Origin of the sequence: Clostridium sp. Marseille-P299 (genome assembly GCF_900078195.1) — a bacterium.
Taxonomy (GTDB): Bacteria; Bacillota; Clostridia; order Lachnospirales; family Lachnospiraceae; genus Lachnoclostridium.
Genome location: NZ_FJVE01000007.1, coordinates 1 through 57,671, shown reverse-complemented (window position 1 = coordinate 57,671; position 57,671 = coordinate 1). Strand labels below are relative to the sequence as shown.

The 57,671-nt window shown below is 33.6% G+C and carries 44 protein-coding genes, 1 tRNA gene and 1 rRNA gene (1 of these 46 running past the window's edge); 9 read left to right on the top strand and 37 right to left on the bottom strand.

Annotation, left to right across the window (positions count from 1 at the left end; translation table 11 throughout):
• Positions 1–958 carry the 3' portion of a S1C family serine protease gene (locus BN4220_RS08590; RefSeq protein ID WP_066715506.1) on the top strand. It extends 821 nt beyond the left edge of the window, so only the last 958 of its 1,779 coding nucleotides appear in the window; its start codon lies off the left edge, out of view; its stop codon occupies positions 956–958.
• 206 nt (positions 959–1,164) lie between these two features.
• On the opposite strand, the gene BN4220_RS08585 is transcribed toward BN4220_RS08590, so the two are convergent.
• From BN4220_RS08585 to greA, 13 genes are all read right to left on the bottom strand, one after another.
• A complete protein-coding gene (locus BN4220_RS08585; RefSeq protein ID WP_066715505.1) occupies positions 1,165–2,343 on the bottom strand; it encodes a CDP-glycerol glycerophosphotransferase family protein in 1,179 nt (392 codons plus the stop codon).
• Between the two features lie 87 nt (positions 2,344–2,430).
• The gene (locus tag BN4220_RS08580) at positions 2,431–3,609 is read right to left on the bottom strand and encodes a hypothetical protein (protein ID WP_066715504.1); all 1,179 of its coding nucleotides are present in this window, start codon (positions 3,607–3,609) and stop codon (positions 2,431–2,433) included.
• An 8-nt stretch (positions 3,610–3,617) separates the two neighbouring features.
• On the bottom strand, positions 3,618–4,358 hold the full coding sequence (locus BN4220_RS08575; RefSeq protein WP_066715503.1) for an ABC transporter ATP-binding protein: 741 nt from the start codon (positions 4,356–4,358) through the stop codon (positions 3,618–3,620).
• Positions 4,359–4,379: 21 nt separating this feature from the next.
• Positions 4,380–5,162 carry an ABC transporter permease gene (locus BN4220_RS08570; protein ID WP_197467915.1) on the bottom strand — a complete coding sequence of 261 codons (783 nt, stop codon included), beginning with the start codon at positions 5,160–5,162 and terminating at the stop codon, positions 4,380–4,382.
• 399 nt (positions 5,163–5,561) lie between these two features.
• Positions 5,562–5,852, bottom strand: a complete 291-nt coding sequence (locus BN4220_RS08565; protein WP_066715501.1) for an HPr family phosphocarrier protein — start codon at positions 5,850–5,852, stop codon at positions 5,562–5,564.
• A 114-nt stretch (positions 5,853–5,966) separates the two neighbouring features.
• Positions 5,967–7,202 (bottom strand): CdaR family protein, encoded by a 1,236-nt coding sequence (locus BN4220_RS08560; RefSeq protein WP_066715500.1) that lies wholly within the window; start codon positions 7,200–7,202, stop codon positions 5,967–5,969.
• Positions 7,183–8,064 (bottom strand): diadenylate cyclase CdaA, encoded by an 882-nt coding sequence (gene cdaA / locus BN4220_RS08555; RefSeq protein ID WP_066715499.1) that lies wholly within the window; start codon positions 8,062–8,064, stop codon positions 7,183–7,185. Before cdaA ends, BN4220_RS08560 begins: the two co-directional genes overlap by 20 nt.
• Positions 8,065–8,099: 35 nt before the next feature.
• Entirely contained in the window at positions 8,100–9,188 is a 1,089-nt protein-coding gene (locus tag BN4220_RS08550) for a hypothetical protein (protein WP_066715498.1), read from the bottom strand.
• A 2-nt stretch (positions 9,189–9,190) separates the two neighbouring features.
• The gene (locus BN4220_RS08545) at positions 9,191–9,619 is read right to left on the bottom strand and encodes a hypothetical protein (protein WP_066715497.1); all 429 of its coding nucleotides are present in this window, start codon (positions 9,617–9,619) and stop codon (positions 9,191–9,193) included.
• 257 nt (positions 9,620–9,876) lie between these two features.
• Positions 9,877–10,089, bottom strand: a complete 213-nt coding sequence (locus BN4220_RS08540; RefSeq protein WP_066715496.1) for a DUF3006 domain-containing protein — start codon at positions 10,087–10,089, stop codon at positions 9,877–9,879.
• Between the two features lie 71 nt (positions 10,090–10,160).
• The gene (locus BN4220_RS08535) at positions 10,161–11,075 is read right to left on the bottom strand and encodes a ComEC/Rec2 family competence protein (protein ID WP_066715495.1); all 915 of its coding nucleotides are present in this window, start codon (positions 11,073–11,075) and stop codon (positions 10,161–10,163) included.
• A gap of 225 nt (positions 11,076–11,300) precedes the next feature.
• On the bottom strand, positions 11,301–12,812 hold the full coding sequence (lysS, locus tag BN4220_RS08530; RefSeq protein ID WP_066715494.1) for a lysine--tRNA ligase: 1,512 nt from the start codon (positions 12,810–12,812) through the stop codon (positions 11,301–11,303).
• Between the two features lie 103 nt (positions 12,813–12,915).
• The gene (gene greA / locus BN4220_RS08525) at positions 12,916–13,398 is read right to left on the bottom strand and encodes a transcription elongation factor GreA (protein ID WP_066715493.1); all 483 of its coding nucleotides are present in this window, start codon (positions 13,396–13,398) and stop codon (positions 12,916–12,918) included.
• A 592-nt stretch (positions 13,399–13,990) separates the two neighbouring features.
• Between greA and nifJ the strand changes: the two genes are divergently transcribed.
• Positions 13,991–17,518, top strand: coding sequence for a pyruvate:ferredoxin (flavodoxin) oxidoreductase (gene nifJ / locus BN4220_RS08520; protein WP_066715492.1), 3,528 nt, complete (start codon positions 13,991–13,993; stop codon positions 17,516–17,518).
• A 216-nt stretch (positions 17,519–17,734) separates the two neighbouring features.
• Here the strand turns inward: nifJ and BN4220_RS08515 are convergent, their stop codons facing one another.
• The 3 genes from BN4220_RS08515 to BN4220_RS08505 all read right to left on the bottom strand — a co-directional run bounded on the left by BN4220_RS08515 (position 17,735) and on the right by BN4220_RS08505 (position 21,038).
• Entirely contained in the window at positions 17,735–19,402 is a 1,668-nt protein-coding gene (locus tag BN4220_RS08515; protein WP_066715491.1) for a hypothetical protein, read from the bottom strand.
• 253 nt (positions 19,403–19,655) lie between these two features.
• Positions 19,656–19,727 (bottom strand) — tRNA-Gln (locus tag BN4220_RS08510).
• Positions 19,728–19,862: 135 nt separating this feature from the next.
• Positions 19,863–21,038, bottom strand: a complete 1,176-nt coding sequence (locus tag BN4220_RS08505; protein ID WP_066715490.1) for a cation diffusion facilitator family transporter — start codon at positions 21,036–21,038, stop codon at positions 19,863–19,865.
• 322 nt (positions 21,039–21,360) lie between these two features.
• On the opposite strand from BN4220_RS08505, the gene BN4220_RS08500 reads away from it, so the two are divergent.
• On the top strand, positions 21,361–21,714 hold the full coding sequence (locus tag BN4220_RS08500) for a hypothetical protein (protein WP_066715489.1): 354 nt from the start codon (positions 21,361–21,363) through the stop codon (positions 21,712–21,714).
• An 83-nt stretch (positions 21,715–21,797) separates the two neighbouring features.
• On the opposite strand, the gene BN4220_RS08495 is transcribed toward BN4220_RS08500, so the two are convergent.
• The 8 genes from BN4220_RS08495 to BN4220_RS08460 all read right to left on the bottom strand — a co-directional run bounded on the left by BN4220_RS08495 (position 21,798) and on the right by BN4220_RS08460 (position 31,939).
• Positions 21,798–22,856 (bottom strand): hypothetical protein, encoded by a 1,059-nt coding sequence (locus tag BN4220_RS08495; protein WP_066715488.1) that lies wholly within the window; start codon positions 22,854–22,856, stop codon positions 21,798–21,800.
• 1 nt (position 22,857) lies between these two features.
• Complete coding sequence (locus BN4220_RS08490) at positions 22,858–23,400, bottom strand: RNA polymerase sigma factor (protein ID WP_242867766.1); 543 nt, start codon at positions 23,398–23,400, stop codon at positions 22,858–22,860.
• A 319-nt stretch (positions 23,401–23,719) separates the two neighbouring features.
• A complete protein-coding gene (locus BN4220_RS08485) occupies positions 23,720–25,309 on the bottom strand; it encodes a peptide chain release factor 3 (protein ID WP_066715487.1) in 1,590 nt (529 codons plus the stop codon).
• Between the two features lie 256 nt (positions 25,310–25,565).
• Positions 25,566–27,224: a trigger factor gene (gene tig / locus BN4220_RS08480; protein ID WP_066715486.1), complete on the bottom strand. Its 1,659-nt coding sequence runs from the start codon at positions 27,222–27,224 to the stop codon at positions 25,566–25,568.
• Positions 27,225–27,644: 420 nt separating this feature from the next.
• On the bottom strand, positions 27,645–28,859 hold the full coding sequence (locus BN4220_RS08475; RefSeq protein ID WP_066715485.1) for an aspartate kinase: 1,215 nt from the start codon (positions 28,857–28,859) through the stop codon (positions 27,645–27,647).
• Between the two features lie 145 nt (positions 28,860–29,004).
• Positions 29,005–30,213, bottom strand: a complete 1,209-nt coding sequence (locus tag BN4220_RS08470; RefSeq protein ID WP_347477072.1) for a cofactor-independent phosphoglycerate mutase — start codon at positions 30,211–30,213, stop codon at positions 29,005–29,007.
• Between the two features lie 20 nt (positions 30,214–30,233).
• The gene (locus BN4220_RS08465; RefSeq protein ID WP_066715484.1) at positions 30,234–31,439 is read right to left on the bottom strand and encodes a homoserine dehydrogenase; all 1,206 of its coding nucleotides are present in this window, start codon (positions 31,437–31,439) and stop codon (positions 30,234–30,236) included.
• Between the two features lie 59 nt (positions 31,440–31,498).
• Complete coding sequence (locus BN4220_RS08460) at positions 31,499–31,939, bottom strand: ACT domain-containing protein (RefSeq protein WP_066715483.1); 441 nt, start codon at positions 31,937–31,939, stop codon at positions 31,499–31,501.
• 363 nt (positions 31,940–32,302) lie between these two features.
• Between BN4220_RS08460 and BN4220_RS08455 the strand changes: the two genes are divergently transcribed.
• Genes BN4220_RS08455 through BN4220_RS08445 form a run of 3 tightly spaced genes read left to right on the top strand, consistent with a single transcriptional unit; the run spans position 32,303 to position 34,844 of the window.
• Positions 32,303–33,142, top strand: a complete 840-nt coding sequence (locus BN4220_RS08455) for a 5'-methylthioadenosine/S-adenosylhomocysteine nucleosidase family protein (RefSeq protein ID WP_066715482.1) — start codon at positions 32,303–32,305, stop codon at positions 33,140–33,142.
• On the top strand, positions 33,114–34,151 hold the full coding sequence (locus BN4220_RS08450; protein WP_066715481.1) for an SPL family radical SAM protein: 1,038 nt from the start codon (positions 33,114–33,116) through the stop codon (positions 34,149–34,151). The genes BN4220_RS08455 and BN4220_RS08450 overlap by 29 nt, the downstream gene beginning before the upstream one ends.
• Positions 34,152–34,844 carry an SDR family oxidoreductase gene (locus BN4220_RS08445; RefSeq protein WP_066715480.1) on the top strand — a complete coding sequence of 231 codons (693 nt, stop codon included), beginning with the start codon at positions 34,152–34,154 and terminating at the stop codon, positions 34,842–34,844. It abuts the gene before it with no gap.
• Between the two features lie 142 nt (positions 34,845–34,986).
• On the opposite strand, the gene BN4220_RS08440 is transcribed toward BN4220_RS08445, so the two are convergent.
• From BN4220_RS08440 to BN4220_RS08395, 10 genes are all read right to left on the bottom strand, one after another.
• On the bottom strand, positions 34,987–36,243 hold the full coding sequence (locus BN4220_RS08440) for a S41 family peptidase (protein WP_066715479.1): 1,257 nt from the start codon (positions 36,241–36,243) through the stop codon (positions 34,987–34,989).
• Between the two features lie 122 nt (positions 36,244–36,365).
• Positions 36,366–37,736, bottom strand: a complete 1,371-nt coding sequence (locus BN4220_RS08435) for a murein hydrolase activator EnvC family protein (protein ID WP_066715478.1) — start codon at positions 37,734–37,736, stop codon at positions 36,366–36,368.
• Between the two features lie 90 nt (positions 37,737–37,826).
• Complete coding sequence (gene ftsX, locus BN4220_RS08430; RefSeq protein ID WP_066715477.1) at positions 37,827–38,738, bottom strand: permease-like cell division protein FtsX; 912 nt, start codon at positions 38,736–38,738, stop codon at positions 37,827–37,829.
• Positions 38,725–39,465, bottom strand: a complete 741-nt coding sequence (ftsE, locus tag BN4220_RS08425; RefSeq protein ID WP_066715476.1) for a cell division ATP-binding protein FtsE — start codon at positions 39,463–39,465, stop codon at positions 38,725–38,727. Before ftsE ends, ftsX begins: the two co-directional genes overlap by 14 nt.
• A 142-nt stretch (positions 39,466–39,607) precedes the next feature.
• Positions 39,608–40,696 (bottom strand): PucR family transcriptional regulator, encoded by a 1,089-nt coding sequence (locus tag BN4220_RS08420; protein WP_066715475.1) that lies wholly within the window; start codon positions 40,694–40,696, stop codon positions 39,608–39,610.
• A gap of 351 nt (positions 40,697–41,047) precedes the next feature.
• On the bottom strand, positions 41,048–48,046 hold the full coding sequence (locus BN4220_RS20460; RefSeq protein WP_066715474.1) for a rhamnogalacturonan lyase family protein: 6,999 nt from the start codon (positions 48,044–48,046) through the stop codon (positions 41,048–41,050).
• A 260-nt stretch (positions 48,047–48,306) separates the two neighbouring features.
• Complete coding sequence (gene glp / locus BN4220_RS08410) at positions 48,307–49,746, bottom strand: molybdopterin molybdotransferase MoeA (RefSeq protein ID WP_242867765.1); 1,440 nt, start codon at positions 49,744–49,746, stop codon at positions 48,307–48,309.
• 101 nt (positions 49,747–49,847) lie between these two features.
• Positions 49,848–50,534, bottom strand: a complete 687-nt coding sequence (locus BN4220_RS08405; RefSeq protein WP_066715473.1) for a hypothetical protein — start codon at positions 50,532–50,534, stop codon at positions 49,848–49,850.
• A 61-nt stretch (positions 50,535–50,595) separates the two neighbouring features.
• The gene (locus BN4220_RS08400; RefSeq protein WP_066715472.1) at positions 50,596–52,722 is read right to left on the bottom strand and encodes an aldehyde ferredoxin oxidoreductase; all 2,127 of its coding nucleotides are present in this window, start codon (positions 52,720–52,722) and stop codon (positions 50,596–50,598) included.
• 14 nt (positions 52,723–52,736) lie between these two features.
• Positions 52,737–53,369 carry a ferredoxin-like protein gene (locus BN4220_RS08395; RefSeq protein ID WP_066715471.1) on the bottom strand — a complete coding sequence of 211 codons (633 nt, stop codon included), beginning with the start codon at positions 53,367–53,369 and terminating at the stop codon, positions 52,737–52,739.
• A 244-nt stretch (positions 53,370–53,613) separates the two neighbouring features.
• Here BN4220_RS08395 and BN4220_RS08390 point away from each other — a divergent pair, with 244 nt between their 5' ends.
• On the top strand, positions 53,614–53,808 hold the full coding sequence (locus BN4220_RS08390; RefSeq protein WP_066715470.1) for a Sec-independent protein translocase subunit TatA/TatB: 195 nt from the start codon (positions 53,614–53,616) through the stop codon (positions 53,806–53,808).
• A 10-nt stretch (positions 53,809–53,818) separates the two neighbouring features.
• Positions 53,819–54,559 carry a twin-arginine translocase subunit TatC gene (gene tatC / locus BN4220_RS08385; protein WP_066715469.1) on the top strand — a complete coding sequence of 247 codons (741 nt, stop codon included), beginning with the start codon at positions 53,819–53,821 and terminating at the stop codon, positions 54,557–54,559.
• A 518-nt stretch (positions 54,560–55,077) separates the two neighbouring features.
• Here tatC and BN4220_RS08380 read toward each other — a convergent pair.
• Positions 55,078–55,863 (bottom strand): FMN-binding protein, encoded by a 786-nt coding sequence (locus BN4220_RS08380; protein WP_066715468.1) that lies wholly within the window; start codon positions 55,861–55,863, stop codon positions 55,078–55,080.
• A 417-nt stretch (positions 55,864–56,280) separates the two neighbouring features.
• Between BN4220_RS08380 and BN4220_RS08375 the strand changes: the two genes are divergently transcribed.
• Positions 56,281–56,850 (top strand): hypothetical protein, encoded by a 570-nt coding sequence (locus BN4220_RS08375; RefSeq protein ID WP_242867764.1) that lies wholly within the window; start codon positions 56,281–56,283, stop codon positions 56,848–56,850.
• 67 nt (positions 56,851–56,917) lie between these two features.
• Here the strand turns inward: BN4220_RS08375 and BN4220_RS08370 are convergent, their stop codons facing one another.
• Both BN4220_RS08370 and BN4220_RS08365 read right to left on the bottom strand, forming a co-directional pair.
• Positions 56,918–57,226: a hypothetical protein gene (locus BN4220_RS08370; RefSeq protein ID WP_148401717.1), complete on the bottom strand. Its 309-nt coding sequence runs from the start codon at positions 57,224–57,226 to the stop codon at positions 56,918–56,920.
• A gap of 321 nt (positions 57,227–57,547) precedes the next feature.
• Positions 57,548–57,671 (bottom strand): 23S ribosomal RNA (locus BN4220_RS08365); the annotation flags it as partial.

Below are 57,671 nucleotides of genomic sequence, written 5' to 3'. Positions count from 1 at the left end.
TACACTAAATAAAATATCTGTTGCAAGCTTAGGTGATTCTGACTCTGTCAAAGTTGGACAGATGGTTGTTGCTATTGGTAATGCTCTTGGATATGGTCAGTCTGTAACCGTTGGTTATATCAGTGCGAAGGACCGTGAAATTTCAGTTTCCAATAGTAACGGTTCTGTAACTAAGATGACAGTTCTTCAAACAGACGCAGCTATTAATCCAGGAAATAGTGGTGGCGCTTTAATTAATATGAATGGTGAAGTTATCGGCATTAATTCAGCAAAACTTGCAAATACCGATGTAGAAGGTATTGGATACGCAATTCCTATCAGTAATGCACTTCCTATTGTAAATGAATTAAAAGATCGCGAGATATTAAAAGATGAAGAAAAAGGCTATCTTGGAATTCAAATTAGAGATTTAAGTAGTGATGTTATTGAATCTTTCAATTGGCCTGAAGGTGCATATGTTAGTTCTGTTGTAGAAGATGGCGCAGCTAAGAAAGCAGGACTTTTACAAGGTGATATCATTACTGCTGTTAATGACGTCAAAATCTCTTCTGCGAAACAATTACAAGAACTAGTGAATTCTTATCGATATGGAACTACGGTAACTGTCACTTACCAACGCATTAAAGATGGTGTATATGAAGAGCATAGTGTGGATGTAGTACTACAACAGGCCCCTACTACAGATACTACTACAAATGGTAGTACCCAATCTTCACCGAATGAAGATGCACAAAACAATGGCGAATCACAAAACAATGGTAATTCACAGAATAATAGTGGTTCACAAAACAATGTTGATCCAAAGAATAATAATGGCTCAAACAATAATAATGATACTAGCCAGAATCCAGAACAAGGTCAAAACCCAGAAACGGAAAACCCAAATAGCGATTCTTCCAATCCAGAATCTGATTTATTCAATAACCTAAATGACCTTTTTAATAATTTAATGCCTTAATAAAAAGAAGAGATTTATTACTACTTGATATTAAAGAGGCTGATGATTAAAATTTTCCTAGTTACTTGATAGGAAGTACTTAACCATCAGCCTCTATTATTTTGTGTTAAAAAGACGATTGAAAATTAATATTTAGGTTCTATAACGAATGTTGGTGTGTGAAAACTTTACTATTCACACACCAACATTCGCTATATAGCAATTATTTAGCCTTCAATGACTTTCTCAATTTTTTCAACTACCATTTCAGATGCTTTTCCTGTTTCTATAAGTGCAACCTTATGAAAGAATTCATGTAGTTTCTCAAGATACTCTTCTTTCATAAATCCTTCGATATTTTTAAATAAATACTTTTCATTCTTTGCTGCTAGAAACGGAAGTTCATCAATGTTAAAATACAAACCTCTTTGTAAGGTATATTGATTCACGTCATTTATATATAAAAACACAGGACGATTCATCATTCCAAACTCAAACATTGTGTTAGAATAGTCCGTAATAAGTACATCACTAGCTTGCATAAGCTCATACATATCTGGATAGTTACTTCCATTTACAATCGTCTCATTGTACGTAAAATCATGACTATGACTTGCTACTAATGGATGCAATCGTACTATAATAACCCACTCACCACCGAAGTGCTTTTCTAATGATTTTTTCAATTCTAAAAAATCAAATGAGTAAGAATAATTCTCTTCCTCACCACGATATGTTGGTGCATACAGAGCGATTTTTCTCTCTTTCTTTATTCCTAATGCCTCTTTTGTTTTATCTTTAAGGTTCAAATCTTCATTAATCAATATATCATTACGAGGGGTTCCGCATTCTAATATTGGCCCCATAAACCAGAAAGCTCGTCGATACATTTCTGTACAAAATGTACCATTCGATACATACAAATCTGTAATTTCGGAATCCCGCTTTGCTCGCTTTATATAAGTCTCACCAAGAAATTCAGCACAATCGCCTTCTATCTTCTTTAAAGGTAAGCCTCCATGCCACAGTTGTATATAATATTGACCTTTTCGCTTTCTCGTAAATGCCTCTTTTCGATTGCTCTCCACCCAAACTTTTGCTGTAACCAGTGCTTTTATCGCCGCTAATGAATTCGTTTTTAAAAATCGAACTCCTGGTATTTGTTTTGCTTTTGCTGGTTGATTTGTTATGAAAACAAGCTCATAAGACAATTGCCTTCTTACGAGCTCTTCTGTTACATATTTCGCATTGTCCCCAAATCCCCAGACATTACAAATCACTACTTTTCTTTTATTGATGGGAAATACCCGAAACAAATAAAAAAAAGCAACAATCCATGCATATCTAAGTTTTTGGTAAAGATATATGAATGGCTTAGGTGTTAACCTTTTTACTATTTCACGCATAACTTGCCTCCAAGGGAGTACATTGCAAAATAATAAGCAGCATTTCCTCCGTTATTATTTTGCAATATCATAAGCCCTAGTAATATCTTATATTAATCTTTTTAAAATTTGACTGAATTCTTTTCCTGTTTTTTCCCAGCTTAAGGTTTTTAAATATGCATTCGCATTCTCTTGTCGAATACGCATTATTTCGGGATTCTGGATGCATTCTTTCATTTTTATATATAAATCATTGGGTGAAATATCCACTAACGCAGCGCAATTATCAGGGAAAAAGTAATCAAATGTTCCGTCTTTAAATTCAATCAATGGCAATCCAGTTGCTAACATTTCATAAGGAACTAAAGATACATTGCTCATGGATGCTACAATACCAAAATCAGCTCTTTGATAAAGCTCTAATAATTCCTTTTTATTAAGCATTCCTAGATTTTTTCCGCCTTTTGCTTTAAAACTCTTTGCTTCACCATAGTATTGAACATCCAGTGTGATACCATCTTTTGCAAACATATTCTGAACTTCAGTAAGCATGTACTGTAAAATACAAGGAAGTCTCTTTCCATAATATTTTAAATATACAGCGATCACAAATTGTTTTTTTGATTTGTAATCTTCATATTGTCTGTTTTTCAAAGGATATTCTTTTTTCTCATATGGAAATTCCACTACATCAATTGGAGAAACTGGCGAACAATTCGTTTCAATCATCATTTTATTCCAGCTACCTAGACTCACCATATGTAATCCTTGCTCATATGTTTTTTTGGCTAGTAAAAACTGTTCTCCAAATGGATAAAAGTACGGCTCATAATCTTGTACAAAATACATACGATACGACCTAAACTGTTTAGCAAAGGATACCGTATCCCATGAAGTAGCAATTACGACATCAGGATTTAAAATATTCTTAAGATCATCTAAATCATACATCGTATATAATTTTCCTTGGAAACTTTCTAAATTGCTCCTTGCACACAGCTCCATTTCTTCCTTTGTTTGAGCTTTATAAACAGCATAACCGACGTTATATCCAAGCTTCGATAATTCTGTTCCTAAACGTAAAATAGATGTTTGTCCACCGTGAAATCGAACCATTCGTGTAATAATAAACACAATAGATTTTACTTGTAACGGCTTTTCATTTTTGATTACATTTGTACTATAATTCTTAAGTAATCCGTTGACTTTAATCTTATCAACTCTTGCCTGTGCATCATGAATTAGACTTAACAATTTACGTTTTGTTTCCCTTTTTATTGCGCCCATGATAACCCCTACTTCTTAATTTTTTCTTCGTACATATCACAGATTGTTTGTGCTTCACCCTGTGCAATTAAACGCCCTTTTTCTAGAATGATTGCGCGATCACATAGAGATCTTACTTGCGCTAAGGAATGGGATACAAATAATACAGTAATCCCTTTGTCAAACATATCTTTAATCTTCTTTTCACTCTTTTTTCGGAATTTAGCATCACCAACAGATAATACTTCATCCAGTATTAAAATCTCTGGTTCAACTACTGTTGCGATAGAAAAACCTAATCTAGCACGCATACCAGAAGAGTAATTCTTAATTGGTACATGAATAAAATCTCCTAATTCAGAAAACTCTACAATCTCATCAAACTTTTCTTTAATAAAGCTTTTAGGATAACCAAGTACCGCACCGTATAAATAAATATTTTCAGCACCTGTATATTGCTTATCAAAACCGGCACCTAATTCTAGTAAAGGTACAATCTTTCCCTTTGTTGTCACTTTTCCTTCGGTGGATTTTAATACACCAGCAATCACCTTTAAAAGAGTACTTTTACCAGCACCATTCAGACCTAAGATACCAAGTCTTTCTCCTCTTCTTAGGTTAAAAGAAACATCTCTAAGTGCCCAAAACTCCTGAAAACGAAGCTCGTGACGAACCTTTTTAATCATGTATTCTTTTAAACTATCTACCTTTTCTTTTGTTAAATGAAACTTTACACTTACATTATCTACTTTTAAAACTATATCGTTCACACTATTCCTCCATTTAGAATGCTAAATATAGAGCACAAATTTGTCTTGTTTTCTATAAAACATAATCACACCTATTACTAACATCACTACACTAAATCCTGCTGAATAAATAAAATATTTAACATTCATAGGTCTTCCATAGATAGCATTTCTAAAATTAGCAATAACACAATAAAGCGGATTAAATTTTACAATCCAGCCATTTACATTACGTGCAATAAAATCAGCTCCATCAAAGAAAATAGCTGACATATACATAATTAACATTAAAATAACTCCCCATAAGTACTCTGCATCTCTAAAAAACACATCAAGGGTTGCTAGGATAAATCCAAGTCCTGTTGTCATTATAAAGATTGTAAGAAGTGGGAAAATTGCTTGCAACATATAAATTGTAGGATGTAAATCTAGAACTGCTGCCACACCTACTAATACAATCAATGATATTAAAAATGTAACAAATCCTGATAAAGATGAGGATAATGGGTACATATATTTCGGTACATAAACCTTACGGATCATACTACTATTACGTCTAATAGACTTAAGTGCTAATTTTGTGCCATTTGAAAAATAAGAATACATAAGACGTCCACATAAAACATAGATTGGGAATTTTACAATCTTATCATTTCCACGAAAGTTTTCAAAAATCAATGTTAAAACTATCATTGTTAATAATGGCTCTAAAAGAGTCCATAATAATCCTAAGACGGAACTTCTATATTTAAGTTTTATATCTTTCTTTACTAATTCAACTAATAGAAATCTATATTTTTTAAAATTATCAATTGCTTTTTTCAATGTTCTCTCCATTTAATAAGATATATTAATAATCTTATCCATTTTTTTTATTATAAAACAGTATGTTACAAATTTATAGTTTCTTCACAATATATCATTTTTATATGATAGAAACCAAACAAGCTTTATCTCCTTTATCTAATACGCATCAACTCCTTTTTTCTCTTATCCTGATTCGAAGTATTCTTAACTTCGAATCAATGGCGCTCTTTACGCACCAGCATCTGATTATAGGAACTGTTTTACGCTCCTATTATAATTGATTAGAAGTGTTTTTACTTCCAATCAATGGTGCTTTATAGCACACTTCTTTACTATAAGAACCTCTTAATGGTTCCTATAGACTGGACTATTATATCAATTGTTTCATCAGATGTCATTTAAATATTTCAACAACTTTTAATTATTTTGTTTTACATTATTAACACTTTCTACAAAATCAGAGGCTACTGCATCTATTAATACACGCAATGCCTCTTCCTCTTTTTCACCATCACAAATAATTTCTATCTCATCGCCATTCTTAACACAAGCAGATAATACCCCTAGAACACTCTTGGCATTCACGGTTCGATTGTCTATACGTAACTCAATCTTACATGGATAATTCATTGCCAACTTGCATAAATATCCTGCTGGTCTTAAATGTAGCCCGACTTCATTAATAACAACAACCTTAGCGCTAACCATAACTATTCCTCCTTAATGTATCGACCGCAGATAGGCTGCAATTATGCATACTCATTTGCGGTCGTTACACATGTCATCTTTGACGATATTATTTTTTTATCCATACTATAGTTACTAATCTAAACTCTTTTCAATAATTTCTATACCAATGGTTGTGGGCCTTACAGAAATATCTGTATTTACATCCGATTTTACAGAGACATAATGTGTTCCTACTGAGTAACCATCCAAATCAATGTACGGCTCTAAGTCTCTTCCAATAATATGATCTAATTTATCTGCTAATCCCATAACTCGTAATGTTATCGTTCCTTTTGTTACAAATAATACTTCATATTCATTGGAGAGATTCCTAACATTGATATCTACTGCACGAACCATTACATCCTTACTATCAAGTTTCTCAATTTTTGCAGTAACCGCAACACTCTTATTCTCATCTACTAATATATACTTATCATCTAAGTAATCTTCAATACTTACATCCGTATTTATTGTTTCTTTCTTACCTTCAACATCAAAAGGAATTTTTAATATATAAATATTCTTTAAGTCCTCTATTTCTCCGGCAATCGTTATTGTCTTTGGCTGCCATGCAATACTTGAGCATTCATATCCATAGTACGGATTTCCTTCTTGCTCAACTTGCAATGTTATTTCTTTTGTTGGTAATATTTTAACTTCTACCAGCACCTCGTCTGTTTCAAAAGTTAACTTTGGAGATTCTACAGCATATCCATTCTCATTATAAGCGACTGGTTTTGCAGAATATTCAAAGGACTCGGTTCTATTTTGAACATCAACTTCAACAGTGACTTCTTTAATTTTCGATATTTGTTTTTTGGATCCACTGATTTCTATTAAATTTGGTGTTGCAACTGTTTCTGCAACATAATATCCTTCTGGTACTTCTCCAATTGTCTTTACGTTAATTCGATAAGTTTGAGCATCTGCATCCTCTAATGATAACGTCATCATTTCTGTCTGCCTCAAAATTTCAATGTCACTTTCTGAAACTCTACTAGATTCTTTCACTGATATTTGAATTGGTACCGCATATGTCATGGACATTTGTTTAAAATCCGCAATAGCTTTGAAATCATCTGCCTTAAGACCATCGATAATTGATCGCTTTCCCTTGACTTTAATTGTAGCGGTATCCCCTGAATCTATCTCATACATCTTATTATTTTCTTCTACCGCATTCTCATTTAAAATATTAACAGGAATATCGTCAATTGTCTTTGTTATGTAAGGATCATCAATGTTCATTATGATTACCCACAATAACACTGCCAAAAAAAGAGATAGAATTTTCAAACCGACATTTCTAGTTAACACCTGTTTCATTCTTTCGCTTTCCCTTCCATAACTTTATCTTTTTGACTTCACCCGCTGTTCGTTTTTGTACCTCGGTCAACTTAGCTCTTAAATAATCACTATCTAAATTACGAATTAATTCTCCATTCTTAGCGATTGAAACTTTACCAGTTTGCTCGGACACAATAATTGTTAAACTATCCGTAACTTCACTGATTCCAACACCAGCTCGATGCCTTGTTCCTAAATCTTTGCTTAAAGTCATATTGTCTGAAAGCGGTAAATAACAAGTAGCTGATGTAATTCGATTTCCTCGAATAATAACTGCTCCATCATGTAGTGGAGTATTATGCTCAAATATATTAATTAAAAGTTGACTGCTTATTTCTGCATCAATGTTAATTCCTGTTTGCTCATATTCTCTGAGGGTAACGTCTTGTTCAATTACCATCAAAGCACCTGTTTTGGTTTTTGCTAATTCAAAAGTAGCACGTATTAACTCATTCACTGTATGTTCTGAGAAACGTTCTTCTTTTTCCTTAGATTCGCCAAAAGAATATAATGGAGACATGATATTCTTCTGGCCAAGTTGTTCTAATGCTTTCCTAAATTCCGGTTGAAACACAATAATAATGGCTATAATTCCAACATTAATCGTTTTTACAAATATCCAAATTATCGCGTTAAAATGGAACATCGAAGCTAAAATCCAAAAAAGGAGAAGGATTGCCAGACCACGCATTAATGACCAAGCTCTAGTCGATTTCACCCACTTTATAATATGGTATATTATAGAAGCAATAATTATAATTTCAATAATATCCGTAATTTTTAATTGTGGTAATGATAACCGGACCAAAAAGTCCTGAAAAAATGTTATAATCGTATCCATGCTCTCTCATTCCCTACCCTTATTGTGTCTAATAGCTACTCTTTATTATCCTGTTCATATCTTCTAGCAGTAATTCCACTTTGACTTCTCTCATCATTAGAACTACGCTCTAATATCTTTCGATTAATTTCTCTTGATTTATCAATATCTGAAATCGTATCCTCAAACATAGAATCTACATCATCAGATGCTGCTCCCTTTGGTGCGCTAATACGCTTTACTTTAATTTGAGGAACACTAACATTAATTTTAGGAACGGCTTTTACATAGTAATAATAATCATCATCTTCAAATTGTACATTCTCTACCGCAGTATAATCTAAAACTCTTCTGAAAAATTGTATAATTACAACGATAATTGCGGAAAAAATTGTTCCTAAGACCATTGTACCAATCTGCTTAGAGATGTCAAGTCGTAAATCCACAATTAAAAATCCTAAGATAGAAGTTACAGCACCTGCACCAATTGCAATCTCATATGCATATTCGATTTTTAATCTACGTACAATATAAACAACGCCAATGATTAGAGCAAACATAATAATTGTCATAAACATTTGCTTGTTCCCAACAAGTTTTTCTAATACTCTTTGATAAAGTACTAGCGTATCATCTAGTGATATCGCTGTTTGAGAAATAGCTTCCTCTTTAATTACGTGGAAGATAAAATATACGATTACACCACAAGATGTTGGTAAAATTGTAATTGGATTTGCAATTAATCCAAGTAAAATTGGTACCGCATATGGAAGATGAAGTGGGAACAAAATAGGCACTGCCAAAACTACATATCCATACTTTGGTGTGTATCTTAAAAAGAAGCAATATAATACTAAAAAGATTAATACAACTAATATAGCAAGTATCATTGATGCTTTGTAAACATGTGCGATTGATACAAACATTGCAACCAAAACTAATATGGAAGATGGGGTAAATGCACATAGAAGTGATAAAAGTAACAAAATAGGTGCTTTTGTTAACTTTTCTTCATATCCTATTGATGTATTAATCATTGTAAATACAAGAAGTGCAACTAAGAACTTTACCATTGGATCAATATACATTGAAAACTTTTGATAAAGAGCCCGAACCCTCGCTCGAAATTCTAATAAGGTCATCATTTCTATTCGTCCTCCTCTGAAATATCAGAATCATTCAGTCCGTCTTCCTCTTTATAAATAATACGAAGACGTTTTAACATTTTAAAATATTTGGATAGTTTTTTACGAGAGTTTGTGTACTTAAAAGAATATCCTATCAATGTTCCAACAATATAAATTGTAAGTAACATGATATAAATTCCTAAAATCCTCATACCCATGCTTTTGTAATCAAGAACTACCGCTTCTTCAATTAATTTTTCCGAAAAATAGACTGCTGTCATAATTAAAATAAGTAAATATCCAAACGTTATAGCAATAATCGTTTTTAAAATTTCTAATCTAACAAAATCTGTTTTGTAATATTTACTTAGGCTAATGTCCTCTTTGCCTTCTTTCTCTTCGTATAAGGCAAGTTTAGTCATAAGCCTGATTTTTCTGTTATTTAGCATTGAATACCTCCAATCGTAAAAGCTGTTAAATGTGAACTATGTACATTTATTAAATAATTCTTTACAACTTTTACATCATATATTCCTATCCAAATAAAATATATCATATTACCGACAGGATGATAAATTACTTATACTTTTCCTTATTAAAAGTAATCTATCGTAATTATTATATCATAGCACCCCTACAATTTCGAGTAATTTTTAATATTTAAGAATTCCGTAATACTTTTGACTTATTAAATATTAAGGGTGCATTATTCAAAAAGACGGCTCATTCGATCCTTCATATTACTTTTTCTTTCTTTCGTTGCTTCATTATCAATTCGCAAAAAACCATTTTCTTCGATAATACAATCTCCTTCTTTTACCTCTAGAGGCAATTTGTATTTGGGTATTGAAATCATATTCTTAGTTTCATCTTCACAAATTGCAATGGCCCCTTCAAATCGATCAATAATAACCTTCATTCTGCTAACACCTTTGTAACTGAGATATAATCTATCACAGTTACAGTACCCTTTCTTAGTAATTTTTTCTATTACCTATTTCCCGCTTCGTAGGAATTACTTGGTTCTACGTTCCATGTTATTTCATCGCCATCAGACGTTGCAATAATCGTTCCTTGCTTATCCGTTCTAAAAAACGGTATTCCTCTTTTTTTCAACCACTTCATTGTCTCCTTATGAGGATGTCCATATGAATTATCGGCTCCACATGTAATGACTATGTAGCTTGGATCTACCGCATCAACGAAATCTTTTGAGGAAGAGGTTCTACTTCCATGATGACCTAATTTTAGCACATCTGCTTTTAGGTCAATTCCATTGGATAAAATATCTTCTTCAGCCTCTTTTTCTGCATCTCCACACATGACAAAGGAAGTATCTTCTAAGGTTAACTTAATACCAACAGACCAATTATTTAACTCATCTCCATAATCGTTATTTGGAGCTATAATAACAAAAGATGCATCTCCTATCTCGTATTTATCACCGACTTTAGGTTTTGTTATTTTTAAGTTTTTTTCTTCAATTGCATCCAAAACATTTTCAAAAGTTTTAGTTGTATGCTCTTTTTCTGGTAAAATAACTTTTCCTATTTCATAATTTCTAATCACAGCATCTAATGAACCTATATGATCCTCATGGGGATGGGTTCCTATTACATACTCTAATCTCTTTATCCCTAAATTATTTAAATAAGATATAATCAACTCTTCATCGGCATTATTTCCTGCATCCACTAACATATACTGATTACTGGATTCAATTAAAATACAATCCGCCTGGCCCACATCAATAAAATGTACTTTCAAATTTGCATCATCATTAGTGCTATTGTCATTGGTAAGTTCGCTGGACACAAAAAAACTATCAATGTCAATTACGTCACAGCCCGTAATAGCAAATGATACAAAAAGAAGGCACAATAACGCATATAAATATTTCTTCATATTTCCTATCCTTATCTATCTTCTATCATCTACATTATAATATACTATCAATTGTATAATTGTCGAAACAAGGATGAATCCTTGTAAAGTCATACTTCTATTTTATAACTATAATTTTTATAAACTAAATTTTATAACCAAACCAAAAAAGGGAGTGTTACAAAATAGCACATGGAGATTAACTATTTTGCAACATTCCCCTTTATATTGACTTATGACTATACTTTAGTTTAACGTTTTCATCGTTGGGAATAAAAGTACATCACGTATTGCAGCTGAGTCAGTTAATAACATTACAAAACGGTCAATACCAATTCCGATACCGCCTGTTGGTGGCATACCATACGCTAACGCATTTAAGAAATCTTCATCCATAGAATTCGCTTCTTCATCACCAGCTGCTTTTAATGCTTCTTGAGCAACAAAACGTTCTCTTTGATCAATTGGGTCATTTAACTCAGAGTAAGCATTTGCCATTTCTCTCTTTGTTACAAAGAGTTCAAAACGTTCTGTATAATCTGGATTTTCTGGCTTTTTCTTAGTAAGTGGGGAAATCTCCACTGGATGGTCTAATACAAATGTTGGTTGAACAAGATTTTCTTCTACATATTCTTCGAAGAATAGATTTAAAATATCACCTTTTTTGTGTCTATCTTCAAATGCAATGTGATGTTCTTTTGCAATTGCCTTTGCTTCTTCATCAGATTTAATCTCATTAAAGTCTACATTTGCATACTTCTTAACCGCATCAAGCATAGTAATTCTTTCAAATGGTTTTCCTAAATCAATTTCAACACCATCATAGGAAATTACAGTTGTACCAAGTACATTCTTAGCTACCGTTCTAAATAAATCTTCTGTTAAATCCATCATACCATGATAATCTGTGTATGCCTGATATAACTCTAATAATGTGAATTCTGGGTTATGACGAACAGATAAACCTTCATTACGGAATACTCGTCCAATTTCATAAACTCTTTCTAATCCACCTACAATTAATCTCTTTAAGTATAATTCAAGTGAAATTCTTAAATTAAGGTCTTCATCAAGAGAGTTATGATGAGTCATAAATGGTCTAGCTGCTGCACCACCTGCATTTTTTGTAAGAACAGGAGTTTCTACTTCGATAAAATCTCTACCATCAAGGAAATTACGGATTTCACGAATAATCATAGAACGTTTAATAAATGTATCACGAACCTCTGGGTTCATCATTAAATCTACATATCTTTGACGATATCTTGTATCTGTATCTGTAAGACCATGATATTTTTCAGGTAATACTTGTAGACACTTAGATAAAAGTGTGATTTCACTTGCTCTTACAGATATTTCACCTGCATGAGTCTTAAATACTTCACCCTTTACACCTACAATATCACCGATATCATACTTCTTAAAATCTTTATAAGGTTCTTCTCCAAGGACATCACGTTGAACATAAGATTGTATATTACCTAACTTGTCCTGAACATTCATAAAGGAAGCCTTACCCATTACACGTTTGCTCATGATACGACCAGCAATGGAAACAACTTTTCCTTCAAATTCTTCAAAGTTATCTTTTATATCCTTTGTATGATTTGTTACATCATACTTCATGATTTGAAATGGGTCTTTATTTGCAGCCTGTAAATCCGCTAACTTCTGTCTCTTCACCTTGATTAATTCATTTACATTAACTTCTGGTTGAGCGTTTTGCTCATTCTTCTTTTCTTCTGCCACGGGATTCATTCCTCTCTTTTTCTATATTTTAACTCGGTAAAAACCTATTAATTTTAATATAGCGACCAAGTTGCATTTCTGCATCTGAGGCCGCCATTAAAATATTCTGTGATTAATTAGATCTTTGAATTTCAAGAATTTTATATTGAATCACACCTGAATGAGTATCGACAGAGATAATATCTCCTTTTCTAGCTCCCATAAGTGCTTTTCCTACTGGTGACTCATTTGAGATTTTTCCCTTAAGACTATTTGCCTCAGTGGATCCTACAATTTTATACTCAAGTTCATCATTATATTCCATATCTAAGATACGAACCATACAGCCAATATTAATAGCATCAACGTCTACTTCGTCTTCTACTACTACTTCTGCGTTCTTTAATATCTTATCGATTTCTTCAATTCTTGCTTCAATATCTCTTTGCTCATCTTTGGCTGCGTCATATTCAGCATTTTCAGATAAATCGCCTTGCTCCCTTGCTTCTTTTATCTTCTCTGCTACCTGTTTTCGTTTATTAACTTTTAGCTCTTGTAATTCTTCCTCTAACTGCCTAAGTCCTTCATAGGTCAAAATATTTTTCTTTTCTGCCATTGAAATACCCTTCCTCCACACAACATCATTCTCTTGTAAACCATTCAGTGCTTTTGCATTGATTTCTTCCTTAATAAAGAAGAATTTAATATATCAAAAACACTTGCAGTCAATTCTTCTAAGCAATTATATAACTTCGTTCATATTCAAGGTATTATATCGTATCAACTACATCTTGTCAACAAAAGGTATTATATATCTCAGAAGATTTATAATAATATATGACTTTTTTATTATTTCATGCATCCTATCCAAAAGTAAGATTTTTCTTTTTTTTGTGAAATTTTTAATCATAAAATTGTTCTTTCCTATTAATAAAGCTCAAAAAACTAACAAAATTGCATAATATTATCATTTAGCCCTTTACTAATTAATCGATTAGTGATACTCTTTATTGTAGTATGTCTATCATACTCGCTTAAGTTGTGTCAAGTATCTTATAAGCAAAACAGGCGCAATTATATTTGCATGTATATTATATTTTCTAATGAATGAATTCTGTTTTGCTTATATAGTACTTGTGCGCTTAAGCAACACTTAATACAAGGAAAAGGACAATCCTTTTCAGTTATCATAAGGAGGAAAAGTTATCATGGCTAGAAAAATGAAAACCATGGATGGCAATACTGCTGCAGCACACGTGTCATACGCGTTTACAGACGTAGCAGCAATCTATCCTATTACACCTTCTTCCCCTATGGCTGACTACACTGACATGTGGGCAACTCAAGGAAGAAAGAATATCTTCGGACACGAGGTTATATTATCCGAAATGCAATCTGAAGCAGGTGCTGCAGGTGCCGTACACGGATCTTTACAGGCAGGTGCTTTAACAGCTACCTATACTGCATCTCAAGGATTATTATTAATGATCCCTAATATGTATAAAATCGCTGGTGAATTATTACCAGGTGTTATTAACGTATCAGCTCGTGCTTTAGCAAGCCATGCTTTATCTATCTTTGGTGACCATTCAGACGTTTACGCATGTCGCCAAACTGGTTTTGCAATGCTTTGTTCAGGTAATGTACAAGAAACTATGGACTTAGGTGCTGTTGCACACTTAACAGCAATCAAAGGACGTGTTCCATTTGTTCATTTCTTCGATGGTTTTAGAACTTCTCACGAAATTCAAAAAATCGAAATCTGGGATTATGAAGATCTTAAAGAAATGACAGATATGGATGCTGTTGATGCATTCCGTAAGAGAGCATTAAATCCTGAACACCCAGTTCAAAGAGGTACAGCTCAAAACCCTGATGTTTTCTTCCAGGCAAGAGAAGCAAGCAATCCTTATTATGATGCAATTCCTGAGTTAGCTCAAGAGTACATGGATAAGGTTAATGCTAAAATCGGTACAGATTATAAATTATTTAACTACTATGGTGCTCCAGATGCAGAACACGTTATCGTAGCTATGGGTTCTGTATGTGACACAATTGAAGAAACAATAGATTATATGCTTGCTAATGGCGAAAAAGTAGGTCTTATCAAAGTTCGTCTTTACAGACCATTCTCCGCTAAACATTTATTAGAAGCATTCCCTGATTCTGTTAAGAGAATCACTGTTCTTGATAGAACTAAAGAGCCTGGTGCACTTGGCGAGCCTCTTTACTTAGATGTAGTTGCAGCTATCAAAGATACTAAGTTTGGAAATCTTCCAGTATTATCTGGTCGTTACGGATTAGGTTCTAAGGATACTACACCAGCTCAAATTCTTTCTGTATACAGAAATGTTGATAGAAAGAAATTTACTATCGGTATTGTTGATGATGTTACTAACTTATCACTTGAAATCAAAGAAAACCCAGATACAGCAGACAAGGGAACAACTTCTTGTAAATTCTGGGGTCTTGGTGCAGATGGTACTGTAGGTGCTAATAAGAACTCCATTAAGATCATCGGTGATCATACAAATAAGTATGCTCAAGCTTACTTTGATTATGACTCCAAAAAATCTGGTGGTGTAACTATCTCCCACTTACGTTTTGGTGACAACCCAATTAAGTCTACTTACCTTATTAATAAAGCTAACTTCGTAGCATGTCACATGCCTGCTTATATTAGAAAATATAACATGGTTCAAGACTTAAAAGATGGTGGTACTTTCCTTCTTAACTGTTCTTGGAACATGGAAGAAATTGAACAACATTTACCAGGCCAAGTAAAACGCTACATGGCAAAACATAACATCAAATTCTACACAATCGATGGTATCAAGATTGGTAAAGAAGTAGGTCTTGGTGGACGTATCAATACAATCCTTCAAGCTGCTTTCTTTAAATTAGCTAATATCATTCCTATCGAAGATGCTGTTAAGTACATGAAAGATGCTGCTACTGCTTCTTACTCTAAGAAGGGTGACGACGTTGTTAAGATGAACCATACAGCAATTGATCGTGGTGTTGAAGGCGTTGTTGAAATTAAAGTTCCAGCTTCTTGGGCTGATGCAGAAGATGAAAGCTTAGAAGTAAACTTCACAAATGGTCTTCCTGATGTTGTTAAATATGTAAATAACATTCAGAATAAGATTAACGCACAAGAAGGTAACAGCTTACCAGTTTCTGCTTTCGTTGATCACGCAGATGGTACTGTTCCACTAGGAACTGCTGCATACGAAAAACGTGGTGTAGCTATCGACGTTCCAGTATGGAATCCAGATACTTGTTTACAATGTAACTTATGTTCTTATGTTTGTCCACACGCTGTAATTCGTCCAGTTGTTATGTCTGAAGAAGAAGCAGCTAAGGCTCCAGAAGGATCTAAGATGGTAGACATGAAAGGCTTCCCAGGAAAGAAATTTGCTCAGACTATCTCTGTTCTTGACTGTACAGGTTGCGGTAGCTGTGTAAATGTGTGTCCAGAAGTTAAGGGAGTTAAGACTCTTAGCATGGCTCCACTTGAATCTCAATTAGAAATTCAACATATGTTCGATTATGGTGTAACACTTGAAACTCCAGCAGAAATTCTTGAAAAATTCAAGGAAACAACTGTTAAGGGTAGCCAGTTCAAACAACCATTACTTGAGTTCTCCGGAGCTTGTGCAGGTTGTGGTGAAACTCCATACGCTAAATTAATCACTCAGTTATATGGTGATAGAATGTACATTGCTAACGCAACTGGATGTTCTTCTATCTGGGGTGGTTCTTCACCTTCTACACCATACACTGTAAACAAAGAAGGTAAAGGTCCAGCTTGGGCTAACTCCTTATTTGAAGACAATGCAGAATTCGGCTTTGGTATGCAATTAGCTCAACAGGCTTTAAGAAAACGTCTTATCGACTCTGCTGAAGCATTATTAGCAAAAGTTGAAAATGCAGAAGTAAAAGAAGCTTTAGATGAATTCCTTGCAACAAAGAATAACTCTACAGCAAACGGACCAGCTACTAAGAAATTAGTTGCTGCATTAGAAGCTTGTGACTGTGATGATGCTGACAGAGCTAACATCTTAAAGAACAAAGATTTCTTAGCTAAGAAGTCTCAATGGATCTTTGGTGGTGACGGTTGGGCATATGACATCGGTTTCGGTGGTTTAGATCACGTTATCGCTTCTGGTCAAGACGTAAACATCATGGTATTCGATACTGAAGTTTACTCCAATACAGGTGGTCAGTCTTCTAAGGCAACTCCAACAGGTGCTATTGCTCAGTTCGCAGCAGCTGGTAAAGATGTTAAGAAGAAAGACTTAGCACAAATCGCTATGAGCTATGGTTATGTATACGTTGCTCAAATCGCTCAAGGTGCTGATTACAATCAAACACTTAAAGCTATCACTGAAGCTGAAAACTATCCAGGACCATCCTTAATCATCGCTTATGCTCCATGTATCAACCATGGTATCAAGGGCGGTATGAAGGCTTCTCAAACAGAAGAAAAACGTGCTGTTGAAGCTGGTTACTGGCACTTATTCAGATTCAACCCATTACTTGCTGAAGAAGGAAAGAATCCATTTATCTTAGATTCTAAAGCTCCTAAGACAAGTTACCAAGAGTTCTTACAAAGCGAAGTTCGTTACAACAGACTTGCAAGAACAAACCCAGAAAGAGCAGCTGAATTATTTGCTAGAGCAGAAAAAGACGCTATGGCTAAATATGAAAGACTTGTTAAGATGGCTGAATAATATAAATAATAAAAAAAGTGGCTTTTATAGCCACTTTTTTTATTTGTAAATTATATTTTCGCAATCTCTTATAACTTACCAAAACCTATTAATTATTTTTAAACATTTTAACTATTTTCAACCTATACCCTGATGAATATAACTTGTGAATTACCGTTGTTCTGCTAATAGAAAACACCTGGAGCTTGCAGTAATAAGTAAAACAAAATATACATACTAATTCGTCATATCAGGTAAGCTATAAAGATAATTCATCCACTGCTCTTTTAATGTCTCATAATCATATCCAAAGCATTCTTCAATTGAAATATCATCTACTAAATAATCGATCACCTTACTTAAAGAATAAGTTTCTATTAGATATCCTGAAAATGACATTGCCTGAGCCATACTTAATTCATTTCCCACATAATCTGAGCTTTTATCACCATATCCTAATTCTTTAAGACTCTTAATAAATCCTTTTCCTTCCCATTCTTTTGGATTTTCCATCGCCTGTAACACAGTGTAGTCAAAAATTAACCTCATATCGAAGTCTTCATAAGATGGCATCTCCTCATAAACTTCATGAAACCATTCATAAAGATTTTTATCTGAAGTAGTTACACCATCTGGAAGTTCATTTTTTAATGAATTATAATAATTTTTTTTACCTTTCTCCGCTAGAAAGAAATCACTGCATACAATCTTGCTAAAATAATCAGCAACTCCCTCAGCTACCCATATTTTATCAAAATTGCTAGAATCCCCCCATAGAATCATATGTGTGTATTCATGTAGAACAGCATAAGGATTTACAATATTTATATATAATCTATCTTTCTTAGCATGACTTCCAGCAGCTTCACTCATTGATACATCGCAAACGATTTTATTACCTATTTGAGTCTTGTTAACCTTTTCTTTGGCATGTTTATATATGTATTGATTTACAACCTGGCTGCCAACATTTACCTTTGAAATAAAATTTTCCACACTCTCACAATCACAAAGACTGCCTTCGTAATATATTACATAAAAATCTGCTGTATCTCCATAAGCAACAAGATCATACACATCACTTTTGTTAAAATATAAAGTATCAAAAAATGATACTTGGTCTTCAGAATACTCTTGCGTTACGTCCAATGAGGAAAGCCATTTTCTTCGAATATCTTCACCTGTTCCATCTAAAAATCCCTGAAATCCGTCTGTATGAATCAAATACTCTGTAAGTCCAATGGCTGTTTGAGATGCCATTTCCATATTGTCTTCTCTATTCCAACCTTCTAAAAATCGTACACCACACATTGAAAGTGTATTCATATTATCTTTGTCTGAATAAAATGCTGACAATGCATCATAATCTACCTTAGTATCAAATATAACTCCTGCCAGTCCAACCAGCTTCCAATTTGTTTGAATATCCGTTAGTGCATATACCACAGCCTGTCGATATATATCATTCTCAATTTCGTCATAAGGAATAAATATAGTGTCTTTATCTTGCGTTACATAATACGTTCCAGATGGTGTCTCATCCAATATAAATACTTTTAATTTATTATCATCCTTGATATCCAAATATGTTTCTATTTTTCCTATATCATTATCAATTTTAGCTAAAACTTTATCTACATCAATATCATCCGCTAAACTTGTTAAGCATCCATAGTCCCCATTTGTTCTCTTCGTTTCATAATATTTAAATGTACGTGGAAAATCCTCTGTTCTTGAATATGATTTTTCACTCCATTCATCCCCTTTTCTTTCTCCAGTACAGCCACTGAATGCAAGCAGAAAAAATAGTATTGAACAGATAAGTTTTAATTTTTTTCTTATTAACCTTAATTTTTTCTGTGAATCTAAAGTTTTTGTTTCCTTTTTCCATACTAAGCAAGCCATATCCGTTTGCCCTCCTTTGTAATTTAACCAATGAATCAATCAGGTTATATTTCTTTTGTGGAAGTACTCCAACAATTTAGAATCGCTCTCCTTGCTACAAGCCAGCAAGAAAAACCTTAAGAAAAATTTCCAATATTTTTATTATAGACAAACAGATTGGTAATATCAACCATTTAATTAAGAAAACACTTTTGATTACTTATACAAATGCAAAAAAATCCCTGAAAGCATATGCTTTCAAGGATTATATTAACTGGGCTACAAGGATTCGAACCTTGAGATGCTGGAATCAGAATCCAGTGCCTTACCGTTTGGCGATAGCCCATCATATTCGTGACTTGTATCACAGCCACGAATGATATTATAACCGATTTGTTTTTAAATTTCAAGTACTAATTTAGTTTTTTATTAAAAACATTAAATACCATACAATTCAAAGTTAATTACTTGCAGTTCCACACTATTTTTCAGCAACATAACTATGATCAAGGGAAATAACGCATTCATATTTTGGATCCCATTCTTTAATTAATTGTGTAACTAAACGCTCCAATTCTTTTTCTTGTTTCTCACTATAGTTATGTGGTATTACAAGATCGAAAATCAAATTACTATGACAATCACCATTTACTACTCTAAAATCATGAATTGTTGCCTCTTTTTCAAGTATCTTAACTATGCTCGTTACTTTTTCCTTTAATAATACTACCTTTTCATTATTCACTTCTACTGGATCCATATGAATAACTAAAAAGATATTATCTTCTCGCAACACATCTCGCTCAATTTGATCAATCACTTCATGTGCATCTTCCATTGGAATGTTGTTTGGTACTTCACAATGGATTGTAGCCATTGTATGTGTTGGACCATAATTATGCACGACTAAATCATGACAACCCATAATATATTTGTAACTGCATACTTTTTTAGTAATCTTTTGATATAATTCCTTATCTATTGCTTCTCCAAGCAAAGGTTCTAAAGTTTCTCTTGCTATATTTATCCCTGAAATAAAAACAAAGATAGATACTGCTATCCCCATAAAACCATCAATATTAAGTTCGGTTACATAGCCGATGATAATAGAAATAATCGTTGCACTTGTTATAAGAACATCCCCTATTGAATCGGCAGCTGTTGCTTTCATAACGTTAGAATTTATCTTCTTACCAAGCTTTCTATTAAATAAAGCCAGCCATATTTTAACCCCAACAGAAAGACATAAAATTACTATGAGAATAGGTCTTACTAATATTGTTTGAGGATTTATAATTTTTGTAATAGAACTTTTAAAGCAAGTAATTCCAACTTGAAGTATTAAAAACGATACTACAAAAGAAGCTATATATTCATATCTTCCGTGACCAAATGGATGCTCTTTATCCGCGGGACGATTTGCTAATTTCACACCAATAAAACTTATAATAGAGGATGCTGCATCTGAAAGGTTATTAAACGCATCTGCCATTACTGAGATACTCTGTATCATCACACCAATTAATAATTTAATGAAAAATAAAAAAATATTGCAGATAATCCCCACAACACTTGCTAGTATTCCGTATGCGGTACGCACACTTGCTTTTTCCACTTCATCACTATCTTTAACAAACATCTTTACTAATAGATTCATATCCCTCACCATGATTTCTTATTATAAAATGCGTATATTTTATTATAACATAAATATACTTTTATATATACTGTATTTCATTTTATTAATTTATTAATCCTTATCATGTGAAACATTTAAAATATTAACCCCTTTTTTATTAAATATATTCCTAGTCTTTTAAAATAAAACGGAAATTTCAATACTACTTTAAATTATAAACTAGGAATTATTATGATTTTATAGAAGTTTTACTTTCTTTTTTTACCAAAGAGCATTATAATGAATAAAAAGCGTATGCGTTGGCATATACTGACTGTTGAATGACGAAAGGAGTTTTACAATGAAGAAATTCTGTAAATTCTTAATAGGTACTTTATCACTTGCTACTGCTGCTTGTGGTGTTTACTATTTCTGCAAAAAATATGTTTTTAAAGAATCAAATGAAGATTTTGACGATTTAGATGACGAGTATGATGAGTATGAAACAGAGGACGATATCGCTCCAATGAAAGAAGGCAGAGAATATGTATCCATTCATATTACTTCAGAACTAGATTCTAACCAAGATCAAAAACAAGATTCTAATGAAGAACAAGAAGATCAAGAACAAGAAGAATCAGAAATAGAAGAAGATTCAGAAGAAAACGCACAAAATCCATCGGATGATGAGAATTTTGAAGAAAAATCTGAATAGATAATTCGTTTAATATAAAAGAGGTAATCGCATATGCGATTGCCTCTTTTTTGTTATTTGATCATAATATCAAATCATTTTATCTAATTCTCTAAGATTTTTATTATACTATCTATATTTTCTAACTTATAGTTGATTTCACTCACTAAACCATTCACATCATAGATACAGACTTTTAACTCTCCCTCTCTACTTATAAAATACGTATCAATTGTAGCAACTTCATTGCTCTGGGTAAAGACTTTATAGTCCCATTTATCATTTAAACTATTATCTTCGTGATCTAGTGTAAGCATCTCTATTTGCTCTTTTAAATCTAATATTTTCTGTTTTTCTTCTTTTACCTGATCACTTAATGTAATATATGTGATATCAGTTTTCCCTAAGTCCTTTTCTTGTTCCTTTAAAATAATATCATTCAATACTAAGCTATTCTTTTGGGAAATATCTCTATTTGTAGTACCCACCTTCATGTCATTCATATCATTCATGTCATTCATGTCATTCGTGCCATTCTTTTCTTGGTCTGCTGCTTCATTACTAGGCTCACTAAAAGAATACTTGGTTACGCTATCACTTTGTAAGTTTTCATTTGGTGTTAATTGATTCGCATCCTCATTACTAGTTGTTGCTTGATCATCACTTGCTTCATCAGAAATACTACCAAAAGTAGTCTCAGGAATACCTTCTTCATTATTTGAGGATGACCCAGATAATGCATCCTTGGCTGATTCCGTATCATTAAGTACTATCTTATCCGACTCATTCCCATCACTTATATTTTCAGCTGTAAGGACGCTTTTTTGTTCTGCAGCCCCAGAGCTAGTATCTGCTTTTTTCATTGAATAGAAGTGAAATGGCAGATTCTTATTATTCACAACTAAAATAAATAAAATGCATGCTGCAATACAAGCAATACTACGAATCCAATTCTTTTTATTTGACTTTTTATCTCTCAAGTTATTCTTTTTCTTATATCTAATGTTTTTCTTAGAATGAATGCTTTCATTCTCGATATTGCTTGATTCCTTTGCGGCTGCTAATGTTCTTTGAATCAAGTCCTCGGTAACAGATATATTCTCTAATTCATTCTTCAAATTTTCTAACAGTTTTTCATCAAATTCATCTGGTTCAAAGAACATGTTACAACCTCCTTTCTAACAACTCTTTCAATTTATCTTTTGCACGTGCTAGACGACTTTTTACGGTCCCTATTGGTATTCCTAAACTCTGTGAAGTATCCTCTATACTCATCTCATTCATATAGACACATAATACAACATCCCTATAATGCGCTGGAAGGGCCATTACAGCCTCTTTTATTGAAGCATTGGTCTCTTTTACCTCAACCTCTTCAAAATCATTCTCAGAGATAATTGCATCTTCAACGAAATCCATCATCGGTACCACTTTGCTATGATAAGCACTTTTTAAATAATCCTTACAAGTGTTAATTGTAATTCGAATAATCCAGGTCTTAACACTGCTAAGTTCTTTAAATGTATGTAAGTTATTATTTACTTTAATAAATACCTCTTGAAAAATATCCTCTGCTGTATGAATATCCTTAACATATAAATACGCAGTACGAAGAACATAATTTCCATGTTCACGCATTAAAGTTTCTAGATCATAGTCTTGCTTTTTTGCACTCATATGTTCTTCATCTTGATCCATCGTATGCATTCCTTTACCCCCTATAACGTATTTTGTAGGTTTCCCGCTTCTACAATCTACCTTATAGTATAACTGACTAAATTCGTAAGTGCAATTTATTCTTCATCGATTAGACGACTGCACAACACAATAAGTTCCATACTTTTTGATAGCTAGATTTTCTATGAAAGAGAGGTCTATAAATTAAAAAGTTTCAATACCAAGCATTCTAGATACTTAAACCTATAATGACTTAATATTGAAACTTATTTTTTTTATACTTATTTTTTACTTATATTTAGTCTTAACTAATTCTTATTCTTAACCAATTCTTATTCTTGACTAATTCTTATTCTCTACCAAATTCAGATAGTTCTAAGCCTTTATTACGATCAAGAACCGTCTGAATACTCCATGCATGTACAAATAATAAGAGTGGATTATCTCTCATATCTTTAACTTTCTTCGTATCTGATGTTACGCTTAAACTAGCGACATCAATATCATCATTCTCAATCCAACGAATATGCTCAAATGGCAATGGTTCTAAACGAACTTCTACACCATACTCAGACTCTAAACGGAATTTTAAAACATCAAACTGAAGTACACCAACTACACCAACGATAATTTCTTCCATTCCAGTATTAAATTCCTGGAAAATCTGTATCGCACCTTCTTGAGCAATCTGAGTTACACCTTTAATAAATTGCTTTCTTTTCATTGTATCTACTTGTCTAAGTTTTGCAAAATGTTCTGGTGCAAATGTTGGAATTCCTTCATACTCAAACTTTTGATTTGGCGAACAAATAGTATCACCAATAGAAAAGATACCTGGGTCAAATACACCAATAATATCACCAGCATATGCCTCATCTAATATCTTACGTTCTTGAGCCATTAATTGCTGTGGCTGAGAAAGACGTAACTTTTTATTTCCTTGTACATGAAAAACTTCTTCTTCTGCATCAAATTTACCGGAACAAATACGCATGAAGGCAATTCTATCTCTATGTGCTTTATTCATATTTGCCTGTATTTTAAATACAAATGCAGAAAAATCATTTTTTAAAGGATCAATAATACCAATGTTAGATTTTCTTGGAAGTGGTGATGTGGTCATCTCTAAGAAGTGTCTTAAAAATGTCTCAACACCAAAATTTGTTAATGCAGAGCCAAAAAACACTGGACTTAGCTCACCTGCACGAACGCTTTCAAGATCAAATTCACTGCTTGCTCCATCTAATAATTCTATTTCCTCTGATAAGATATCGTGATATTCTTTTCCAATCAAATCATCTAAAGAAGAATCACCAATCTTTGCTTCCATAGCCTCTACTTCTTTTTGGCCATTATTAGCAGCAATAAAGCGTGTAATTGTCTCTGTATTTCTATCATACACACCTTTAAAATTCTTACCTGAACCGATTGGCCAGTTAACTGGACATGTACGAATTCCAAGTACTGTTTCTATTTCATCTAATAATTCAAAGGTATCCCTTGCTTCACGATCCATCTTATTGATGAATGTAAAAATAGGAATATGACGCATTACACATACTTTGAATAACTTCTTTGTTTGATTTTCTACACCCTTAGAGGCATCAATAACCATGACTGCAGAGTCTGCTGCCATAAGCGTTCTATAAGTATCTTCTGAGAAGTCCTGATGCCCTGGTGTATCAAGTATATTAATACAATAATCATCATAGTTAAACTGCATAACGGACGACGTAACAGATATACCACGTTGCTTCTCTATCTCCATCCAGTCTGATACTGCGTGTTTTGCAGTCTTTTTTCCTTTTACAGAACCAGCTAAATTGATAGCTCCACCATAGAGTAATAATTTCTCTGTTAATGTCGTTTTACCGGCATCAGGGTGAGAAATAATAGCAAAGGTTCTTCTTCTTTTTATTTCCTTCGTAAAATCTGTCACAAGACTTCCTCCAAATCTATTAATCTACACAAGGAGAATGTGCAACCCAATCATAATAAGCAAGTTACAGTGATAGGATTACACATTCTTACTTTTAGCATTCCATATTTAAACTATTTTATAATATACTACTTAAAATATATTTGTCAAGTAATCCAATAAAAGAGATTCTTCTTATTCTAAAATCTGCTATAAATTAATAAAAGAGGCTGACATTTTATCGTCAACCTCTTTTATTAATTCATTTAACACTATATTACTCTATTACTTTTGCAGAATTTATAATAAGCTCATATGCTTTATTGGTTAATAGAAAATCTTCAATGACTTCTTGCCCAAAATAACTTTCAAACTCCTCTTTTGTACCAAATCCATTCAGTTCTGCATATTTTTCTAAGCCCTCTGTGTATTCTACTTCTGTTAAAACAATTCCCTCTACCTCAATAACCTTCTTTAAAAAATAATTTGTTTTAACTTGCAATTCTGCTGCTTTTGCCATTTCCTCGTAAAAGGTAGCCTCATCCATGCCAAAATAATAACTAGCAAACGTAGCTAAGTCTATCCCATAATATCCTGCATAAGTTTCATATTCTGAGATCATCTCGTCTTTTTTTGCTTCAACCTCTTCTGTAGTTATATTGCTAAATGAAGCATTGTTTAGTGCTGTATTTATAATATCTGATTCTTTCTTTGAATCTGCTGCTTGTTTTGCACTCTCTAACAAGTTTTCATATGTTCCCTTTTTGTACTCTTCAAGAGTCTGATACTCAGTATTAGCAGCAATAAATTCATCATTTACTTCAGCCTCAGCATAAAATCCGATACCTTGTATTGTAATGTTAAACACAGCCTCTTTACCAGCCATATCAGCGGAATAATCATCAGGAAAGGTTACATTAATATCAAAATTTTCACCAACCTTATGCCCAATAATTTGCTCTTCAAATCCCTCAATAAAATTACCTGCTCCAATCTCTAGAGGATATCCAGTATAACTACCACCATCAAACTCAACACCGTCCACTGTTCCAACGTAATCAATCGTAGCGATATCCCCCGATTGTACCTCGATGCGATCCAAAACATCCGTTAAGACAGGGTTCTCACTAACTAGATAACTAAGTTCTGCTTGTATTTCTTCATCTGTCACTTCTACTTTTTGAGCCGTAACGGAAATTCCCAAATATTCTCCAAGGGTAACCTCACATGGTGGATAAGTTACTACCTCATTATTTGTTACTTCATTATTTGTTGCGTTGTTACTTGAACCATCATTATCTAAACCAGAATCTAACTCATCTGTCTTTAATGCATCATCAGCATTATTACTGCTTACATTTTTAACGACTGTTCCATCGACTTTTGAATCTCGTTCTCGAATTACGATTAAAGTAATGCATAAAACCAATAATGCAAAAGCAGTGACTGCCGTAATAATAAATAACCCCTTTTTTGTATTTCCTTTCTCTGGTTCCATGAGTGGATGATATTTTCTTCCATCATAAAAATCTTTCTCATCTGATTCTTTTTGATTACTTGTATCTTCTATCTCTTTTGCTTCTTTTTGAATGCTTGTATCCTCTTCCTTAAAATCTTCAATTGTTGGGTCATTATTAAGTTCTTCATTCGTTACGTTACTATCTAACACTTTATTTGCCGCGCTGTTAAGTAACTCTTCGTTTGCTACGTCGTTATGTATTCCTTCATTCGATACGTCATTATGTAATCCTTCATTCGATACGCCATTATATAACTCTTCGTTTGCTACACCGTTCTGTAACTCTTCGTTCAATCCTTCATTATTTAACTCTTCGCTAGATTTTCCTTCGCTGTCTGTAGCAAAAATTTCATCTACCTCAAAGCCTTTATCAGCAGTATCTATTTCTTTTAGTTCATCATCCTTAAAGTCACTCATGCTATAACCCCTTTTCTCACATTTTATGATACAAGTATACATTTTTAACCATTATATCATAACTAAAGAGTCAATCCAATATAAATATTCCCATATATTACATATATTTGGCTATGTAGGCGATAGCAAGATATAGGATAAATTTAAATCCTCTTAGTTCCTATAAAGAACAAAAAATGTGCTCCCCGCATTCTCGTCGTTATTTAGACTGACAAGCGCAGTCGTTTCAGCGACATATTTCACATTAAGCAAGTACGCATCCTTAACGTAGCGATTTTAAATGAAAGGTCTTAACTCCTATCATAAAAAAACTGTTACATAATAACAGCCTTTATACTTACAATCATCTCAATTAACGATAGATAGTAAAATAAACCGTCCGTTATTATATAACAGTTATTATATAAGTATTTATATTTATTAAATGTCGCCTAAGCAGAATTTTTCATGTACTGCATTCATTGCTTTTTCAGTAAATGCTTCATCAATAAGCACAGTTACACGAATTTCAGAAGTAGAGATCATTTTAATATTTACTCCGATATCATAGAGTGCTTCAAACATCTTAGCAGCAACTCCAGGATTAGTCATCATACCTGCACCTACAACAGATACCTTTGCAACATTCTTTTCTACATCGATTTTTTCACACTTTAAGCTTGTTGCTCTATGTCTTTCTAATATTTCAACTGCCTCATCCACACTGTCTTGTGCTACAGTAAAGCTGATGTCTTTCGTTCCTTCACGTCCTACGGATTGTAAAATAATATCAACATTAATATTATGTCTTGCTAAATGATTAAATAATTTAAACGCTACCCCCGGTTGATCCTCAAGACCAATAACAGCAATACGAGCTGTATTCTTATCACTTGCTACACCACTAACGAGCATTTTTTCCATTTTTACTTCCTCCTTAACAACTGTACCTTCCGATGAATTTAAACTTGATCGCACTACTAATTGAACTCCATATTTTTTTGCCATCTCTACAGAGCGATTATGAAGTACACCTGCTCCAAGGGAAGCTAAATCTAACATTTCATCATAAGTGATTTCATCGAGTTTTCTAGCATTTTTAACATATCTAGGATCTGCTGTGTATACACCATCTACATCTGTATATATTTCGCAAGAGTCTGCTTTTAAAGATGCTGCTAACGCAACCGCAGTTGTATCCGAGCCACCTCTTCCAAGTGTTGTATAATTATCCGCTTTATCAATGCCTTGGAATCCAGTAACAATTACAATTTTTCTACTGTCTAATTCATTTCTAATACGCTCTGTATCAATTCTTTTTATTCTTGAATTACCATAAGCACTTGTTGTATGCATTGCAACCTGAAATGCGTTTAAAGATACTGCAGGTACCCCAAGAGAATCCATCGCCATTGCCATTAAAGCAACAGAAGTTTGCTCACCAATCGTTAATAACATATCCATTTCCCTTTTCGGTGGATTTGGATTAATGTCCTTTGCTTGGGCTAATAACTCATCTGTTTGCTTACCCATAGCAGATAAAACAACTACAACGTCATTTCCCTTTTTATAATCCTCTATACATCTTCTGGCAACATTGAAAATTCTCTCTTTATTTGCGACGGAAGTACCGCCGAATTTTTTTACTATAAGCATAGCTGCCTCCTAAATCGAATATATTATTAATTTAGACACAATTCTTTTCTATTTATTATATGCATGAAATAATTAGGTTGAAAAGAATATATCCATATAATAATTTTAAGTTGAATAAATGATTCTTTATTTTTTGTATCTTTAATTATTGTTGAAATAACTTACTTATCATCAGATATCCGTCTTTTGTAACATTTCCACTCATTTCTGCTTCTTTTTCGTTATAATGGTGAGTGTAGTTACCTTCCTTTGTACTATCGTATAATAAATAAGGCACAGGATTTGATGTATGTGTTCTTAAACGAATTGGAGTTGGATGGTCTGGCATAATAAGCATTCGATAATCCACACCCGATTCATCCATTTTATCTTTGATGACTGAAATTACTTTATGGTCAAGTGACTCAATTGCCTCTATTTTATTTGGTATGCTTCCCTGATGCCCCATTTCATCTGGTGCTTCCACATGAACATAAACAAAATCACTACCATCTTCTAAGAGAGTCTTAACAGCAGCCATCGCTTTCCCCTGATAATTGGTATGTAATGTACCATCTGCCCCTTCTACCTCAATTACCTTCATAGAAGCTCCAACTGCAATGCCTTTTAATAAATCTACTGCAGATATCATTGCTCCAGAAAGCCCTGTCTTTTTGGTAAAAGAAGTTAAGCTTGGTCTTGTTCCAGCTCCCCAAAACCAAATGGAGTTCGCCTTATTTAAGCCTTTCTTCGCTCTTTCTACATTAAGTGGATGATTATTTAATATGTCGTAGCTCTTTAACATCATTTCTTTTAATGCTGCTTGCTGCGGCAAATGTTCATTAATACATTGACCTAAGATATCATGAGGTGGTGTTAATTCCACAACCTCTCCTCGATCCCAAATTAATAAATGACGGTAGCTTGTTCCAACGAAGTATTTGAATACTTCTGTTTGTAACTCTTTTTTCACTGCTTCTATTAAAATTGCTGCATCTTCCGTTGAAATCTCACTTGAGCTATGATCGATGATTGTCTTTTCTTCATAAGGCAAAGAATCATCAGATACTGTTACTAAGTTACAACGAATTGCAATGTCCGTATCTTTTAATGGTACACCAATACTTAATGCTTCTAGTGGAGATCTACCAGTATAGTATATACGTGGATTATATCCAAGAACTGCAAGGTTTGCTGTATCACTACCTGGTTTCATTCCCTCTGGTATGGTATATGCCATACCGATCTCAGATTTACTAGCTAATTCATCCATTGCAGGAGTATTTGCATACTCAAGCGGTGTCTTTCCCCCAAGGCTATCAATTGGCTCATCCGCCATACCATCGCCAAGAACTACTATATATTTCATTCTCATCAAGTCCTTTCCCTTCAACTTTATGCATCAACACGGATTCGATTTAAGATATTTATTTCCTTTTCTTTATTCGCAAACTCTTCCTCTGTCATTTCATCTGTAACAAATGCAAATTCATCTTTAATATCTTCTACTGTAATGACTTCATCAATTGAAAACAGCTCTCTTGCCTTTGCTTCATCGCGAGCACTTACACGAACAAAGAATTTACCTTTTAGAGTTTTAATCTCTGCTGGCTCTAAGCGTTTACTGCTCCAAATAGTCATGATATTCGTTCCTTTATGTTTTGTAGCATCTACAACGTCAGAAACAACTGCACTTGCTGTTGGTAATTTACCAGCACCGCTACCATAAAACATAACGTCACCAAGAAGATTGCCTTTTACTAAAATACCATTAAATACATTATTCACACTATAAAGTGGATGATGTGATTTAATCATCTTAGGAGTTACCATTGCGTAAACTTTATCATCGATTTTCTTACTGCTTCCTAGTAACTTAATCGTTGCATCATAAGCTGTCGCGTACTTAAGGTCTGTATCTGTAATTTTTGTGATTCCTTCTGTATAGATATCTTCAAAGTTTACCTGCATTCCATATGCTAAGGAAGTTAAAATAGCGATCTTTCTACATGCATCATAGCCTTCCACATCGGCTTCTGGATTTCTTTCCGCATATCCTTTTTCTTGAGCATCTTTTAATGCAGTTGCAAAATCAATTCCCTCGTCTCTCATTTGAGATAAGATATAATTAGTAGTACCATTTAAAATACCTGTAATCTCTTCAATCTCATCTACCGTTAAAGACTGATTTAATGGACGAATAATTGGGATTCCTCCACCAACACTTGCCTCAAATAAAAAGTTAATCTTTTTTTGTTTTGCAATTTCAAGTAATTCAGCGCCATGTCTTGCAACCAATTCTTTATTGGAAGTACATACGCTCTTTCCTTTTAGCAAGGCTTCTTTTACAAAGGTATACGCAGGTTCAATTCCACCCATAACTTCAACAATAATTTGAACTTCAGGATCATTTACAATTTCATCATAGCTATGAACTAGAATATCTTGAACTGGGTGACCTGGAAAATCTCTTAAATCAAGAACATATTTTATCTCAATTTCTTCTCCTGCTCTCTTTGCTATGTTATCGCGATTTCTTTCGATAACTTCATACACGCCGGAGCCTACGGTTCCAAAGCCTAAAACTGCTATCTTCATAATAAAACACCTATGCCTTTCATTTTATATAATTAGTCTTTTTCTGTTTCATCACAACAGCATTATTCTCTACCTAAAATCTTTAAATAATGAACTCCATTTAGCGCTTCAATCGAGTCAATTAACTCAGAAACTTCCGATGTTTGTGGCAGAATTTCTATGCCAAAGGTAATAGAAGCTATACCACCAATTGGTATTGTCTGATGTATTGTTAATACATTCGCATGACACTTGGCAATTTGACTTAATACCGTAGATAAAAGTCCAGGTATATCATCCATTTGCATCATAAAGTTAATTGTTTTACCTCGATTATTTTCATGAAACGGAAATATATCATCTTTATATTTATAAAAAGAACTTCTACTAATTCCCACTGCATCGGTTGCTTCTTGAATCGTCATTACTCGCTCAGAATCCAATAATCTCTTCGCTTCCACAACCTTTAATAAAACCTCAGGTACTGCCTTTTTATTTACAATAAAAAATTTGTCTTTTTCCATAGATACCCCATACCTTTTCATTCTCTTAAAACGTTTGTAATATGCGCCCAAAACCTCAATGTATCTCTATCATTTTTAAACTTAAAATGTAAATCCACTGTAGTCCACTAAGCATCTCATAAACTGTTCTACATTTCCCCCAAAATGTAACATTACATATTTACTATATTATACACAATAACGTGTGTTTGTTTCACAAATACATGTGTCCGTCTCGAAAAGATATGTTACCACATTTTCTCTGAGATTGCAACCTATTTTTCTTTGAGCTTAACTATTCCTTATGTTATAATTTAAAGATACAAACTTAGCATATCCCCTTAGTTTGTTACATCCATATCTTTTAGAAAGGAATCGAATGACATGATATACTTATGCACTGCACTTCCCTTTGAAGCGCAACCCTTTATCAAAAGCTTTCAGTTAAAACGAAACTCAAGCTTTACCCGTTTTTCTGTCTACAATAATGATGATATGTACTTAATTATTACTGGTACAAATAATATAAATGCTGCTATTGGGCTTACTTATCTACTTAGTAATGTTAAAGTTTCTTCCGAAGATATCCTAGTTAACGTTGGTGTTTGCGGAAGTAAAAACAAAGATTTCTCAGTTGGCTCTCCTTATCTTATTCATAAGATTAAAGATCATACGACTAACATGACATATTATCCTGAAATGCTCTATCAACATGCTTTCTTTGAAAGTTCTATTGAAACCTGCTCTGGGGTAATTACCGCTAAAGATATCAACACGATTACAGAACCTTTAATTGATATGGAAGCTTCTAGCATTTATCAAGCTGCTACGTATTTTATAAAACCACATCAACTTATCTTTTTTAAAATAATTTCAGATCATTTAGAAGATATTAAATTATCAAAAGAAGATATAGAAAAACTTATTTCACCTTATGCAAATCCTTTAATTGAATGGGTAAAAACGATTTCCTCTACTATTTTAATTAACAATAATACCTTCTCTGCAGAGGAAATACAACTCTATGAAGAGTTAATTAAAGATTTACGTTTATCAATGACCATGCAAGCTCAATTAAAACAATTACTTATGTATGCAAAAAGTTGTAAAAAACCTATTTCCGCTATCATGAGAGAATTTCGATTAAACAACGATATTTCTGAGTTAAAAGTAAAGACAGAAGGGAAGCGATATTTTGAACTCCTACAATCAAAACTTATATAGCAAAACTTTTTCACATATTTATATTGAGGACGGATTACAAGATCATCCAAAAGCAAACGAAATAATTACAAAGTTTCCAAACGCTCAAATAATTTCTATTTCTCATTATAAGGATGTATTTTGTAGAAGTAAACAAAATTTTTATATGCAAAAACAAAGCCCAAAACTTATTCTTGCTAATAATCGAAATAATTTAATATATGAAGGTGCCCCTGTCTGTCAAAGTTTTGGAAATGAACATTTTTACTATACTTCATGTGTTATGAATTGTTTGTACGACTGTGAATATTGTTATTTACAAGGAATGTACTCCTCCGCTAACATCGTTTTATTTCTTAATCTTGATGATATCTTTGCTCAGGTTGAAGAACTATTAAAAAAGCATCCTGTTTATTTATGTATCTCCTATGATACGGATTTACTTGCACTAGAAGGTATTCTTGGTTATGTTAGACGATGGATCGAGTTTACGAAATTACATCCAGACTTAACAATTGAGATTCGTACCAAAAGTGCTAATTTTAAAGCCATAAAAGATATACTACCTTCTGAGAATGTAATTCTTGCTTGGACCTTATCACCAGATGAGGTAGTTACGAATTATGAGCACAATACACCATCCTTACAAGCAAGAATGGAATCTATATTAGAAGCCATGAAATGTGGCTATAGGGTCCGCCTTTGCTTTGATCCGTTAATCTATATACAAGGCTTTGAAGAAGTATATGCTGCTTTTATTAAGAATGTCTTTCACACTATTCCATATGAACAACTATATGATGTAAGTGTTGGCGTATTTCGTGTATCCATTGATTACTTAAAACGTATGAGAAAGCAACGTCCGCATTCAGCTGTGATTCAGTATCCTTATGAACTGACATCTGGCGTTTCACACTATGGGCATAAACGTTCCAATCAGATGATTTCATATCTTTGTGGTTTAATCCGTAACTATGTCCCTGAAGATAGAATTTTTTGTTGGGAAGATGAAGAAGGGAGTTCAATATAAATGAAAACTGCAATTGTTACTGGTGCATCAAGTGGCATTGGATTAGAAATTTGTAAGAAGTTAAACTTTAAAAATATTGCTGTTTTTGGATTTGGGCGTGATTTTAGTAAGACAAATTATACTCATGCTTTATTCCATCCGATTACTTGTGATTTACGAAAGACTGGCCCCTTGGCTGAAGAGATTAAAAAAATACGGAAAGAGCATGAGATTTCTATTTTAATAAATAACGCAGGGGTTGGCTATTACGGGCCTCACGAAGAACAAAATCCTGCCAAGATACATGAAATGGTAACCGTAAATCTTGAAGTACCAATTCTATTAAGTCAATTGTTGCTTCGAGATATCAAAAAAAATTCTGGTTATATTATCAATATTTCCTCTGTCACAGCCACAAAAAGTAGTCCTCATGGCTGTGCTTATGCAGCAACGAAGGCTGGACTTGCTAGTTTTTCTAATAGCTTGTTTGATGAAACTAGAAAATATGGAGTTAAAGTTGTTAATATTATGCCGGATATGACCAAAACTTCTCTCTATCGGAATGCTAATTTTGACGTTGCTGATACAGCAGATACTTATTTAGACCCAGTAGAAGTTGCTGACTGTGTGATGTACATTTTAAGTCAAAGAGAAGGTCTTGTTATTACGGATATCACATTAAAACCTCAGCGCCATCAACTTAGCAAAAAATGATGAGCGAGAAATAAAAAAGGAGTATGTATATAGTTGAGTTTTTCCTCACTTCTATATACATACTCTTTTTATTAACCAAAAGTACTCAAAAGTTAACTAAAACCCCACGGTTAGTTCCTTTATAAAATACTTCATTGTTCCTTTATTTCGAACTTAATTGTTCTTTTACAACTTCAATTGCAGCTTGTAATTGATTATCTTCCTCATGTTCTATTACAACTTTTTTAGATAAACTCTCATCTAGTTCAACAATCTTATCTGGTTCAATACCCGTTCCATGAATATTTCTACCATTTGGAGTAAAGTATTTCGAGATGGTAACTTTAATTGCACTTCCATCACCAATTGGGAATACAGACTGCACAATACCTTTACCAAAACTTTGAGTACCAACAATTGTTGCTTTTTTATAATCTTGTAACGCACCTGAGAATATTTCTGATGCACTTGCACTGTTTCCATTTACTATAACTGCCATTGGCATATCTAGTTCTTCTTTGTTATCTGCATAGTTCTCAGATAAACGGGTTCCATTTTTATCTTCTTGATATACCAATAATCCTTTTGGAAGTAAGCGGTCTAACATTTTAACACAAGCATCTAATAAACCACCTGGGTTATCTCTAACATCAATAACAAGTCCTTTCATGCCTTCATCTAACAAATCAGAGATTGCAGATTTAAACTGTGTTACTGTGATTTCATCAAACTCAGATATATAGATATATCCAATCTTATCCTCTAACATCTCAAAAGCAATTGTTGGGACTTCAACTGTACCACGTTTAATTACAAAATCAATTGGTTCTTTTTCACCTTCTCGAACGATTGTTACAGTAACTTCTGTTCCTTCTTCACCCTTCATATTTCCAACAACTTTGGTAAGATCGGTACCAGTAACTTCTTCCCCATTTACTTTATATATCGTATCTCCAGGTAATATTCCAGCGTTATAGGCCGGTCCATCTACAAATGGTTTAACAATTGTAATGATACCTGTAGTTACATTTTGGCTAACGTATGCACCAATTCCACAATATACACCGCTTGAGGATTCCATTAAGCTTGCATATTCTTCTTTGGTATAGTAACAAGAATAAGGATCGTCAAGTGCTTCCATTAATCCCTTAAGCATACCTGTTGTATACTGCTCTTCCGTTACCTCACCTAGATAATAATTGTTTACCAATCCTTTAATTAAAGTTAATTTTTTTTGCAATTCTGAATTAATGGTGGCTGAAGTTGCTTCATCGTCATTACTATTATCATTACCTTGGGTAATATTATTATAGTTACTATTATTATTTCCAAGGATGTTATATCCGGTAAAAACTATACCAAATAGCATGGCTGTACAAAGTATTCCAGTCAGTAATCCTAACAAATACTTATTTTTCATTCTATACCGCTACCTTTCTAGTTACTTTTCTGTTCTCACTCAATGAAAGTCAATGGGGATTCTTAATCCGCTTTTACTACTACTTTTTTTAGATGCGATAAATAACATACTATAAATTAATTTTAATAACTTATGTAGTTTAATGGATCTACGTAAACATTATCAATAGAAACACCAAAATGTAGATGAGGTCCTGTAGAAATTCCTGTAGAACCTACCAGTGCAATTACTTCTCCTTGCTTTACATACTGACCAACGGATACTAATAACTTAGAACAGTGACAATATGCAGTACGTAATCCATTTCCGTGATTAATGATGATAAAGTTTCCTGAAGATGAGCTATATTGAGCTATCTCTACGGTACCAGATAATGAGGCCACAATAGAAGCTCCCATTTCACCACCAATATCTAGGCCACGGTGATAAGTACTAGCTCCTGCGATTGGCGCTTTACGGTTACCAAAATACGTAAATATCCTTCCATCTCCCGGTAATGGCCATATCATCTTATCACTAGATGTTTCATCCTTAATTGTGGCACTGGAACTATTATTTCCATTCTGTTGGTTATTAGCAGCCTCTTGCTTTCTACGTTCCTCTTCTTGTCTTCTGCGTTCTTCCTCTTCTTTTAATTTCTTAATTTTCTCTTCTTCTATACGCTGTTGTTCTTTTACTTCTTCAATCGTATAGTTTACATCTTCAATTTGCTCATTGTAAGACAATAACATTAAATTACTTTTTTCAATAGAAGCTTCATATTTTTCTACTTCTTTATTTTTATCAGCCATTAATTGTTGCATGGTTGATTGTTCAAACTCTGCATGTTCTTCTAATGTATTAAGTTCCTCCAATTGAGCAGTTAAATAAGCTTCTTTTGTTGCAATTAACTCTTTCGTTTCTTTATAACTTTGGAACAAGTTATTATCATACTCAGATATTTTCTTGGAGTATTCTACTTGATTTAAAAAGTCTACTAAATTATTACTGCTTAATAAAGTTTCTAATAGACTAGTTCCCCCATTTTCATACATAAACTGAATACGTTTTTTCATCGTTTCATATTGATCTTCTTCCGTCTGTTTTGCATCCATTAGTTCTTTTTTTGTCTGCTCTAATTCTTCTTTATTGGTCTTTATTTCTCCTTGTAATCGCTCGATTTCTAACGTAATCGTATTTAATTCGTTATCTAGTTTCTCAATATAAGTTAATATATCCTCTTTTTCTTTTTCTAATTCAGAGATCTTTTGCTCAGTTTCTTTTTTCTTATCTTCTAATCTTTCTTTCTCTTCATTCGCCGCTTGAATTTTTTCATCATAACTAGATAATTTAATTAGATTACCAACACTACTAATCCCTAAAGATAATGCATTCGCATTAGCGCTTATTTCTTTTTCTTGCAAGCCTGTCAAACCAACTGGTAATAATAATGCTACACTAAGTGAACATAATGCCATACGATAAGTAATCTTGATTTTCTGCTTACGTTTCATCTGTTTCCTTCCTTTTGTTAATCAAATAGAATTTTCTAATCCTCTTATGCTACTTAACCTTATCCTCATTACTACCTTGATAAGGCCATATTAATTAATCTTGCGGAGTTGCTTACCAAGAGTGAAAAAGCTTCCTAAAAATCCAATTCCTACTCCGATGATAAGTGATACTGGTATCAATGTTGAAAAAATCTCATGTGTACTAATAAACTCAAAGGTACCAAAAGGGCTATTAAAACTTTCCATAATATAATTTATTATCTTATGATATAAAACATACAAAAATATTAATGGGATACTAGCACCTATCACTCCAATGATAATTCCTTCCACAATAAATGGAGCCCGTATAAAGAAATCAGTGGCACCAATTAACTTCATAATAGATATTTCCTGCTTTCGTATGGAAATCCCCATAGTTACTGTGGTACTAATTAAAAATACAGCTACTCCTAATAGTATTATGATGATTGCAGCGGAAACATAACCAACTCCCTTATTAAATCCAGAAAATAAATCTGCAATCGCCTCAGAATCATTTACTTGTCTCACACCAGGAATGGAGGAAATATATTTTACTAAAGAATCCTGCATTTCTACATCATTTAAATACACTACATAACTATTGGAATCCTTTAACGGGTTGTCGTCTCCAAAGGATGCAATTTGTTCTTCGTTTAATTTTGTGTTCTTATAATTTTCCCATGCTTCTTCTGCAGATATGTACTCACATTTAGCAACTTCTGCACGAAGCTCAATTTTATCGCCAATAGCCTTTATCTCAGCTTCCGATGTTCCCTCATCAAAAAATACGGTTACACTTACTGCTTGCTCTGCATTCTTAACTAAAAACTTAAAATTTACAAGGGCAAAATAAAATATTCCAAATAAAAATAAACATGCAGTCATTGTACCAATAGATGCTAAGCTAAACATACGATTTCTCTTTATATTTTTAACGCCTTGTTTAAAACTATAATTAATTGTACTAATTTTTGGCATGCACATAACCACCTTTTTTATCATCACTAATTAGAACACCATTTTTCATGGTAATTACTCTCTTTTGCATTGCATCTACTATCTCATGATTATGTGTCACAATTACGACTGTAGTTCCTTTTTTATTAACTTCTTCTAACAGGCGCATAATTTCCCATGAATTTTTAGGATCTAAATTTCCTGTTGGTTCATCCGCTAATAAAATAACTGGATTATTCACAAGCGCCCTTGCTAAGGCAACTCTTTGTTGTTCACCGCCTGATAATTCCTTCGGATATGATTTATGTTTCTCTGACAATCCAACAAGTGATAACATTTTTGGAGTTTGTCTTCTGATTTCCCTTGTTGGTGCCTCAATTACTCTTTGTGCAAATGCAACATTCTCAAACACAGTACGATCTGGCAACAAACGGAAGTCTTGAAATACTACGCCTATGCTTCTTCTATATTTACATACTGACCAGCGTTTTAATCTTGATAAATCCTTCCCAGCAACAAAAATCTTACCTTTGCTTGGCTTTATTTCTTTTAACATTAATTTAATTAATGTGGATTTTCCAGACCCACTACTACCTACAATAAATACAAATTCACCCTTACGTATCTCTATATTTATATTATTAATTGCATGAGTTCCTTTTTGATAATCCTTAGAAACTCCCTCAAATACGATTACTGGGGCCTCGATTTCTTCTAAGTCCTTGTCTAAATCATAAGAACCGGCCATATCTCACCAATTCCTTTCTATTATCCTTATGTACCTTATACTCTACCTCTATGTTACTTTAATTGCCTTATAACTACCAAATGCCGGCACTCCAGTTTACGTCTATAGAACCACTCGTAGAACCAAAATACCGGCAATCTTATTAATATTCCATATTTTCCATATACTTCATATACTTAACAACCATAAGGGCAATTTTAAATGTAATTGCATCTTCAAAAACACGCAAGTCAAGATTTGTACTCTTTTGGAGTTTATCTAAACGATAAACTAAAGTGTTTCTATGAATATATAATTGTCTAGAAGTCTCTGATACATTTAAGCTATTTTCAAAGAACTTGTTAATTGTAGTTAATGTTTCTTCATCAAACTCGTCTGGTGATTTACCATCGAAAATTTCACGAATAAACATTTTGCAAAGTGGCATAGGTAATTGATAAATTAAACGTCCAATACCAAGTTGATTATATGCCACAACATTACGTCCATTGTAGAAGATTTTGCCTACATCAAGCGCCATCTTAGCTTCTTTGTATGATCTGGAAACATCTTTAATCTCGTTAACAATAGTACCAAATGCAACATGAACTTTTGTCATTGCTTCTGTATTAAGCATATCAAGTATTACTTTCGCAGTCTTTATCATATCGTCATATGTTTCATTTGGTTTTAATTCTTTTACAAGAATAATATTTTTCTCATCCACTGCTGTAATAAAATCTTTTGTTTTACTTGAGAATAGGCCTCTTACAGTTTCTAAAGCATTGGTATCCTTTTCATTCTTCGTCTCAATAATAAATACTACTCGACGAACGTCAGTCTCGATATGAAGCTTTTTCGCTCTATTATAGATATCAACTAATAATAAGTTGTCTAATAAAAGATTCTTAATAAAGTTATCTTTATCGTATCTTTCTTTATAAGCAACCAATAAATTCTGTATCTGGAAGGATGCGATCTTACCTACCATGTATACATCATCACTATCACCTTTTACTAAAATTACATATTCAAGTTGATGTTCATCAAATACTTTAAAGAATTGATATCCTTGTAATACTTGACTGTCTGCTGGAGATTCAACGAATGCAAGAACTGCATTTTCATAATCATCTGCATTATTAATCGTAGAAGCTAATGATTTCCCTTCTGTATCCATAATGCAGATATCAATTCTTGTAATTGCTTTAAGACCTTCAATTGTGTTTTGAAGAATTTGATTAGATATCATAAACTGCACCAAACCTTTCTAAATGTAGTTTACCATAAATATAATTTCTACACTATGGTAAATATATTTTATCTTTATTTTATTTATTTTCATTTTTAAATACTATATCGTTTATTTTAACACTCTTTTCGTAGAAAGTAAACTAAAAACATTGTTAAATTTTTATGTTTTTCGTATATAAGTATCAATTAGGAAGAAAAAATATATAGTTTAATAACTAAACTATTGTATTTTTTAAAATATTTAAAAATTGCAAGAAAGACGTTACCATATTTTTGTCTATACGGCAACGTCTTTCTTTTATATTTCATAATTTTTTCATGAATTTATATGAAATAATAAACTACTTAATTACTCTACGGTAATATAAATTAACTGTTTTATATTAGCAGCTTTCACTTCAATACAAGCTGTCCCTTGTGATTTTGCATACACCTCAGTCATTGATTCACCTTTATTTTTACTTACTTCAACGATTCCTGGAGTTGTTGACTTCCACATTACGTTCGATTCTTTCACTCCATGAACTTTTACTATTAAGACAGCCATCTCCCCTACTTTCATTCGATCTGTGCTTTGAATGACTTCAATATTTGCTGCTTGCACAGTTACAGTAACAAGAAATTCTTTAAATGTACCATCTTTTAAGGTTACAATCGCTGTTATATTTGCAATTCCTTCACCTTTAGCTAATATTTTTCCGTTGGGATTTACCTTGGCTACAGAAGGCGCATCCGATGAATATTCAACCATTACCGGAATCTTACCTTTATGGTTTCCATTAAATGATGACACCACAACTACATTTGTAGGTAATATAATTCCAAACTCTGAATCCTTTTCATTCCCATCAATATATATTGTTTGTTCTGTTTCTGTTAATTGAATTTCATCTAAAATTGATGGTACTTCTGTTGGTTTTGGTTCTTGCGTTGGCTGTGGTGTAGCTGTTGGCTCTGGCGTTACACTTGGCTCTGGTGTCACACTTGGCTCTGGTGTCACGCTTGGTTCTGGTGTTACACTTGGCTCTGGTGCCACGCTTGGCTCTGGTGTCACGCTTGGTTCTGGGGTTACACTTGGCTCTGGCGTTACGCTTGGTTCTGGCGTTACGCTTGGCTCTGGCGTTACGCTTGGTTCTGGGGTTACGCTTGGTTCTGGGGTTACGCTTGGTTCTGGGGTTACACTTGGTGCCTCAAGCTCAACCAATGTTATCATAATCGCACACATTCTATACGTTCCAGATGGAAATACAAAGTTTAATTGTCCATCTAAGACTTTAACATTTTCATTTTTATAGATAGTATATGTATTTGCTGCATTTGAAATGGTCACATTATCTGAACCTTCAATGGAGACTTTAACATTACTACTATAAGCAGAACCAGCTACAATTTCTACTTGATACGTTCCATTTTCTAAGTCCACCTTAAACTGATTTGAAGCTGGAAGGGCAAAATCTTGATATACTTCTTTTGCTAATATACCATCGTAAGTATAAGCTTCATGTCTACCTTGGATAGGTGCTGTTAAACTATCACTATTAATATCACTAAATCCATATCCACGTTCTTTTGAATATACATAATCGCCAAATGCAGATCCGCCTTTTGGATTTACTGTAATACCAATCCATCCATCGCTAACATTTTTATCACTAATCCCAAAGTCAAAGCGATACAATGCTTCTTTCATTACATTTACTACTACTGTAACTGTTCCTGAGTAGTTCTCAACCTTTCCTATTACAGTAAATAAACCTGGCTTTGATGTGTCTATTTCTCTCCAAGTAACCAACACTGCTTTTACTTCACCATTTACATAAGTTGCGGTTACAGTTTGCGGTAAAATAGGCATTTCACCAACATAACACTCTACTGCTGCAGTTTTTTCAATACTTACGATATAGTTCTCTTTCACAACAACCTTTAAAGGTACCTCGTTAAGTAGATCGGTTTTTCCTAAAATAATATATTCACCTTTTGTATTCAAATCTAAAGACGAGATATCCCAGGTAATACTTAACACTTTATTTGTTCCATTCTTCATATAATGAGTGATTGTTTTAGGTAATTCCGGCTCCGCTCCCAATACAGTATATACTACCGCTAGTTCTTCATAGCCAATTACAATATTTTCAGCTACTTCAATGGACAAAGGAACTTTTTTATCATATCCATTAATCGTTCCGTAAATCGTATATAATCCAGCCTTTGAAATATCAAATTCAGCAAGATCCCAAGTTATAAGAATTCCCTCTATTTCATTTCCCTTTGTATCAATAACAGTTACAGAAGAAGGTAATTTCGCTTGAAAATTTTCTTCATCTTGTACAAGGTTAACCGCTAAAAGTTCCTTGACACTTGATATATCAAGTGCTGTTATGGCAGTTACTGGGTTGGATTTATAGGATGCTTTTCCGTCAACAATGGCAGCAACCTTATATGTATATTCTACATTTTGATCTAAATTCTTATCTACAAAGCTAAAACTTTCATCCACATTATCTGTTTCAATTGTACCAATGGACTCATATTCTTCGGTCTCTTTATTTAACCGATAAATTATATATCCCGTAATGTCATGCCCATAAATACCATCCGATGCTTTTGTGAAAGTAAGATGAACCGAATCTTTTGTCGTGCTCTCAACTGTTATATTCGCTGTTTTTAAGCCCTCTGTTAATAAATAGCTGGTATGTGCTGGCTGATTATATGCAACATTTTGGTTTGAAATGCCTAGACGGTATGCATGATTTTCCATAAGCGTAGGAACGCTGTAATCCGTTGCTATCGTCGTAGAGTAAATACGAATCCTACTATCATCTGCACTTGATCTAGCAATTATTTCTTCTCTCCAGTCACCAATAATATCTGCCACTAATCCTACATTACCTTTGGTACCATTGCTTGTAAATATCTCTGCACTTTCTAGCAAAGTAACAGACTCTTGAATCTCATAATCCCATTTCGTAATATTGGTACTTACCGGATAATAATTTGTACCAGAGCTGTTAAATGTATGATCTTGAAGTTCGCTTAATAAATCACCATCCCATAAAATACTAAAATTTATACTTGGTGTCTTTTGAGATAGTAATAATGGTTTATCAAATGTAGATAAAGATGAATATAATCCTCCATTTGTTCCATTCCACTCAGAGTTCGACCAAAATTCTGCACCTTCTGCGGTAGGATCTACATCGGCTGCAAGCCCACGACCTGTATCAACTCCTGTAAAATAACCATATATAATTTCTCCTGTTTCGGCATCACGAATTTCTACCTGATATTTTGCGTCCTTATGTTCATGGACAGAAAAAATTTCAAGTCCTTCTCTAGAAGGAATGATATCAAACCCATGCATTGCATCACCATGACCAAGACCTGTGCTATATTTCACTGTTCCATCATCATCAATCACTAGTGCTCCATAAACGATTTCGTCTTTTCCATCGTTATCAATATCGTTTGTGTACAAGGAGTGGTTTCCCTGTGCTTCGTATTGTTTTCCAGCAATATCAGAATCAAATGCCCATCTTTCTACTAATTTCCCATCCACAAAATCATAAGCAGTTAAACAAGTTCTTGTATAATAACCACGGCAAAATACAACACTTGGATGCTCACCATCAAGGTATGCAACCGTGGATAAGAAACGATCTACACGGTTCCCATATCCATCCCCCCAAGAAGAAACATTTCCTCTTGCTGGTTTGTAATCAATGGTATCAATGGCTGCACCTGTTTTACCGTTAAATACAGTTAAGAATTCTGGCCCATTTAAAACATAACCAGACGTATTGCGATAATCTACATTAGAAGCTCCGATTACGGTACCAGTACCATCAATTGTACCATCAGCAGTTTTACATACTACTTCTGCAATTCCATCACCATCCAAATCCCAAACTTGAAATTGTGTATAGTGAGCACCAGATCGTATATTAATACCTAAATCGATTCTCCACATTTTAGATGCTTCACCTGTATTATAATTAATATCATAAGCATCTAAAATAGTAGTTCCAGTATAGCCAGACTTTGAATTGTCTTGAGCATTTGATGGATACCATTTTACAATTAGTTCGTACTTCCCATCTCCATCCAAATCAGCAACCGACATATCATTTGCAGTATAATTGCATGTGGAACCATCTGGCATTACTTGATCTTCTGGTTTGTCTAACTGAAATTCAATGTATTGATTCTGCCAAGTTGCTACTGTTTCTGAGTTTATGCCAAGACTATCATCTGTACTTCCAACTACTTTGTACGTATCACTTTCACTACCTTGTGTATCAAGGTAATTCGTAACGGTAAGCCCCTTAACTAATATTTCTCCATTCTTATATAAAGTAAAGGTTATATCTTTTGAATCGTTTTCAAATAATCTCCAACTTAAATAGACCCCTGAATCCCCGGAAGATACTCTGGTACCTTCTTTTCCGTTCTCATCAACACCAACACCTTTATCTCCCGATAAATTTATAGCAACTAATGCGCGGTCTGCTAATGTTTCTGCCTTTACCATAGTTCTTTCAGAAGTAATTGGTGTCATTAGAGCCTCTGATAAGACTTCTTGTGCACCTCTACTACTAACAGATTGTACCTTATAATACCAATTGATCGTTGGTTTCACTGTAGTATCTGTATAAGAATTCTCTTTTGTTTCTCCAATCTTTTGAAAACCTGTGAAACCTTTATCCCCCTCTGCTTTATCCGAGCGATATACAATATATTTGATTGCATTCTTAGATTCATCCCAAGTAAATTCAATATGATTATCTTCTACAGTAGCATATTTTAAATTTACAGGTGTTTCAGGGTACTCAGCGTTAACATCATACATCTCTATTGTAATGACATTACTCTTTGCTGATTCACTTTCATCTGCAAATACTGCTGTAACATAATATTCATATACTTCACCTAGCATTGCTGTAAAAGGTAATGTTGTTTCATTTTCTTTTTCTTCTGTTGTAATTGTTTTGATTCTTGTATATGAAAGGTCCGATTGTCCTTTTTGATATACATGGTAAGCAATGGCTCCATCAACATCACGCCAGTTTAATAAAAAGTTTGCTTGCTCGCCTTCAAATGTAAGCTCCTGATATAACAATCCAGTTGGTGCTAATGAAATTGGGGTTATTTCTAGACCATTAATATATGGATTTGTTCCACCGATGCCTATATTTAATTGACCATCTTCTACACGAACCTTAGCGCTTACTGTGGCTGCTGCCTGCTTTGTAGAAATGCCGCCAATGGAAGCACCTTCGGCTGTATAGGATGCTTTTATCGTACTTGTTCCAGGTAATAAATCACAAGCAGTGATAGTTATTTCATAATCTCCATTTGGTAAATCAACTGCAAATTCACCTTCACCAAGACAGAAATCATCCGTCATTGCATTAGAATCTTGATTTCCGTTATTTGCTCGATTTCTTCCATTTCCCGGAGCTTTTAAAAATCCATAACCTACTTCTTTGTTATAAAGCTGTTTGCATGTTACCTGTGTCCATCCTTCTAATGTTGGATTGGAAGCATCCAAACAAAAATCATATTTATAAAGAGCAGATTTCATCGTAACAACTAGCTTTTCTGATTTATTACCAACACCTAATTCATTAAAGCCTGCTACTGCATACACATATGTATTTCCACCTACACAATTTGCATCTGTAAATTTCGTAGAAGCACTCACAGAATATTTATCTACACCATCAAATGAAATATCCTCCTGCGATTGGCCGGCTTCTAGCTTAACACGATAAATATAATAAAGTTCAGCATCTTCTACTACATCCCATTTCATAGATACGCTGGTTGCTCCCACTGTCACTTCTTCAAGTCCAGTTGGAATACTTGGTACTGTTTCAAATGCTGGTTCTAAATCAAGAAGAGTCTTTAAGTTATCTAGCTGACTGTCCTTTTCATACTCATTAATTAAATTAGCTACACATTGTGCAAATTTATAGGCTCCATAATATTGAAGATGCGTTGAATCCGATACACCTCCAGCGTAAGCACCTGTATAATCTCCTGCATTTAACCATAAGAATAACGCCTTACTACCTTCTGCGCCAAACTTATTACATAATTCAATACTAGCAGAAGTTAAGTCTAGTAATGCTACATTCTGCTCCTTTTCTATCTTAAGCATGACTTGGCGATATGCTTCAAAGTCACTCTTAAAGCTAGCAACGCCATTCGCCTCTGTATAACTTCTTCTTGCAACAGGAGTCACAAGAACACAGGTTGCACCTCGTTGTGTCACACCATCAATATAATACTGAAGATATTTTTCAAATTCAGTGCTGGCAACATAACGATTTGGTCTCGATGCAGTAGCATCATTATGTCCCCATTGTACTAACACATAATCTCCAGGTTTCACATCCTCTAATAAATCATCTAGCTTTCCTTCTTCTATAAAAGACTTAGAGCTTCTACCACCAATGGCTCTATTTTCGATAATAACAGAAGATGTTTCGTATGTCTGAGCCTGACTATAATTACAATTTTTATTTTCATACTCTAAGACATTCTCATTGCCCGTGAAGAAATTATAAAATACTTGTCCCCACCCAGTCTGAGGATAATAATATTCATCATAAGTCTGAACCGTTGAGTCAGATGCAATAAAAACGGTTGGTTTTTCGCCTGCAACTCTCACTTGCTTTTCAATTGTAACCTTACTTACATAGACAGATGACTGTACTGCACTAGCTTCTGTTGTAGCAGTACTAGACGCTAGGAATTTTAAATTTAATGTCCCATCTACTAAGCAAGCAGTGTAACTTTTTGTTACGCTCATCCCCGCTTCAATACTAATCCCTGATACCTTTGTAATGTCTTCCGCCTCTAAATTAACATTGACCACACCATTGGTTGGGTTTACTAACTCTACACTAACCGTATAATCCGCAGGCTCTAAATCAACATCAAAGGTGGATGTGTTTTCATAGGTATACACACCATATCCAGAACTTTCTGTTTCCGTCCATACCTTACTTGCTACCTCTACATACTCCTGAGAATCACTGATATAGCGACTGTCACCCGCAGTGATAACTGGTTTTCTCTCATAATAAACGCCATTGCTCCAACCAAGGGCCTCATCTTTAAATTCAATTGTACTAAATCCATAACCATTCTCTTTTGTATAGAGATCACTTTTATCTACCTTGGTATAACCGTCTAATTCTGTTGTTCCAAAATTAAACCTTAATGAGTTCGAACTTTTGTTTTGTGCTAAAACTACTGTGTTTGTGCTCATACCTACACTCCCCATAAGCATTGACGTAGATAATGCGAATGCTAGAAACTTACTTAGAAAACCTTTCTTCATCTTACCTTCCCCTTCCTAAAAAAATTATATTTTTATAATAAATATACATAACACCCCAAGTTACATATATTAATTATCCATTACAATAATTTTCGGATTTTATGAAGTCTATAAATTAAAGTAAAATATCATATTGTCATCACAAGTATATATTAATTTCAATTTTTTTACTTTCAATTTTACACTGTTTTCTATGCAGTTTCGCTCCTAGAACATAGTAGTTTATTACTACAAGTAACCAAAAAGTCCCTCTTTCCCTATTACAATAGTAGGATGTCCACCTGACTCCCCTTTTGTAGCATATTACTTCCTGCAGGAATATCAATTAAGCAATTACAATCTTGCATGGAAGATAAAATTCCTGAAGAATGTTTACCTAAACATGGAATCGTTACGAATCCATTCTCAACTTTAGCTCGCAAAAATCTTCTATCCTTACTTTTCTTCTTAAATTCATCCTTTAGGATTGCAACACTTTTGCAGCTAACTAATGTGGAATCATGACAGATTTTTGAAAGGTATGGCCTAACGAGCAATTCAAACGTGGTTGCCGCTGCAAATGGATTTCCGGACAAGTGGAACATAGGTTTATCCTGATACATTGAAAACATTGCAGGTGTCCCAGGTTTTAATTTAACCTTCCAGAATAATCTTTTCGCTCCCATAATTGTTATTACTTCATGAAAAATGTCCATATCTCCAACGGAGACTCCTCCTGTGGTTATAACAAAATCGACTTCTAAGAGTGAATCTTTCAGTGCTTTTGCTGTTGCATTCACATCATCTGGTAAAAAGTTTACTATGATAGGCTCAATCCCTAACTCACAGAGGCGAGCATATAGGAGATGTAGGTTTGAATCGTATATTTTACCTGGCATAAGCTTATCACCAGGCATAATTAATTCATTTCCGGTAACAAAAACTGCTACCTTAGCCTTGCGATAAACCTTTATCTTATTAATACCTACAGATGCTAGTATCCCCTGCTCAATAAAGCTTAACTTTTTACCAGAAGATAAAATCTGCTGCCCTTTTTCTACATCTTCCCCCTGAAAGCAATAGTTCTCATGATGCTTTAATTCTTTCCTTACCAATATAGTTGGATATGCTAATTCATTTTCTTCTTCCTCAATATCTTCAATTCGTATTACACAATCTGCCCCTTTGGGTATCGGTGCACCTGTCATAATCCGAATTGCCTGGCCTTGTTTTAATTCTGTTTCTATGTATTCCCCTGCATATACCTTATCAATTACGGTTAGCTTAATAGTTCTTGTCATTGATGCCCCTTCTATATCTTTTGAACAAAGGGCAAATCCATCTAGTGGCGAACGATCAAAAGGAGGATTATTAATAAGAGAATAGATATCTTCAGCTAAAATTCTACCATTTCCTTGAAGCACTGGTATTTCTTCTGTAGACTCTATCTCTTTACAGTTTGATAAAATAATATCTATTGCTTGTTCTAACTCTATTCCGACATGTTCCATATCTATATGGTTCGTATTAGAATGGTTCGTATTGAAATTGTCCGTATTAGAATATTCCATATTTTGATAATCCGTTCTAGAAGAATCCATATTTAGATAATCCGTTTTAGAAGAAACCATATTTAGATAATCCATATTAGAAGATTCCTTACTTAAGGGCCCCTTAGTTACATGTATCGTATTTAACTGCTCCATACTTAAGTGTTCCATACCTTAATGTTTCCTCCTATACAATTCTAAGTTAATTATTCCATGCAAGAAGCGGCTGCCGCAAATTCTCTTGCGACAGCCGCAATTTTATTTTCTTATTCTTAATCCATGAAATCTTCTTCTTTTGCTAGCGCAGTGGCATATCTTAAAGACATATACTTTGTAGAAAAAAGATAATCTTTGCTTCTATTATTCGTAAACCGGCTGATATCGCTATACTCCTCAACATGATAGATTTGATCGATTGCTCTTTCAATCTGAGGTTTCGTTGCATAATAAGGATGCCTTTCAAAATAAGAAAGTGGGGTAGGATAAGTCGAGCAATTAAAACGAACCATTTCAACAATTGTCGCTGATAAATCCTTGTCTTCAATTAACGAAGAAATCATTGCATAATTATCGCTCATATTTAATGAAGAGTAAAAGTACCTGTCTTTCTTACCATCTTTATATGCAATATCCTGACAAGTATCATCCGCCTGAATTTCTACTAAAAGTTGATCTACATTTTCTATTTCTTTTTTAAGATTAGAATACCCGGTAAGATAGGCCCCTGCCGATCTAGTACGGATATATTCAGCTAATTTTCTAGCCTCCGTCATTTCTTCTTTCTTTTCCTGTTCTTCGGATGATTCCTCTGCAAATTCATCTTCCACATCCGGTAATGATACAAGATATTCCAACAGATCTGTTTTTTCCTTGGTCGCAGATTCCTCGGCCATACTTTTCACGGTACTAAGCTCTTCTTCTATCTGTACAAATCCTGGTTTCCTTCTTCCAAATAACATTGAATCCTCCATGCATCTATAAGCTAAGTCAAAACATTCTATCACCTAATATAGGAATGAATTACCGTGGTAGAATTCCCCTAGCACTTAAGTCATCCGCCATATCACCTAACCCGAATTTTTCAAGGGTTGCTCTGGTAGGTATGCCTGTTTTGATATCCCAGCCCATTTCTTCATAAAACATATCTTTTGCTAGTTCCATATCTTCACGGTCCATCTTATAAGTTCCTTCTTCAAAGGCTTTAAAATCTGGATCTTGTTCAAAAACCCATTCAGGAATTGCATCATGTGTATCACGTAAACTTGATTCACCACAGTTAATCTTAAACGATATTGCAGTCATCACACGCAACATTTGAGAGATACGTTCACAATCAAATTCCAAACTTTCTCTAGTATAATTCACCCCAGTAACCACTGACATAAAATTAGCTTCTAAATCTAAATCACCAACATAATTTCTCTTCTTTGATGGTGATTGTGTCATAGGCCACATCCAATTACAAAGGGTTGCACTGTCATGAAAATTCTTACCAATAAATGCCCATTTAGCTACTTTTGCTTTATTACGATTCATAGGAGTGTAGGCCTTTGCTCTATCGTAGCATCCTTTTCCAAAGAACCCTTCCATTGTAGCCTTAGTAACTTCATAAGGTGCACCTGAATTCTCAACATTCGTCAAATGATGAATCATACAATCACGATTGTACATTAAGTTAAATAATAGTCCAATTTGACCGGAATCTTCATTTGCATGATGTTTTGGATATCCGTTATATGTAATATTCGTATTATTGGAATCAATTCTATCATAGAACTCTTTTCCTAGATTCCACTTTTCTACCATAGCTAAGGTACCTTCACCAATGGTTGCTAGCTCCCCTTCTTTGTATGCAATGCGTCGCATAATCTCTACTGCCCAACGTGGGTCACCACTCTTTTCCCATTCCCATGGTAAACTATCGTATTCTGCTTTTGGTAGAACTTCCTTTATCTTACCTGAAGTACAAAGCCAGTTAAAATCTCGCTCAAGATTTGCATAATTACACCAAAGTCCCAAATCATCCTGTGCATGAGAAGCAGCTCCACTTAATACAAGTCTAGCATCTCCTTCATATTTAAAATCCTTAACACCATCTGGATACCACATAAATCCATATAAAATAGGTACACAGGTATTGGATACCATCGTTGGCAAATCGAAATCTGCAAGTGGATCCATATCATACTGAGTATAACAGCGGATTGGACAAGAGGAACATCCCCCTTGCTTTATAATGTAGTTTGATGCTACTTCACCATGATCAAATACACCTTTTAGACAACGGTATGCAATTTTGTTATTGTCATCATATGGTTGTTCCCCTGTATCAATAGCACCTCCGTCTGCTTTTTCCCATCTACGCCCTGGAGCACCTGACCAACGGTTCTTTCCACTCACGGCGGAATATTCTGCCCAACTTTGTGGAACAGCTGGAACATTGTGATTATTATTTCCTCCAATGAGTTCCGTTAACATGTATTTATTTAGTTCTAGTAATTTCTTAGAATCAGCAACCTTTACAGAGCCAGTTCCACGAATTGCTATCCCTTTTAATTTTTTACTTCCCATAACAGCGCCAATACCACCACCGCCAGAGTTACCAAATGATGTGTTTATGGTTGAATAATTAACGAGGTTTTCGCCCGCAGGTCCAATTGCAGCTGTTTCAAATTCCCCTCCATTTTCTTCTGTTAAAATTCTATTTGCTTCAAAGGTTCCCTTCCCCCATATGTGAGAAGCATCCTCAATACTTACGTTATCATCATCGATACGTAAATACACTGGAGTTAATGACTTACCTTCTACAATAACCGCATCATATCCTGCATATTTTAAACGAGGTCCTATATGACCTCCCATATGTGCATCAATAATTGAATACCCCTTTGACCAAGAGGATAATAAAGATATATTCATTCTACCAGAGCATGGTACACCAGACCCTGTTAACGGCCCAACTGCCATGACAAATTTAGAGCCATGATCATAAGGTTTTGTTGATAAAGGCACCTCATTATAAATAATTCTATATCCTATCCCCATTCCACCAATATAATCTTTGTATTTCCCCGTATCTTCCGTGGAAATATTACCTGTAGTCAAGTTTACACGTAGTATCTTGCCAGCCCATCCATATGTAGCCATCCCGTTCCCCCTCCTTATACAACTTTCTGTGCTGCTGCAGTTATTTCATCCCAAGGTACGATTTGCAATGCTCCTGAAGGGCATCCCTTAGCGCACTCTCCGCATGCGATACATTTACTTGATTTCCCGGTTTCTTTATTAACGGTAGGCATATGCCATGGACAGGCCTCTACACAAGCCCCACATCCAATGCATTTCCCTTCGTCTACAGTTCGTATTCCCAGGGAGTTCGTAACGATTGCATCTTTCGGACAGGCATTTCCACAGGCTGGATCCTTACACTGTCTACAGGTATCTGGATAATATGTAAAATTACGATTATACATTCCCTCTTTCCCATGGATATGTAGATTACGGCTTACTTTTACCCTGGAAATATAGGTAGATGCTTCTCCATCATTTACTAATGTACAGTTAATTTCACACCTCTCGCATCCTGTACATTTTGCTGTATTCACTACTAAAAGACCTTGTGCTATCGCCCAAACAGAAACTTGCTGATCTTCGATTTCCTGCATAGAGCATCCAAATAGTGAAAGAAGTGTAGCTGAAACTGTTAATCCTACTAGAGATTTTCCAGAAATTTTTAAGAATTGCCTTCTAGTCATTTGTTTATCAAGAAAGCTTTCTTTAATCTCAGTTGACATAGTAATCCCCCCTATTCATTAATTTTAAGATTGCTAATATTTTAACATATAAAGATATAATAATTTCAATTAATTTACAATGATTCACTTTCATTGTATCTTGTATTGGTATAATCCGTCAATACATTTGTTAATATTTGTTATACTTTTGTTGATTTTTACATTTCTATAGTGTATAATTTTTAACATATAGTTTCAATAATTGTAGTTTATTGGTTATCATATTAAAAGAAAAGAGGTATTTATGGGAAGAATAGGAGCCTTTGAGTTAATTCTAATTCTGTGCATCGCATTAGTTGTTTTTGGACCAAGCAAGTTACCACAAATTGGACATTCTCTAGGTGAGGCAATCAAAGAATTTAGAAAGGGTACCTCCGATATTAGAAGTGAGATGAATAATTTAACAGAGGAACCAAAAGATAATACTAAAAATTCATAAGGTGGATACTATGGATTCTACTAAAAAAACGAGTACATTAGTTGGTCATCTAGCAGAACTTAGAAAGAGATTAATCATAATATTTTTAGTAAATATTATTGGAGCCTTTATCTGCTTTCAATATATGGATGTATTGATACAATACATATTCAATCTAAATCCAGGAATGAAACTGATTTATTTAACTCCTTCTGAGTTATTCATGGTATATGTAAAACTTGCATTTACCTGTGCTTTCGTACTATGTTCTCCAATCACAATTTATCAAGTATGGATCTTTATCGCACAAGGTTTATATGTAAAAGAGAGAAAATATGTACTTTTCTCACTCTTTTTTGGATTTTTTTTCTTTATTATAGGTGTAGTGTTTGGTTATAATATTGCCCTACCAACTACCTTGAAATTTTTCATGAAATATTCATCTAATTTAGTAACAGCCACAATATCCATTGATAGCTTTGTATCCTTTTGTAATGCAATGTTACTATCCTTTGGAGTAGTATTTGAAATGCCAATTTTGGTATATCTCTTATCACAAATCGGTATTTTAAAGCCTGCATTTATGAAACGTAGTCATGGTGTTTTAATCCTAATTATCTTTATCATCGCAGCTATTATTACTCCACCTGATGTCGTATCACAAGTTTTACTAGCTATTCCAATGGTAATATTATTAGAACTTAGTATAGGAATATGTTATATGGTTGATAAAAATAAGAAAAAAGAGAAACTTTCTAATAAAAAAGCGTAAATGTACATAAAAACAGGGCTGCCTTAAAACGCAAATCATGTGTGATTCACCGTTTATCTAAGTAGAATTTTCGTAATCACATATATACGCTTCTTATGGCATCCCTTTTTATTTCAGTTAATTTGATCTTTAACATTTATTCTTTATTATTTTTCTTTTCATTTAATATTAGCCATTTGCTATTTGTCATTTATTTTATATAATTTACTCTTTGTTATTTTATATAATTTGCTCTTTCTCATCTGCTGCTCTTTGATAGTTATTTTGTATCATTTTTTCTTTAATACCTATTCTGTTTCATTCTCCTTAGACATCTTTTCTTTGTCTCTTATTTCCGTCACTTGTTCTTTCTCATTTATTCTTTGATACCCATTCTGTTTCATTTTACCTCAGCAATTTTCCTTTGTTACTTATTATATGTCATTTGTATTATTATTTATTTTTTGATACTTACTCTGTGCCACTTATTCTTAGTTTTTTGTTCTCAATCATTTATTTTTTATTATTTCTTTAATAGACTATTTAATTATATTTTCCTCTAAAAAGAAATAAGCGTTATTAACAATCGTTGCAACCGCCTTTGAAGAAACCGTGGCACCTGAAATAGCGTCCACTGACATTGCATCTATGTATTCACTCTCCACTTTCGCTTCGCAAAAGCTAACCAATAAATTTGCTTTTTCTAGTTCAATACTAGCCCTCTCTTCTGGTAATAGATCTACGATTGCAGTATCAAGTTGCTCACCATTCACTGCGCTTGTTAGCAATCCAGCATCATATAAATTACGAAAAGCATTTGCTTCGGCAGAAGAGTCATTCGAATTCCATTCTAAGGAGTTATGTTTCTTATCCTCTGATTTATTGGAATCATCGACTAAGTTATTACTACCTCCAGTAGGTGACAATATTTCTAAGTCAGCAACTTTAATAGGAGCATTCATTTCATTAAATTCAGTTAAAAATTCAGGCGTTTCAATTTTACTTCCTATATCCACCGTTTCATCTTGAGAGATAATCTCTAAATCTAGTATTTTTTCGCCAGTATGATCAAAGGTAATTGCAGCTACTATATCACTTTTAAATCCTTTTGCCACTCCATGAACAACATAGCTTCCATCCTTCTTTTCGTATAAATCTGTCACTTGATAAAGCTCGGCATTTTTACTGGCAATTTCAACAGACGTCCCATTTGCTGCACGAACTTCACTTCTTATCTTTTCACCACCCGCAATTACACCTATCGATAATAAAAATAAAACGATTCCTGCAATTATCTGATCATAGTTATTCTTTTTTCTTCTCATAATTTCACTCCTATATTTTTTTGAAATACCAATATTGATAAACCACTCTTTAAACATATTTGTTAATAAATTAACATTTAAACTTATGATTTATCAAATCCTCCCTATTACTTTAGTCTTTATAAATATAATAATGTATCAATTATATCAAATTTAGAAAGTTATGTAAATATTTACTTTCTTTTCCCTTATATTTTATATATTAAAGGAAACTGTATTTCAAATTTAACATAAAGCACTTTATATTGTAAATTTTTTCATGCAATGTTATAATCAAAATTATATTACCTAGTGAAGAATGAACAAAGTTATACGTTAATATAAGAATAAGTAGAAAGGTTTGCCATCGATTGATTAATAAATTAATATGGCTATATCACATACGTTCATTAATATGTGATATGTATGGGGATGAATATGAAAACACATAATCTTATAGATTGTAATAGAATGATCTTAATTGGTGCAACGGGTAGAAATAGTGGAAAAACAACCTTAGCAACTAATATAATTAAAGCATATAGTGATAAAGTGCCTATTATAGCGTTTAAATTTATTGTTATTAATGATAATAAAGATATTTGCCCTAGAGGTGGAGAAGGTTGTGGAATCTGTAACAGTCTTAAGAGCACTTTTGATATTACTGAAGAATTAAATGAGGGCAATAAAGATACAATGCTCCTAAAAAGAGCAGGCGCAATCAAGGTCTATCTAATACGTTCATTAAAAGAGCATTTAATTGAAGCACTTAAAAAAGCACTAACTTATGTTCCATCCAACGCACTTATCCTATGTGAATCCAATAGCCTACGTCACGTTGTAAAGCCCACTTATTTCATTATGATCAAAAGTGATGAATCAAGCGAAATAAAACCTTCTGCAAAATCTGTAATTGAATATGCTGATGTCATTTTAGAAAAGAATTATAAAGAATTTTCTGATTTTGTACATAAACTTCCCCAAATAATCCCAGAATTAAATGGTTAATAATAAGAAAAGCTGTAAATTTGCAGTAGCGTTTGCATTTTTACAGCTTTGATAATTAACTCAATTGTTAAATTCGATTCCCTGATACTCTTATCTTTCCAAAGTTTGTATCGGCTTCCCCTGTTAATTGATCACCTACAATAGTCCCATGAAATACTATTTTAACTTTCATCAGCATTTTTCTTGCCTCTAATTTAAAATCAAAGTTATTGCCATCGACTGTTCCTTTAATATCTTGTTGCATCCCCATCATTTCTAACGTTCCAGTAAAAGCATCTTTTGATGTTATTATAGATAACATCCCACTTTGTTCTCCCATTGGTGTTGACAGGCTTAATTTATATTTTCCATCCACTGTGTTATACCTCCAAGACATAATTAAATCTCTTTTTATTTAATATATGTCAAGTTGCAGTGAACATATGACAATTTACTAATGAAAGCATAATGATGAGAAAAAGCGCTATGACCTGATTTCAAGAATAATAACCTACCGTGAAAGACTTTATTAGCCCTTGTGCACAGACTCAATCTCCAAGGGATGTTCTTTTCACTTACAAGTACAACTAACAATTATAAATAAAAAAAGAAACCACATTTCTGTAGTTTCTAAAATCTCATTTTATACATATTTTCAATTCTATATACACTCAAAACTTCACACTGATTTCATCCATCTGTTTTTAAACAAACTTTTTAGGTTAAGCCCTCGACCTATTAGTATTAGTCAGCTACACACGTTACCGTGCTTCCACCTCTAACCTATCTACCTAATCGTCTTTTAGGGGTCTTACTAGCTTTTGCTATGGGATATCTTATCT

Bases quoted from the DNA above. Each gene is read 5' to 3' on its own strand.
- tatC (WP_066715469.1), top strand. From the start codon at position 53,819: ATGGATTCTACTAAAAAAACGAGTACATTAGTTGGTCATCTAGCAGAA.
- BN4220_RS08565 (WP_066715501.1), bottom strand. From the start codon at position 5,852: ATGGTTAGCGCTAAGGTTGTTGTTATTAATGAAGTCGGGCTACATTTA.
- BN4220_RS08405 (WP_066715473.1), bottom strand. From the start codon at position 50,534: ATGTTATTTGGAAGAAGGAAACCAGGATTTGTACAGATAGAAGAAGAG.
- BN4220_RS08455 (WP_066715482.1), top strand. From the start codon at position 32,303: ATGATATACTTATGCACTGCACTTCCCTTTGAAGCGCAACCCTTTATC.
- BN4220_RS08370 (WP_148401717.1), bottom strand. From the start codon at position 57,226: ATGTCTTGGAGGTATAACACAGTGGATGGAAAATATAAATTAAGCCTG.
- BN4220_RS08540 (WP_066715496.1), bottom strand. From the start codon at position 10,089: ATGAAGGTTATTATTGATCGATTTGAAGGGGCCATTGCAATTTGTGAA.
- cdaA (WP_066715499.1), bottom strand. From the start codon at position 8,064: ATGGATACGATTATAACATTTTTTCAGGACTTTTTGGTCCGGTTATCA.
- glp (WP_242867765.1), bottom strand. From the start codon at position 49,746: ATGGAACACTTAAGTATGGAGCAGTTAAATACGATACATGTAACTAAG.
- BN4220_RS08420 (WP_066715475.1), bottom strand. From the start codon at position 40,696: ATGATATCTAATCAAATTCTTCAAAACACAATTGAAGGTCTTAAAGCA.
- BN4220_RS08490 (WP_242867766.1), bottom strand. From the start codon at position 23,400: ATGCATACGATGGATCAAGATGAAGAACATATGAGTGCAAAAAAGCAA.
- ftsX (WP_066715477.1), bottom strand. From the start codon at position 38,738: ATGCCAAAAATTAGTACAATTAATTATAGTTTTAAACAAGGCGTTAAA.
- nifJ (WP_066715492.1), top strand. From the start codon at position 13,991: ATGGCTAGAAAAATGAAAACCATGGATGGCAATACTGCTGCAGCACAC.
- BN4220_RS08495 (WP_066715488.1), bottom strand. From the start codon at position 22,856: ATGTTCTTTGAACCAGATGAATTTGATGAAAAACTGTTAGAAAATTTG.
- BN4220_RS08460 (WP_066715483.1), bottom strand. From the start codon at position 31,939: ATGGAAAAAGACAAATTTTTTATTGTAAATAAAAAGGCAGTACCTGAG.
- tig (WP_066715486.1), bottom strand. From the start codon at position 27,224: ATGAGTGACTTTAAGGATGATGAACTAAAAGAAATAGATACTGCTGAT.
- BN4220_RS08400 (WP_066715472.1), bottom strand. From the start codon at position 52,722: ATGGCTACATATGGATGGGCTGGCAAGATACTACGTGTAAACTTGACT.
- BN4220_RS08440 (WP_066715479.1), bottom strand. From the start codon at position 36,243: ATGAAAAATAAGTATTTGTTAGGATTACTGACTGGAATACTTTGTACA.
- BN4220_RS08445 (WP_066715480.1), top strand. From the start codon at position 34,152: ATGAAAACTGCAATTGTTACTGGTGCATCAAGTGGCATTGGATTAGAA.
- BN4220_RS08585 (WP_066715505.1), bottom strand. From the start codon at position 2,343: ATGCGTGAAATAGTAAAAAGGTTAACACCTAAGCCATTCATATATCTT.
- greA (WP_066715493.1), bottom strand. From the start codon at position 13,398: ATGGCAGAAAAGAAAAATATTTTGACCTATGAAGGACTTAGGCAGTTA.
- BN4220_RS08535 (WP_066715495.1), bottom strand. From the start codon at position 11,075: ATGAAGAAATATTTATATGCGTTATTGTGCCTTCTTTTTGTATCATTT.
- BN4220_RS08550 (WP_066715498.1), bottom strand. From the start codon at position 9,188: ATGATGACCTTATTAGAATTTCGAGCGAGGGTTCGGGCTCTTTATCAA.
- BN4220_RS08380 (WP_066715468.1), bottom strand. From the start codon at position 55,863: ATGAGAAGAAAAAAGAATAACTATGATCAGATAATTGCAGGAATCGTT.
- BN4220_RS08475 (WP_066715485.1), bottom strand. From the start codon at position 28,859: ATGCTTATAGTAAAAAAATTCGGCGGTACTTCCGTCGCAAATAAAGAG.
- BN4220_RS08390 (WP_066715470.1), top strand. From the start codon at position 53,614: ATGGGAAGAATAGGAGCCTTTGAGTTAATTCTAATTCTGTGCATCGCA.
- BN4220_RS08375 (WP_242867764.1), top strand. From the start codon at position 56,281: ATGAAAACACATAATCTTATAGATTGTAATAGAATGATCTTAATTGGT.
- BN4220_RS20460 (WP_066715474.1), bottom strand. From the start codon at position 48,046: ATGAAGAAAGGTTTTCTAAGTAAGTTTCTAGCATTCGCATTATCTACG.
- BN4220_RS08470 (WP_347477072.1), bottom strand. From the start codon at position 30,213: ATGAGAATGAAATATATAGTAGTTCTTGGCGATGGTATGGCGGATGAG.
- BN4220_RS08515 (WP_066715491.1), bottom strand. From the start codon at position 19,402: ATGGCTTGCTTAGTATGGAAAAAGGAAACAAAAACTTTAGATTCACAG.
- BN4220_RS08545 (WP_066715497.1), bottom strand. From the start codon at position 9,619: ATGCTAAATAACAGAAAAATCAGGCTTATGACTAAACTTGCCTTATAC.
- BN4220_RS08435 (WP_066715478.1), bottom strand. From the start codon at position 37,736: ATGAAACGTAAGCAGAAAATCAAGATTACTTATCGTATGGCATTATGT.
- BN4220_RS08505 (WP_066715490.1), bottom strand. From the start codon at position 21,038: ATGAATCTATTAGTAAAGATGTTTGTTAAAGATAGTGATGAAGTGGAA.
- BN4220_RS08500 (WP_066715489.1), top strand. From the start codon at position 21,361: ATGAAGAAATTCTGTAAATTCTTAATAGGTACTTTATCACTTGCTACT.
- lysS (WP_066715494.1), bottom strand. From the start codon at position 12,812: ATGAATCCCGTGGCAGAAGAAAAGAAGAATGAGCAAAACGCTCAACCA.
- ftsE (WP_066715476.1), bottom strand. From the start codon at position 39,465: ATGGCCGGTTCTTATGATTTAGACAAGGACTTAGAAGAAATCGAGGCC.
- BN4220_RS08560 (WP_066715500.1), bottom strand. From the start codon at position 7,202: ATGAAACAGGTGTTAACTAGAAATGTCGGTTTGAAAATTCTATCTCTT.
- BN4220_RS08580 (WP_066715504.1), bottom strand. From the start codon at position 3,609: ATGGGCGCAATAAAAAGGGAAACAAAACGTAAATTGTTAAGTCTAATT.
- BN4220_RS08395 (WP_066715471.1), bottom strand. From the start codon at position 53,369: ATGTCAACTGAGATTAAAGAAAGCTTTCTTGATAAACAAATGACTAGA.